We start from the raw sequence: 57,671 nt of genomic DNA on the forward strand, positions 1-57,671 counted from the left end.
AAGCTGACTGATAAGCCGCGTTATTTTGAGCATAGCGTCGTGGACAGTCATTCATTTAGCCTGCCCAGAAAGCAAAAACCCCGCCGAAGCGGGGTTTTATAAAGAGTGAAGCTGACCGATAAGCCGGGTTCTGTCGTGGACAGTCATTCATCTAGGCCAGCAATCGCTCACTGGCTCAAGCAGCCTACCCGGGTTCAGTACGGGCCGTACCTTGTGAACCCCTATTTGGCCTTGCTCCGGGTGGAGTTTACCGTGCCACGGACTGTTACCAGCCGCGCGGTGCGCTCTTACCGCACCCTTTCACCCTTACCTGATCCCACTTGCGTGGGCCATCGGCGGTTTGCTCTCTGTTGCACTGGTCGTGGGTTTCCCCCCCAGGCGTTACCTGGCACCCTGCCCTATGGAGCCCGGACTTTCCTCCCCTCCGCCCGTCTCCCCCGAAGAGGACGACGACGAAGCGGCGACTGTCTGGTCAGCTTCGGCGCGCAGTATAGAGGGTTCGTGCGCCTTTGTCACCCCGCACTACGCATTCCGATTGCCAGCGTGGCAGCGATATTCCTTGACGCGCGGTAAATATTATCCGATGCCCCGCGGAAAGCGTCCTCCAGCGTGCCGATACGGGTTAATACGCTAAACACCGCATCAATGCCATATTGATGAACCACGTCCACATCGCGTGTCAGGCTACCGGCAATACCAATTACGGGTTTGTGGTACTTCTTCGCCACATTTGCCACACCAATCGGCACTTTGCCATGCACACTCTGGCTGTCGATGCGTCCCTCACCGGTGACCACCAGCGTACAATCGTGAATATGTTCTTCCAGATTGAGCGCCTGAGTCACAATCTCGATACCACTGCGTAGCTCCGCGCCTAAAAAAGCCATTAACGCGGCCCCCATACCACCAGCAGCTCCTGCGCCAGGCACGTCTTTCACATCCACCCTGAGCGATTTTTTAATGATATCGGCATAGTGGGAAAGGTTGCGGTCCAGCTCGACAATGTGTTCCTCAGTCGCCCCTTTCTGCGGGCCAAAGATGCGGGATGCGCCAGTATCGCCCGTCAGAGGATTTGTCACATCACAGGCAACGCGGATTGAACAGGTCTTTAAGCGCGGATCCAGCCCCGAAACATCGATGGTATTGAGGCAAACCAGGCTACCGCCGCCGTAACCGATTTCAGTACCGTTAGCATCACAGAGTTTTGCCCCCAGCGCCTGCACCATACCCGCGCCGCCGTCGTTGGTCGCACTGCCGCCAATGCCAATAATAATGCTCTGCGCACCGCTATCCAGCGCCTGCAAAATCAACTCCCCGGTGCCACGCGACGTGGTGACTAACGGATTACGCTTTTCAGGAGGAACCAGCGCCAGACCGCTGGCTGCCGCCATTTCGATAAACGCGGTTTTACCCTCTCCGGACATGCCCCAGCAGGCATTCACTTTTTCACCCAGCGGCCCCGTCACCAGGGCTGAACGTTCAGTCCCCTGCGTCGCGGCTATCATCGCTTTTACTGTTCCTTCACCGCCATCGGCAACCGGAACAGACACATATTGCGCATAGGGGAAAATTTCCCGAAATCCTTTTTCTATTGCCTGAGCTACCTCGGAGGCAGACAGACTTTCTTTATAAGAGTCTGGGGCAATTACGATTTTCATAGTTATGTAGCCTGACTGTGCCGCGCAAGGCAAGAAATACAGGGCGCGCATCCGCGCCCTTCTTGTTAGCGAGTGACTTCCACTTTCGCCAGTTTTTCGTAGTAACATGCCAACGCACTGTGGTCAGCCGTTCCCAGCCCGTCAGCGCGCAGTGCCTGCATCATCTCCATTACCGCTGCGGTCAGCGGCAGCTGTGCGCCCACGCCGTGTGAAGTATCCAGCGCATTCGCCAGATCTTTGATATGCAGGTCGATACGAAAACCGGGTTTAAAGTTACGATCCATCACCATCGGCGCTTTGGCATCCAGCACGGTGCTGCCCGCCAGTCCGCCGCGAATAGCCTGATACACCAGATCCGGGTTCACGCCCGCTTTGGTCGCCAGGGTCAGCGCTTCAGACATCGCCGCAATGTTCAGCGCTACAATAACCTGGTTTGCCAGCTTGGTGACGTTACCCGCGCCAATGTCGCCGGTATGCACCACAGAGCCCGCCATCGCTTTCAGCAGATCGTAGTACTTATCGAAAATCGCTTTATCGCCGCCAACCATCACCGACAACGTGCCATCAATCGCCTTCGGCTCACCGCCACTCACCGGTGCATCCAGCATATCCACGCCTTTCGCTTTCAGCGCGTCGCTGATTTCGCGGCTGGCTAATGGTGCGATGGAACTCATATCGATCAGTACGGTTCCCGGCTTCGCCCCTTCAATGATGCCACCTTCACCCAGCGCGACCTCTTTCACATGCGGGGAGTTCGGCAGCATGGTAATAATCACGTCGCACTGCTCGGCAATATCTTTCGCCGTGGCGGCGGTTTCTGCGCCTGCGGCGATGACTTCCGCAATCGCTTGTGGGTTACGGTCAGCAACCACCAGCGAGTAACCTGCCTTGAGGAGGTTTTTACTCATTGGTTTACCCATAATACCGAGGCCAATAAAACCAACTTTCATTGTCATATCTCTATCTCTCTCTACTGTCGATGGTGGTTATTTCTTAAAGGAGTCAGCCAGCTTCTGTGTGGCCGAGCGGAATACGCCAAGATCGCTGCCAACGGCAACAAACGTTGCGCCCCATTCCAGATAACGACGGGCATCCGCCTCTACCGGGGCCAGAATGCCGCTTGGTTTACCGTGTGCCTTTGCGCGGGCAAAGATGTGCTGGATTGCTTTCTGTACGTCAGGGTGGGAAGCATTGCCGAGATGACCTAATGCTGCAGCCAGATCGCTCGGGCCAACAAAAATACCGTCTACGCCGTCGGTCGCCGCGATGGCATCAACGTTATCAACACCCTGCTGGCTTTCGATCTGCACGAGAATAGTGATGTTCTTATTCGACTGAGCAAAGTAGTCCGGCACGGTACCGAACATATTGGCACGGTGGGAAACAGATACACCGCGAATCCCTTCTGGTGGGTAACGGGTAGATGCTACGGCGTTTATCGCCTCTTCTTCGGTCTCAACAAACGGGATCAGGAAGTTATAAAACCCAATATCCAACAGACGCTTGATAATGACCGGCTCATTAGTCGGAACACGCACAACCGGTGCGCTGATGCTACCTTTCAGTGCCATCAGTTGCGGGATAAACGTCGAGATATCGTTCGGTGCATGCTCACCATCCAGCACCAGCCAGTCAAAGCCTGCCAGGCCTAATACCTCGGTACTGATTGGATTGGCCAGCGCAGACCAGCAGCCAATCTGCACCTGATGCGCCGCGAGGGCCGCTTTAAATTTGTTCGGGAATATCGTGTTATTCATCGCCTATACCTTTGTTTATTTCTGCAATTCCATACGTTTAATGTCACCGACAATAAACAGGTAGCAAACCATCGCCATCAGCGCCGAGCATCCTACAAACATCAGCGCAGCATTAAATGAATGCAGCTCGCTCACCAGGTAACCAATCACCAGCGGGGTTACGATGGACGCGACGTTGCCAAATACGTTAAATACACCACCACACAGACCGACTATTTCTTTCGGTGCAGTATCGGAAATCACCGGCCAGCCCAGCGCGCCGAAGCCTTTTCCGAAAAACGCCAGCGCCATCAACGCCACCACCAGGGTGGTATTATCGGTGTAGTTACACAGAATGATGGTCGACGCGAGCAGCATCCCGAGCACAATTGGCAGCTTACGCGCCAGAGTAATACTGGAGCCGCGTTTAATCAGATAATCGGAGAACACCCCACCCAACACGCCACCGGCAAATCCGCACAGCGCAGGAATAGAAGCCACCAGACCAACCTTGAGGATCGACATGCCTTTTTCTTGCACCAGGTAGATCGGGAACCAGGTCAGAAAGAACCAGGTGATGGTATTGATAAAATACTGTCCGAAGAACACACCCAGCATCATGCGATTAGTCAGCAACTGCTTGATATAATGCAGCTTAGGGCCGCCAGATGCCGCATCACCCGGCTTCTTGTGATCCATATCGACCACCGCGCCGTTGTCAGAGATAAACTTCAGTTCTTCTTGCGACATACGCGGATGCTCGGTCGGGTTATGGATCAATTTCACCCACAGCCCGGTCAGCACAAAGCCGATCGCCCCCATCACGGTAAAGACATGTTCCCAGCCCCAGGCAAAAGTTAACCACCCCAACAGCGGGGAAAATAATGCCAGGGAGAAGTACTGCGCGGAGTTAAAAATTGCCGATGCTGTACCGCGCTCTTTCGTGGGGAACCAGGCGGCCACAATGCGTGCGTTAGCCGGGAAAGACGGCGCTTCAGAGAAGCCCAGCATGAAACGCATGATGAACATTGAAATACCCGCCCAGGCCAGCGGGAACATATCCACGAATCCCTGCAGGAAGGTAAACAGCGACCAGAAAAACAGGCTGTAAGTGTAGACTTTCTTCGAACCGAACTTGTCGAGCAGCCATCCGCCGGGGATTTGCATCAGCAAATAAGCCCAGCCAAAAGCCGAAAAAATGTAACCCATTGATATGGCGCTAAGCTGTAGCTCTTTCGCCACTTCCGTACCGGCAATAGACAACGTCGCACGGTCCGCATAGTTAACGGCTGTAACAATAAAGATTACCAGCAATATTAAATAACGAGTGTGCGTGCCTTTCTTTTTCTCTACCACCGTATCCAGTATCATACTATTTACCTCGGGCTACCTCGGGCACATGTCTTTTATTATTTGGCAGGCATTTTTAATAATTAATTACCGCCAATAAATATACGCAATAATTTATCCGGTGCTGTGAAACCGTGATTTAGTATAATCAGCACGACACGGTTAATCATTGTGCAAATGCTCACTAAAGAAAGGTCGTTAGAATATTCTCTTGGGCTGATGCACATAAGCATGGGCGCTAATGCACACATTTACGTATTGCCACCGCTGGCAGCATGGTGTACCTGAGTTTAAGTGATCATGGTCACATTCTCAGATTTAATCTCCTGACATTCTTATTTCACAATACCAAGTCTTTATTGCTTTTAATTAGATTAAACATATCAACACCCATACAATTATTATCACCACCTGGCTGGAGAATACTGGACAATGGCCGACATCGAAATTAGACAAGAATCGCCAACGGCGTTTTATATTAAAGTACACGACACAGATAATGTGGCGATTATTGTCAATGACAATGGTCTGAAAGCCGGGACACGTTTTCCGGATGGACTGACGCTGATAGAGCATATCCCCCAGGGCCATAAAGTGGCGCTAACAGATATTCCTGTTCACGGCGAAATTGTCCGCTATGGTGAAGTGATAGGTTTCGCCGTTCGCGATATCCCACGCGGCAGCTGGATCGATGAATCTATGGTTGAACTGCCAAAAGCCCCGCCGCTGGAAACATTACCGCTGGCCACCAAAGTTCCGGAACCGCTGCCGCCGCTGGAGGGGTATACCTTCGAAGGATACCGCAATGCTGACGGCAGCGTCGGCACCAAGAATCTGCTCGGCATCTCCACCAGCGTGCACTGCGTGGCGGGCGTGGTGGATTATGTCGTGAAAATCATTGAGCGCGATCTGCTGCCCAACTATCCGAACGTCGACGGCGTGGTGGGGCTCAATCACTTGTACGGCTGCGGCGTGGCGATCAATGCCCCAGCCGCCATCGTGCCGATTCGTACAATCCACAATATTGCGCTGAACCCGAACTTCGGCGGTGAAGTCATGGTCATCGGCCTTGGCTGTGAAAAACTCCAGCCTGAGCGCCTGCTGGAAGGTACACACGATGTGAAAAGTATTCCGGTAGACAGCGCCAGTATCGTCAGCCTGCAGGATGAAAAACACGTTGGTTTTAAATCCATGGTAGAAGACATTTTGCAGGTCGCTGAGCGCCACCTGGCAAAGCTCAATCAGCGCCAGCGCGAAACCTGTCCGGCATCAGAACTGGTTGTCGGCATGCAATGCGGCGGTAGCGATGCGTTTTCTGGCGTAACGGCCAACCCGGCAGTCGGTTATGCATCCGATCTTCTGGTACGTTGCGGGGCAACCGTGATGTTCTCGGAAGTGACCGAAGTGCGCGATGCCATCCACCTTCTGACCCCGCGGGCAATTAACGAAGAGGTGGGCAAACGCCTGCTCGAAGAGATGGCCTGGTACGACAACTATCTCGATATGGGGAAAACTGACCGCAGCGCTAACCCCTCTCCGGGCAACAAGAAAGGCGGTCTGGCAAACGTGGTGGAAAAAGCGCTGGGCTCCATTGCCAAGTCTGGCAAGAGCGCGATTGTCGAAGTGTTGTCGCCGGGTCAGCGTCCAACCAGGCGTGGCCTGATTTACGCCGCAACTCCCGCCAGTGATTTTGTTTGCGGTACGCAGCAGGTTGCTTCCGGCATCACCGTGCAGGTGTTCACCACCGGTCGCGGTACGCCGTACGGTCTGGTGGCCGTGCCGGTGATAAAAATGGCGACGCGTACCGAACTGGCTAATCGTTGGTTTGACCTGATGGACATCAACGCAGGTACCATCGCGACCGGAGAAGAAACCATCGAAGAAGTAGGGTTGAAGCTATTCGAGTTCATTCTCGATGTGGCCAGCGGGCGTAAGAAAACCTTCTCGGATCAGTGGGGATTACATAACCAGCTGGCGGTATTTAACCCGGCACCGGTAACCTGATTTTTCACTGTTTTCTCTTCAGGAGCATGTCTACGGGCATGCTCTTTTTTTTGTCATAAACTTTCGCAACCCTCCCATTACTTTCGAAACTTTCATTTTTCAGATCAGAATCACAAAAAAACATTACGAAACCCTATACTTTATTTCGAAGAAAGAAATCGAAAGACTTCGGAGGAAGTATGTTTATCATTTCAAGCAAAACAATGCTGAAGAAGGCTCAACAAGAAGGTTACGCCGTCCCCGCATTTAACATCCACAACCTCGAGACCTTACAGGTTGTCGTGGAAACGGCTGCCGAGCTACGTTCTCCGTTGATCGTCGCCGGAACACCAGGTACTTTTAGTTACGCTGGTGTCGGTAATATAGTCGCTATCGCCAGCGAGCTGGCCAGAAGCTGGAACCTCCCCCTGGCAATTCATCTCGATCACCATGAAAGCGTCAGCGATATTGAGGCAAAAGTCTGTGCAGGGATTCGCTCTGTCATGATCGACGGCTCCCATTTACCGTTTGCCGATAACATCGCGTTAGTCAAACGCGTGACGGATTACTGCCACCGCTATGACGCCAGCGTTGAAGCAGAACTGGGACGCCTGGGCGGGCAAGAAGATGACCTGATCGTTGATGGCAAGGATGCACTTTATACCCACCCTGAGCAGGCTCGAGAGTTCGTAGAGAAAACAGGTATCGACTCACTGGCAGTCGCCATTGGCACTGCCCACGGCTTGTACACCGCAGAGCCAAAACTGGACTTTGAACGGTTAGCAGAAATTCGTCAATGCGTTGATATTCCTTTAGTTTTACATGGCGCTTCCGGCCTACCCCCTCAGGATATTAAACGCGCAATCGCCCTCGGGATCTGCAAAGTCAACGTCGCTACCGAACTCAAAATCGCCTTTGCTGACGCACTCAAAAACTACTTGAGCGCCCACACCGATGCGAACGATCCACGGCACTACATGGTGCCAGCAAAAGCGGCGATGAAAGAGGTGGTACGTAAAGTCATTGCCGACTGCGGCTGCGAAGGAAAGCTGTAAGTCCTTCATTAATTTGAATTGCACGGGTGCTGACAAAGGTTTGTTTTTAAAGCTGGATCACGAAAGATGCTTTTACCCTTTGCCTTCAATCCAAAAATATTATGAAGATAAACAAAAGATATCGGAGATAGAAGTGAAAGAAATAATCTCTCGTCATAAAGCGGGTGAACATTTGGGAATTTGTTCTGTTTGTTCAGCCCATCCGCTGGTGATTGAATCCGCATTACGTTTTGATCTCAATACAGACAGTAAAGTGCTGATCGAAGCGACATCAAATCAGGTCAATCAGTTTGGCGGCTATACCGGGATGAAGCCTGCCGATTTCCGTGACTTTGTGTATAACATTGCAGAACAAGTCGGTTTCCCTCGTGAAAGACTGATTCTCGGGGGCGATCACCTCGGTCCTAACTGCTGGCAAAATGAACCGGCAGCAGAGGCGATGGCGAAATCCGTAGATTTAATTAAAGCTTATGTCGCCGCTGGATTCAGTAAAATCCATCTTGATGCCTCTATGTCTTGTGCTGACGATCCCACACCGCTGGATCCGATGGTTGTCGCCGAGCGCGCCGCTGTACTGTGCCAGGCCGCAGAGGCAACAGCCACTGAAGAACAGAAACGCCAATTAACTTACGTTATAGGGACAGAAGTTCCTGTACCTGGCGGAGAAGCCAGTACTATTGGTACCGTACATGTTACCCGCGAAGAAGATGCTGCCCGTACCCTGGAAACACACCAGGTCGCTTTTCGCGCATTAGGGCTTGAAGACGCATTAACCCGTGTGATCGCCATTGTCGTCCAGCCAGGCGTGGAGTTTGATCACACACAGATCATTCACTATCAACCACAAGCCGCAGAAGCGCTTTCCGCCTGGATCAAAGAGACGCCGATGGTCTACGAGGCGCACTCCACCGATTATCAAACCCGTCAAGCCTATCGTGACCTGGTACGTGACCACTATGCGATTCTGAAAGTAGGTCCCGCGCTGACTTTCGCCCTTCGCGAAGCTATTTTTGCCCTGGCGCAAATGGAAAATGAGCTGATCTCTCCGGAACAACGGAGCCGGGTGCTGGAGGTGATTGATGAAGTCATGCTGAATGAGCCGGACTACTGGAAAAAATACTATCGTCCAACCTGGAGCCAGGCGATGGTCGATATTCACTTCAGCTTGTCTGACCGTATTCGCTACTACTGGCCTCATCCGCGTATTCGTCAAAGCGTGGAAAAGTTAATTGCCAACCTGAACGGTGTGGCATTACCGCTGGGGCTAATTAGCCAGTTTATGCCTGTGCAGTTTGAACGCCTGTCAGAAGGAACGCTCACGGCTACCCCCCATAATCTGATTATCGACAAAATCCAGGACGTTCTGCGTGCCTATCGCTTTGGCTGCGCGCCAGTTATCGCCTGAAATCTGGAGAATATATGAGCCAACTCTTTGTCCGAACCGGAATTAACTTTAGCTCGTGTCAGCATGCGCTGGCGCACATTGGGGAAGAGATGCTGGCCAAAGGGGTCGTGCATGAAAGCTACCCGCAGGCCTTAATGGAACGTGAAGCCATATTCCCAACTGGGATAGCGCTGGAACGTCACGCCGTTGCGATCCCGCACTGTGAAGCCGTTCATGCGAAATCGCCAGCTATCTATCTGATTCGCCCAGAGACGCCTGTCAACTTTCAGCAGGCAGATGATGATGAAGAGATAGCGGTCTCTTTAATTATTGCCTTAATCGTTGAGAACCCGACGGCTCAGCTAAAGCTGTTACGTCGCCTGTTTAGTGAGCTGCAAAACCCGAACACCATTGAAGCATTATTGAATGCGCCAGATGCTGAACTGGCAATGCTCTTTCGGGAAAAAATCCTTGAGTCTGAGCCTTGCGCGCAGGCTTGATAACAAACTGATAATAAAAGGAATACCCTATGAAACGTAAAGTAATTGTGGCGTGTGGCGGTGCGGTAGCAACTTCAACAATGGCAGCAGAAGAAATTAAAGAACTGTGTGAAGCCAACAATATCCAACTCGACCTGGTTCAGTGCCGGGTAACAGAAATCGAAACCTATATGGATGGAGCCGATCTTATCTGTACCACCGCCCGTGTTGACCGTACTTTTGGCGATATCCCTGTGGTCCACGGCATGCCTTTTGTTTCAGGCGTGGGTATCGAAGCGTTGCAGCAAAAAATACTGACTATCCTCGTGGGGTGACGCCATGTTTAGCGAAATAATGCGTTATATCCTCGACTTAGGTCCGACGGTCATGCTGCCGCTCGTGATCATCATCTTCTCAAAACTATTGGGGATGAAGCTCGGGGATTGTTTTAAATCCGGTCTGCATATTGGGATTGGCTTCGTCGGTATCGGCCTGGTTATTGGCCTGATGCTGGATTCTATCGGGCCTGCCGCAAAAGCAATGGCGGAGCAGTTTCAAATCAATCTGCATGTCATTGATGTTGGCTGGCCGGGTTCATCACCGATGACATGGGCATCACAGATCGCCTTGATTGCTATCCCTGTCGCCATTGGGGTCAATATCCTGATGCTGGTCACCCGAATGACCCGGGTCGTCAATGTCGATATCTGGAACATCTGGCATATGACGTTCACTGGCGCAATGTTACATCTGGCGACGGGCTCATACTGGTTGGGCATCCTGGGCGTTGTCGTTCACGCCGCTTTTGTCTACAAACTTGGCGACTGGTTTGCGAAAGACACGCGCGACTTTTTCGGTCTCGAAGGTATTGCCATCCCACACGGCTCATCAGCCTATCTGGGGCCAATAGCGGTATTGGTTGATACGATCATTGAAAAAATCCCAGGCCTGAATCGCATTCATTTCAGTGCAGATGATGTACAGAAACGCTTCGGTCCTTTTGGTGAGCCAGTCACCGTCGGTTTTGTTATGGGCTTAGTGATCGGCTTGTTAGCCGGGTATGACATCAAAGCAGTATTGCAACTGGCGGTAAAAACGGCTGCCGTTATGCTGCTCATGCCACGCGTCATTAAACCGATTATGGATGGCTTAACACCTATTGCAAAACATGCACGCAAACGTCTGCAGGCGAAATTTGGCGGTCAGGAGTTCTTAATTGGTCTGGATCCCGCATTGCTGCTCGGCCATACGTCGGTGGTTTCCGCCAGCCTGATCTTTATTCCGCTGACCATTCTGATTGCCGTCCTGGTTCCAGGTAATCAGGTTCTGCCCTTCGGTGATCTTGCTACTATTGGGTTCTTTGTCGCAATGGCGGTAGCCGTTCATCAGGGGAACCTGTTCCGCACGCTGATCTCTGGCGTCATCATCATGGGCATCACCTTGTGGATAGCCACCCAGACTATCGGCTTACACACTCAGCTTGCCGCCAATGCCGGGGCACTGAAAGCCGGTGGAATGGTCGCCTCTCTGGACCAGGGGGGCTCGCCGATCACCTGGTTACTGATTCAGCTCTTTACCTGGCAAAACGTCGTGGCGTTTGCCGTGATTGCCGTCATTTACTTCGCAGGTGTGCTATTGACCTGGCGCCGGGCACGTCATTTCGTCGCCGCCGAAAAAGCAGCCGCTATCTCAGAAAGCCAGCCCACATCTTAATTTCTGGGGAGCATTTGCTCCCCTTCACATTTCTGGAGACTCTTATGAAATCAGTGGTTATTCACGCTGAGGGAGACGTACGCGTTGAAGAACGTCCCATGCCCCAACTGCAAGCCGATAACGATGTATTGGTCAGGGTGGTTAGTTCAGGACTTTGCGGTTCTGATATCCCGCGTATTTTCTCTCATGGTGCGCATTACTACCCAATAACACTGGGTCATGAATTTAGCGGTTATGTTGAATCCTACGGCACCGGTGTGACTGATATGCAACCAGGCGACGCCGTTGCCTGTGTGCCGCTACTCCCCTGCTTCCACTGTCCTCAGTGTGAGCGTGGTTACTTTTCGTTATGTAAGCAATATCAGTTTGTCGGTTCGCGTAGCGAAGGGGGCAACGCGGAATATGTGGTCGTAAAACGCGCCAACCTGTTCCGCCTGCCATCAGATATGCCGATTGATGACGGGGCATTCATCGAACCGATTACCGTCGGTTTGCATGCCTTCCATCTGGCCCAGGGCTGCGAAGGTAAAAACGTGATTATCGTTGGCGCAGGCACTATCGGTTTGCTGGCGATGCAATGTGCCCGCGAACTAGGTGCAAAAAGTGTCACGGCAATTGATATCAACACACAAAAATTGACGTTAGCGAAAGAGTTGGGAGCCACTCACGTATTCAATAGCCGGGAGATGAGCGCGACGGAAATCTATTCTGCACTGGCCGACATACAGTTCGATCAGTTGGTACTGGAGACAGCAGGAACACCACAAACCGTAGCCCTGTCTGTAGAAATTGCTGGCCCTCGCGCACAGGTGGCGTTAGTGGGTACATTGCACCAGGACCTGACGCTGACTTCCAGTGTATTTGGCCAAATACTGCGTAAGGAATTAACGATTCTCGGCAGTTGGATGAACTACTCCAGCCCATGGCCAGGAGAGGAGTGGGAAACCGCTGCACGCCTGCTGACCGAAAAACGTTTGCAACTGGAGCCGTTAATTGCCCATAGCGGCGACGCGGACAGTTTTGCCAAAGCGGTAGCATCACTCAATGGCGCACCGATGCAGGGAAAAATTCTGCTCAAATTTGCCTGACCTCACGAGCCAGCAACCTGCGCTGGCTCACATTTCCTTTCGAAATTTAGCGTTCACCTTTCGCAATCCTTCGATTAAACTAGTGATAATTAAATTATCAGGTAAATCAATATGAACTCATTTGAGAGAAGGAACAAAATTGTCGACCTGATTAATACGCAAGGCAGCGTGCTGGTAATGGACCTTTCGAATACCTTTGGTATTTCTGAAGTGACTATTCGCGCCGACCTGCGGTTATTAGAGGAGAAAGGTCTTGTCACCCGCTTTCACGGCGGGGCGGCAAAACCGGGAAGCCACCTGGCTGAAGGCGACAATCAGGAAGTGATACTGGAAGAGCGGTATCAACTTGCCAGCGATCCGAAAAAAAGGATCGCCCAGGCCGCGACCGCCATGGTCGAAGAAGGCATGACCGTCATTCTGGATAGCGGAAGCACCACCTTGCTTATCGCGGAGGCGTTAAACCGAAAAAGTAATATCACCGTTATTACCAATAGCCTACCTGCCGCATTCACACTGTCGGAAAACAAAGACATTACGCTGGTCGTCTGCGGTGGAACCGTTCGCCATAAAACCCACTCGATGCATGGCACCATCGCCGAACGTTCTCTACAAGGGATCAGCGCTGACCTGATGTTCGTTGGTGCCGATGGGATTGATGCCACTAATGGTATTACGACATTTAACGAAGGCTACTCCATTAGCAGCGTCATGGCAGCTGCCGCACATAAGGTCATCGCAGTGCTGGACGCGACAAAGTTCAATCGCCGTGGCTTTAATCAGGTACTGCCGATGGAGAAGATTAATTGCGTGATAACCGACGATAGCATCAGCAAGCAGGACAAATCAGCGCTCGCTAAAACAGGCGTTGAGTTACTGATCGTTTAGTTTTTTACCCGCCACATCCCGCCTTTCTTCGCGCCAACGCGTTGCAACTTTCCTTTTTGCTGCAACGCTTTCAGATATCGTTCAACGGTACGGGATGAGATGCCGCATTCATCCGCAATATTTTCCGCAGTTAACTTAGGCTGAGTTGATAAGAGTTGTAGAATACGTTTTTCTGTTTCCGCTAACTCAGACGACATTTCTTCCGACATTTCTTCCGACAGGGCTGATGATTTCCCCAATCCCTCTTGCAAAGCAAAGATGATGTTTTCAAGCGTCGGTGCTTGCCCTAATCCCTCCTTCAAAGCAGAGATGATATTTCCCAAAATAAATTCTATGAATGGCGTACAACTACTTTGCCGATCGCATTGCCCTAATACCTGATAATACCGATCCTGCTGGTAATGAATCAGCGTTTCTACCGGCAGCCAGGCCAATTCGGCGCGCCACTCCCGCAGAATTAATGTTTGCCACAACCGCCCCATTCGCCCATTACCATCAGAAAAAGGATGAATAAATTCAAATTCATAGTAGAAAACAGCCCCAGCAATAAGCGGGTGGTGTTCTGTCGTTTTTAACCAACCCAGCAAGTCATTAACCAAACGCGGAACTTGTGAGGCAGGAGGGGCCATATGGATAAGATGCTTTTCCCTGTAGACACCGACATTCCCAGAACGCAATTGGCCGGGATTATCGACCAGCCCTAACATCAGGACCCGATGGGCCTGAAGGAGATCGGTTAACCGTTCACTTTTCCACTCCGACATTTTTTCATAGGCCAGAATGGCATTTCTGACTTCCTGTATATCTTTAGCTGGCGCCAGAATTCGCTTACCTTCCATCAGCGCGGTGACCTGCTCTGTCGTCAACGAATTATGTTCAATCGCCAAAGAAGCCTGGATTGTACGAATGCGATTCTCTTTGCGTAAAAGAGGGGATGCCCTACCAGCCATCGCCGCCCAATGTCCCATCAACTCACCAACTTCAATGACTTGATTGAGGATCAATGGAGTGACGACGAAAGGAGGTTGGTAGGTGCTCACTCTTACTCCCCCTGCTGTTCCAGCGCATACTTATACAGCGCATTCTTCTTCACGCCGTGGATTTCTGCGGCCAGCGCAGCCGCCTTTTTCAGCGGCAATTCTGCCTGTAATAAAGCCAGCGTACGCAGCGCATCAGCCGGAAGATCGTCTTCTTGCGCTTTATGCCCTTCGACGATCAGCACCATTTCGCCTTTACGGCGATTTTCGTCTTCTTTGACCCACGCCAGCAGCTCACCCACCGGCGCGCCATGAATGGTTTCCCAGGTTTTGGTCAGCTCGCGCGCCAGCACCACGTAGCGGGATTCACCCCACACGGCAACCATGTCTTCCAGGCTATCCAGCAAGCGGTGGGTAGATTCATAAAAAATAAGCGTACGCGGCTCGGCCTCAATGGCTTTCATCGCATCACGACGCCCTTTAGATTTGGCTGGCAGGAAACCCTCATAGCAAAAACGATCTGATGGCAGACCTGCAGCACTCAGCGCGGCAATCGCCGCACAAGGGCCTGGCAGAGGTACCACACGGATCCCCGCTTCGCGACAGGTGCGTACCAGGTGATAACCAGGATCGTTAATCAACGGTGTTCCGGCATCGGAAACCAGCGCAATGTTTTGCCCTTCTTTCAGTTTCAATACCAGCGTTTCGGCTTTTTGCTGCTCATTATGGTCATGCAACGCAAACAAACGGGCGTTTATCGCGAAGTGTTGCAACAACAATCCTGTATGGCGGGTATCTTCAGCGGCAATTAAATCAACGGCTTGTAAAACTTCGAGCGCTCGTTGGGTAATATCAGCCAAATTTCCGATAGGAGTAGGTACAATAAAGAGTTGGCCTTGAGAATTATCCGCCGATTCGTGTTGTTTCATTGTGTCGTCCGTATTGCCGATTTAATATTGAGCATTGCGTAAAAAATATCACTGGATACAGTATGGTACCCTCAACATTTTCTCATTTGAAAGCTGCACGCGCGCTGCCTGTCATTCTGGCAGCATTAATTTTCGCAGGCTGTGGCACCCAGGCGCCAGACCAGAGTGCTGCCCATATGCAGGGCACAGCACAGGCTGATTCCGGCTTTTATCTGCAGCAAATGCAGCAAAGCTCAGATGATAGCAAGACCAACTGGCAATTACTCGCCATTCGTGCACTGCTGAAAGAAGGCAAGAGCCAGCAGGCGGTCGAGTTGTTCAACCAGTTGCCGCAGCAACTGAACGATACCCAGCGTCTTGAACAGTCACTGCTGGCTGTCGAAATCAAACTTGCGCAGAAAGATATCGCTGGCGCACAGGCTCTACTGGGCCAGTTAAAACCAGCCGATTTCTCGCAAAACCAGCAAGCACGTTACTGGCAGGCGCAAATTGACGCCAATCAGGGGCGTCCGTCGCTCACGCTGCTGCGCGCCCTGATCGCACAGGAACCGCTGCTGGCCGCGAATGCTAAGCAGAAAAACATGGACGCCACCTGGCAGGCGTTGTCGTCCATGACCCAGGAGCAAGCGCAGACGCTGGTCATCAACGCTGATGAAAACGTGCTGCAAGGCTGGCTGGATCTCCAGCGCGTCTGGTTCGATAACCGTAACGATCCGGACATGATGAAAGCCGGTATTGCGGACTGGCAGAAACGTTACCCACAAAATCCTGGGGCAAAACTGTTACCAACACAGTTGGTTAACGTGCAGAGCTTTAAGCCCGCCTCCACCAGCAAAATCGCCCTGCTGTTACCACTGAACGGTCAGGCCGCTGTATTTGGGCGAACCATTCAGCAGGGCTTTGAAGCGGCAAAAAACATGGGCACTCAACCCGTAGCCGCTCCTGCTGTTGCCGCGCCTGCAGCTAACACTGATGCTGGTGCCGATGCAACAACGACACAACCACAGACGACTGACGGCGTTGCCAGCCCGTCTCAGGCTTCTGTCAGCGATCTGACCAACGATACGCCAGCGCAACCAGAAGCTGCAGCTGTGCAGCCAACAGCGCCTGCACAGCCAGCGAACGCCAGCGCGCCGGCGAATCCGTCCGCAGAGCTGAAAATCTACGACACATCATCACAGCCGCTGAATCAGATCCTGGCTCAGGTACAGCAGGATGGCGCCAGCATTGTTGTCGGCCCGCTGTTGAAGAACAATGTCGAAGAGCTGATGAAAAGCAATACACCGCTCAACGTTCTGGCGCTAAACCAGCCAGAGTCGGTACAGAATCTGGCGAATGTTTGCTACTTCGCACTATCACCAGAAGATGAAGCACGCGATGCCGCACGCCACATCCGTGAACAAGGAAAACAAGCACCACTGCTGTTAATCCCGCGTAGTGCGTTAGGCGATCGCGTGGCTAATGCTTTTGCGCAGGAATGGCAAAAACTGGGGGGCGGCACGGTGCTGCAGCAGAAGTTCGGCTCCACGGCTGAGCTGAAAATGGGCGTTAACGGCGGCTCGGGGATTTCCCTGACAGGTAGCCCGGTGACGTCCTCTGTGCCTGCGCAACCTGGCGTGACGATTGGCGGTCTGACGATACCGGCTGCGCCTACCGATGCCCAAATCACTGGCGGCAGCGGTCGTGTTGATGCCGTGTATATTCTGGCAACGCCGGAAGAAATTGCGTTTATTAAACCGATGATCGCCATGCGTAACGGCAGCCAGAGCGGTGCGACGCTGTACGCCAGCTCCCGCAGCGCGCAGGGCACCGCTGGTCCAGATTTCCGTCTGGAGATGGAAGGCCTACAGTACAGCGAAATTCCCATGCTGGCTGGCGGCAACGAGCCGCTCATGCAGCAAGCGCTGAGTGCAGTACGCAATGACTACTCGCTTGCGCGCATGTATGCAATGGGTGTCGATGCCTGGTCGCTCGCTAATCATTTCTCGCAAATGCGTCAGGTGCAGGGCTTCGAAATTAACGGCAACACCGGCGCGTTGACCGCAACGCAGGATTGCGTGATTAACAGGAAGTTATCATGGCTCAAATACCAGCAAGGACAGGTCGTCCCCGCCAGTTAACGAGTAAACAGACCGGTGATACGTGGGAAACGACTGCGCGCCACTGGCTGGAAAGCAAAGGACTGCGTTTTATCGCCGCCAACGTACGTGAACGTGGCGGCGAAATCGACCTGATAATGCGTGAAGGCAGGACCACCGTCTTTGTTGAGGTCCGCTACCGGCGGTCCGCTCAATTTGGCGGCGCGGCGGCGAGTGTGACCCGGAGCAAACAACACAAATTATTACAGACCGCCCGCTTGTGGCTTGCGCGCCACAATGGGAGCTTTGATACTGTGGATTGCCGGTTCGATGTGTTAGCCTTCACCGGAAATGATGTTGAGTGGTTTAAGAACGCGTTCAACGACCGCTCATATAGTTGAATCAGAACCTGCCCATCAGGCAAATAAAATAACCTGACGTGCCTGGTACTTAAGGATTAGCGTGTTAGACAGAATCAAAGTCTGCTTTACAGAAAGCATTCAAACTCAGATAGCTGCGGCTGAAGCACTCCCGGATGCGATCTCCCGTGCAGCCATGACGCTGGTTCAGTCCCTGCTCAATGGCAACAAAATTCTCTGTTGTGGTAATGGGACATCCGCTGCCAACGCACAGCATTTTGCTGCCAGCATGATCAACCGTTTTGAAACAGAGCGACCCAGTTTACCTGCGATTGCACTAAATACTGATAATGTGGTCTTAACTGCGATTGCCAACGATCGCCTGCACGACGAAGTTTATGCAAAACAAGTCCGTGCGCTGGGACATGCAGGTGATGTTTTATTGGCAATTTCTACGCGTGGTAATAGCCGCGATATCGTAAAAGCCGTTGAAGCCGCCGTTACGCGCGACATGACGATCGTTGCGTTGACCGGTTATGACGGAGGGGAGCTGGCCGGGTTGTTGGGGCCACAGGACGTTGAAATCCGCATCCCGTCACACCACAGCGCCCGCATTCAGGAAATGCATATGCTGACGGTCAATTGCCTTTGCGATCTCATTGATAACACGCTTTTCCCTCACCAGGATGATTAAGGAGTACACATGAAGGCATTTTCGCCGCTCGCCGTCGTTCTCTCAGCGTTGCTGTTGCAAGGCTGTGTCGCTGCCGCCGTTGTCGGAACAGCAGCTGTCGGGACGAAAGCAGCAACGGATCCTCGCAGTGTCGGCACCCAGGTAGATGATGGGACCCTGGAATTACGCGTCAATACGGCGTTGTCGAAAGATGCCCAGATAAAGAAAGAAGCGCGCATCAACGTGAGTGCATATCAGGGTAAAGTCCTGCTGGTCGGTCAGTCGCCGAATAGCGAACTCTCTGCACGAGCAAAACAAATTGCGATGGGCGTAGAAGGTACGACTGAGGTCTTTAATGAGATCCGTCAGGGCCAGCCAATCGGCCTGGGCGATGCGTCCAACGATACCTGGATCACCACCAAAGTGCGCTCTCAGCTCCTGACCAGCGATCAGGTGAAATCCTCCAACGTGAAAGTCACCACCGAAAATGGGGAAGTATTCCTGCTGGGCCTGGTCACTGAACGCGAAGCGAAGGCGGCGGCGGATATCGCCAGCCGGGTAAGCGGCGTGAAACGCGTTACTACCGCCTTTACCTTTATTAAGTAATACAGATGCCGGATAGCGACGCATGGGCGTCTTATCCGGCCTACCGAACGACATCGTTTGTAGGTCGGATAAGCTCAGCCGACATCCGGCATGTTATTTGGCCCTTTCGCGTAGCTCGGAAGAGGTCAGGATCGAAACCCCTTCATGCCCAGGCGCCAGCGCTTCTGCCAGCATTGCACGCGCAACATCGCGCGCTTCAATCGACTTCCAGTTACCCGGCAGCAGCCTGAACAACGGCGCTAAAAACATCTCATTCGCCCGCTGTTTGTCCCTATCACCCAGTAGCATTGAAGGCCGGACAATCGTCAGCCGTGGCCAATTCTGCGCGATCAGCGCCTGCTCCATTTCCCCTTTCACCCGATTATAAAAAAACGGCGAATGTGCATTGGCTCCCATCGAACTCACCACCAGCATATGCTGGGCGCCAAGCCGGCGGCCCGTCAGCGCGGTATCCACCACCAGCGTATAATCCGCGTGGATAAACGCCTCTTTACTACCCGCTTCACGTCGGGTGGTACCCAGGCAGCAAAACACAATATCGACCGGGTCAGTCACCTGCGCCAGCGCATCGCTTAGCTGTGGATCGTGAGGATTATAGACCCCGACCGTATCTGCCAGTGGTCGTCGTGTCGGCGCGGTGATAGCGTGGATTCGGGGTTCATTCAGCAACATCCGCAGCAAATTTCCGCCCACCAACCCGGTGGCACCTGTTATTAACACCTGGTTCATTGCTTTTCCATCCCCCGCATCCTCAATCGATCTTATAACTATAGATCACGCAGCCAGAGCATCTTCTTGCCAAAACCCAGCGTATTGTCAGTGAACTTGATTTCATCCAGCCGAATCTCCCACACGGGCGCTGGCAGCATCCTGGCGACGGGGAAACGATGGTTATACGCTTTACGCGCAGCTTCGCTCTCTTCGCCCTCCAGGCGGCGGATTTCCCCTTTAAACTGAACGCCGCGAATCAGCGCGACCGTTTTAGGCTGACCGTTTACCGTTCCGGCGACGGACGCACGCGGACCAGACATCTGTGCATGGCGGGTCTTCTCTTCGGTGAGCACATAGAACGCAACCTTCTGCGCATCAAACAGGTAAAACGCATTGGCACACCACAATTCACCTTCATGATGTACGCACCAGGTCACGACATGCTGTTTTGCCAGCCAGCGAGACACCGCAGTCAGTGTTTCCATTTCTGTTCTCTTTTATACTGTAGGCCTGAAAATTATCACGTCGATGGTGACAATGACACCCTGGTATCTGTACCTGATCCGTACCGCTGACAACGCCTTATACACCGGAATAACCACCGATGTGCAGCGCCGCTATAAGCAGCATCAAAGTGGGAAAGGCGCGAAGGCGCTACGCGGAAAGGGGGAACTCACGTTGGCATTTGCGGCGCAGGTCGGCGACCGTTCACTGGCCCTGCGCATAGAGTATCGCGTTAAACAACTCACCAAGCGGCAGAAAGAGCGCCTTGTCGAAGGCGAAGGGTTTGAGACTCTACTGAGGAGTCTGCAAACCCCGGAGCTTAAAAACGATTGAAATGGTCGTGATATTCCACCAGGCCAGAGACGCCCTCCAGCGCATCTTCCGCCAGGCGATGCACCTGGAACGCGCTTTCGGTCCCCGGCCAGCGGCAACGCAGGTCGTGATGAGCAGCCAGTTCGAAGCCCAGGCGACTGTACAATGCCGGGTCACCCAGAGTGACCACCGCGGCGTAGCCAAACTCGTTAAGAGAATCCAGCCCTTCATAAACCAGCTGACGCGCCAGGCCTTGCCCACGGTAATTTTCATCTACCGCTAACGGCGCCATGCCGACCCACTGCAGATCTTCACCCTGCACATCAACAGGGCTGAATGCGACGTAGCCCACTACCTGACCTTCATCATCGGTAGCAACCAGACCCAGCGTTAAGAAACCGTCTTCGCGCAGGTCGTGCACTAACTTCGCTTCCGCATCGCTTTCAAATGAACGACGCAGCAGCGCATCAATGCCTGGGGCATCAATGGGAATTTCAACTCGAATCAGCATGCTTCACCTACCGAGGTCTGTTTGGTTTCTGGCGACGTTTTCATACCCGCCTCAACAAAATCCGCCAACTGCAGCAGCATGACACGTAACGCTTTCGGCATCTGCTCCAGTTCGATGGCGTCCATCAGATTTTTAACATACAGCCCTAACTCTGTATCACCTTCGATCACCAGGCGACGCTGGAAGAAAAGCGTATCTGGATCCTGCTTACGCGCCGCGATCATCAGCAGATCGCTGGCATCGGCGCTAAAACTCACATCAGCATCTGCGCTCTCACTGACGATAAGCTTGCCGTTCTCTACTGAGGTATACCATCTGAGGCCAATATCGCGCACATGAATGCTCAGCCAGCGACCGTCGAGAAACTCCAGCTCCCCATCGGCCAGCGCCTGACTAAACTGCCAGCTCAGGACCTGCTCCAAAACCTGGCGCTTCAGCGCAAAGGGCGTCAGTTTAACCGGTACACTCATCAGAGAAGGACCTAAATGTACTAAGCGTGAACGCAGTTTATCCAACACGAGCTTTACTCCCTGTTTCAATAGTCCTGCTATTTTGCCATATCAAATAAACGACATAGCGGCATAAATCAACAATTCGATGCGAAATTGTTACCTCTTTATTGGTGTCACCAATACGACTTTAACTGCCTCAAATCAAAAATTGTCTCAGCAAGGTTAACTAAAATCTCTCTTCGTTAACATTTTTGCGTCCTCAGGCGCAACTTTCAGGATAAATTATGGAGCTGCTCTGCCCTGCCGGAAATCTCCCGGCGCTTAAGGCGGCCATCGAGAACGGCGCTGATGCTGTCTACATCGGGCTGAAAGATGATACCAACGCCCGTCATTTCGCCGGCCTTAATTTTACCGAGAAAAAATTGCAGGAAGCGGTGAGTTTCGTTCATCAACATCGCCGTAAGCTGCACATTGCGATTAACACCTTTGCCCATCCGGATGGGTATGTACGCTGGCAACGTGCCGTGGATATGGCGGCACAACTGGGTGCGGATGCCCTGATCCTTGCCGATCTCGCCATGCTTGAGTATGCCGCAGAGCGCTATCCCCATATTGAGCGCCATGTCTCCGTTCAGGCATCTGCGACTAACGAAGAGGCAATTAATTTCTACCATCGCAACTTTGACGTTGCGCGGGTCGTACTGCCACGCGTGCTGTCGATTCATCAGGTGAAGCAATTAGCCCGCGTCACCCCAGTTCCATTAGAAGTATTTGCCTTCGGCAGTCTGTGCATTATGGCAGAAGGTCGTTGTTACTTATCTTCTTATCTGACAGGTGAATCGCCAAACACGGTGGGTGCCTGCTCCCCTGCTCGCTTTGTGCGCTGGCAGCAGACCCCACAGGGACTGGAGTCACGGTTAAACGAAGTGCTGATCGACCGCTATCAGGACGGCGAAAACGCAGGTTACCCAACGCTGTGTAAAGGCCGCTATCTGGTCGATGGTGAACGCTACCATGCGCTGGAAGAGCCAACCAGTCTGAACACGCTGGAGCTGCTGCCCGACTTGCTGGCCGCCAATATTGCGTCGGTCAAAATAGAGGGCCGTCAACGCAGCCCGGCCTATGTCAGCCAGGTAGCAAAAGTATGGCGTCAGGCGATCGACCGCTGCAAAGCCTCCCCGCAGAACTTCGTTCCACAGCCTGAATGGATGGAAACGCTGGGCTCCATGTCCGAAGGCACGCAGACCACGCTTGGTGCGTATCACCGTAAATGGCAGTGAGAAAAGCAATGAAATATTCCTTAGGGCCCGTGCTTTACTACTGGCCGAAAGAGACGCTGGAAGATTTTTATCAGCAGGCTGCAACCAGCCAGGCCGACGTTATCTATCTGGGTGAGGCGGTGTGCAGCAAGCGCCGTGCCACGAAAGTGGGTGACTGGATCGATATGGCGAAATCACTCGCCGGCAGCGGCAAACAGGTCGTGCTCTCTACGCTGGCGCTGGTACAGGCCTCCTCAGAACTGGGAGAACTGAAGCGCTATGTGGAAAACGGCGATTTCCTGGTGGAGGCCAGCGATCTCGGCGTAGTTAACATGTGCGCCGAGCGCAAACTGCCGTTTGTCGCAGGGCATGCGCTCAACTGCTACAACGCGGTCACGCTGCGTATGCTGCTTAAGCAAGGTATGGTGCGCTGGTGTATGCCGGTTGAACTGTCCCGTGACTGGTTGGTAAATCTGCTCAATCAGTGTGAAGAACTGGGTATTCGCAATCAGTTTGAAACCGAAGTCCTCAGCTACGGGCATCTGCCGCTGGCGTACTCTGCTCGCTGTTTTACCGCGCGTTCCGAAGATCGGCCAAAAGACGAATGTGAAACCTGCTGCATCAAATACCCCAACGGGCGTGATGTGCTGTCGCAGGAAAATCAGCAGGTCTTTGTCCTCAACGGGATCCAGACCATGAGCGGCTATGTCTACAATCTCGGCAACGAGCTGACATCGATGCAGGGGCTGGTTGATATCGTTCGCCTATCACCATTGGGGACGGAAACAATCGCGATGCTTGATGCTTTCCGCGCGAATGAAAACGGCAACGCCCCGTTACCGCTTGCCGCCCACAGCGACTGCAACGGTTACTGGAAGCGTCTGGCCGGGCTGGAGCTGCAATCCTGATAAAATCTCGCCGGATGGCGGCATAAATGCCTTATCCGGCCTACAGATAGCGATCCCGTAGGCCCGAAAAGCTCAGCACCATCGGGCATTTTATGTTCGGCGCAATCCGTATAAAGCTCACTTTGTTAACAACATTCGCTAATCTTTAATGCAGTATTAAAAGATTAACCGGTAACAAAGTGAGCCGTTATGACTGACAAAACCATTCCATTCTCGGTGTTGGATCTCGCGCCGATCCCTGAGGGTTCCTCCGCACGGGAAGCCTTTTCCCATTCGCTCGATCTCGCACTACTCGCTGAAAAACGTGGCTACCACCGCTACTGGCTGGCAGAACATCACAACATGACCGGTATCGCCAGCGCCGCAACGTCGGTACTGATTGGTTATCTTGCGGCCAATACCACCACACTGCATCTGGGTTCTGGCGGCGTTATGCTACCCAACCATTCTCCACTGGTGATCGCCGAGCAGTTCGGTACCCTGAATACGCTGTATCCGGGACGAATCGATCTCGGGCTTGGCCGTGCGCCAGGGAGCGATCAACCCACAATGCGCGCCCTGCGCCGCCATATGAGCGGTGATATCGATAACTTCCCGCGTGATGTAGCAGAACTGGTGGACTGGTTCGACGCCCGCGATCCGAATCCCCATGTACGCCCGGTTCCAGGCTATGGCGAGCAGATCCCGGTTTGGTTATTAGGCTCCAGCCTGTACAGCGCACAGCTGGCGGCTCAGCTGGGTTTGCCGTTTGCCTTCGCCTCGCACTTTGCTCCGGATATGCTGCACCAGGCACTGCACTTGTACCGGACACAGTTCAAGCCTTCAGCACGCCTGGAAAAACCGTATGCGATGGTGTGTATCAACATCATAGCCGCCGACAGCAATCGCGACGCCGAGTTTCTTTTCACCTCCATGCAGCAGGCGTTTGTGAAACTGCGCCGGGGCGAAACCGGCCAGTTACCGCCGCCGGTAGAGAATATGCATCAGCTGTGGTCCGCTTCTGAACAGTATGGCGTACAACAGGCGCTGAGCATGTCGCTGGTCGGCGATAAAGCGAAAGTGCAGCACGGTCTCGACGCGATTTTGCGTGAAACCCAGGCCGATGAAATTATGGTTAACGGCCAGATCTTTGATCATCAGGCACGACTGCATTCGTTTGATTTGGCGATGGATGTGAAGCAGGAATTGTTGGGGTAGTGCTATTAGTGCCGGATGGCGGCTGCGCCTTATCCGGCCTACTCAATCTTTGTAGGCCCGGTAAGCGTAGCGCCACCGGGCAATTGTTCTACTGGTATACAGGCAACAGATTAAAGCTCGACAGAATATGGATAACCGCGTTACCGATACCGAACACCAGGATCAGCGCAATCATCGGCTTACCGCCCCAGACGCGGAATTTCGGGCTACCGAAACGCTCACGGGATTTACGTGCCAGCAACGCTGGGACAATTGCGGCCCAAATGGTTGCTGCGAGTCCTGCATAACCAATGGCGTACAGGAAGCCATTCGGCCACAGCAGGCCACCGACAATCGGCGGCAGGAAGGTCAGCAACGCGGTTTTAAAACGTCCGATGCCAGAGTCATCAAATTTGAACAGATCTGCCAGATAGTCGAACAGACCCAGCGTCACTCCGAGGAACGAACTCGCCACGGCAAAGTTGGAGAACACCACCAATAGCAGATCCAGACTGCGGCTGTTCAATACGCCGCTCAGCGCCTGTACCAGCACATCAATGTTACCGCCCTGCTGCGCAATACCGATAAATTGCGGACGCGGAATATTACCCATTGTCCCCAGCAACCATACGGTATACAGCACCAGCGCCAGCAGCGTGCCGTAGACCAGGCACTTAACGATGGTCTTCGGATCTTTACCGTAGTACTTCATCAGGCTCGGGACGTTACCGTGGTAGCCGAATGAGGCCAGACAAAACGGCAGCGTCATCAACAGATACGGCGTATACGAAGCGTTGCTTTCCGCCACGTTAAACAACGTTGTGGGCTGAACGTGTCCTAGTAAACTGCCGAAGGTCAGGAAAAAGGTAATTACCTTCGCACCCAGCACAATCGCCGTCATGCGACTGACCGCTTTGGTGCTTAACCACACCACAAACGCCACCAGCAGCGCAAAGCCAAGACCTGCCGCACGCGCCGGCACGTTCAACGACATCTCCGAGAAGGTGTGATGCAGGATTGACCCGCTCGCCGAGATATACGCGTAGGTCAGAATATAGAGAACGAAAGCAATCGAGATGCCGTTCACCACGTTCCAGCCTTTGCCCAGCAGATCTTTCGTGATGGTGTCGAAGCTGGAACCAATGCGGTAATTGAGGTTAGCTTCGAGGATCATCAGCCCGGAGTGCAACATGCAGAACCAGGTGAAGATCAGCGCCGCCATTGACCAGAAGAACCACGCCCCGGACATGACCACAGGCAGAGAAAACATCCCCGCGCCAATAATGGTGCCGCCGATGATCACCACGCCGCCAAGCAGCGAAGGTGACGTTTGGGTGGTGGTTAGTGTTGCCATTTAGCCATCTCTCCAGTCATTTATCTTGTGACTACATCTTAATGCGTTGCACTGTACCAGTACACGAGTACAAATGAAATAAAAAAAGCCCCGATTGTTGAGATCGGGGCCGTATATTTTACTTTACAGCTATAAAGCTAAAAGGCTTATGCATCACCGCCGAAACGACGACGACCAGCAGAGTCATCACGACGCGGAGCAGAAGAATCGTCACGACGCGGACCACGGTTGCCTTCACGACGTTCGCCGCTGAAACGACGACCATCGCCACGACCGCCTTCACGACGTTCGCCGCTAAAGCCACGACCTTCACCACGACCGCCTTCACGACGCTCACCGCTGAAACGGCCACCGCCACGACGCTCACCACCGGTGTGCGGTACTGCATCGCCAACCAGCTGCATATTCATCGGCTTGTTCAGGATGCGAGTACGGGTAAAGTGCTGCAGCACGTCGCCCGGCATACCTTTCGGCAGTTCGATGGTGGAGTGGGAAGCAAACAGCTTGATGTTACCGATATAACGGCTGCTGATATCACCTTCGTTAGCAATCGCGCCAACGATATGACGAACTTCAACACCGTCATCACGACCCACTTCAATGCGGTACAGCTGCATATCGCCAACGTCACGACGTTCACGACGCGGACGGTCTTCACCACCACGGTCATTGCGGTCACGCGGGCCACGATCGTTGCGGTCACGCGGACCACGGTCATCACGGTCGCGGAATTCGCGTTTCGGACGCATCGGCGCATCTGGCGGCAGGATCAGCGGACGTTCGCCCTGAGCCATCTTCAGCAGTGCTGCTGCCAGCGTTTCAATATCCAGCTCTTCTTCCGGCTGCATTTTCGCCAGCAGAGCACGGTACTGGTCCAGATCGCTGCTTTCCAGCTGCTGCTGTACTTTGGCGGCGAATTTTTCCAGACGGCGTTTGCCCAGCAGATCTGCGTTCGGCAGTTCTACTTCCGGAATGGTCAGCTTCATGGTGCGTTCGATGTTACGCAGCAGACGACGCTCGCGGTTCTCAACGAACAGCAACGCACGACCCGCACGACCCGCACGACCGGTACGGCCGATACGGTGAACGTAAGACTCGGAATCCATCGGGATGTCGTAGTTAACCACCAGGCTGATACGCTCAACGTCCAGGCCACGAGCCGCAACGTCGGTTGCAATCAGAATATCCAGACGGCCATCTTTCAGACGTTCCAGAGTCTGCTCACGCAGGGACTGGTTCATATCACCGTTCAGTGCAGCGCTGCTATAACCGCTACGCTCCAGCGCTTCTGCCACTTCCAGGGTCGCATTTTTGGTACGAACGAAAATAATCGCCGCATCAAAGTCTTCTGCTTCCAGGAAACGCACCAGCGCTTCATTTTTACGCATGCCCCATACAGTCCAGTAGCTCTGGCTGATGTCAGGACGGGTAGTCACGCTGGACTGGATGCGTACTTCCTGCGGCTCTTTCATAAAGCGGCGGGTAATACGACGAATCGCTTCCGGCATAGTCGCGGAGAACAGAGCGGTCTGATGACCTTCCGGGATCTGCGCCATGATGGTTTCAACGTCTTCGATGAAGCCCATACGCAGCATTTCGTCAGCTTCGTCCAGCACCAGACCGCTCAGTTTGGAGAGGTCCAGAGTACCGCGCTTCAGGTGATCCAGCAGACGGCCCGGCGTACCGACGACGATCTGTGGTCCCTGACGCAGGGCACGTAATTGCACGTCATAACGCTGGCCGCCGTACAGGGCAACCACGTTCACGCCGCGCATGTGTTTAGAGAAATCCGTCATGGCTTCTGCAACCTGAACCGCCAGTTCGCGGGTCGGTGCCAGCACCAGAATCTGAGGTGCCTTCAGCTCAGGATCAAGATTGTTGAGCAGCGGTAAGGAGAACGCTGCAGTTTTGCCGCTACCTGTCTGGGCCATACCCAGAACATCGCGGCCGCCCAGCAGATGCGGAATGCACTCTGCCTGGATCGGAGATGGTTTTTCGTAACCCAGATCGTTAAGGGCTTCAAGGATAGGAGCCTTCAGGCCCAGATCTGCAAAAGTGGTTTCGAATTCAGCCATGTAGTACGTGTGCCTCAAAATTAATGGCGGCCAGTCTACATAACTCATCATGAAATTGATCTGCAATTTTCATTGAAAAGTGTGAACCGGCTCAAAGTAGGTGTATTAACGAACAACAACGCCCTCACCCGTGAAGGTGATGGCAATCAAAAAAGATTACGGGCTGATGTGTACGTCAGCTATTGCTGGTCCGATTCTGCCAGGTCATCTTGGTCCTGGCCCAGGAGCGATAATTCCAACAATGCGTATCGGTGCTCAACAAAGTTATGAACGTTGTTAGCCACCGCCAGTTTGAACAATGCCGTAGCGTTGTCCAAATCCCCCAGACTTAGGTAGTACTTACCTAAATAGAAGTTGGTTTCACTGAGATGCTCAGCGAGCGAGGTGTTATCCGTTGCGTCCGCCTTCAGGCGTTCCATCAGCGTTGCTTCGCTAATGTTGCCCAGGTAGAACTCGACAATGTTCCATCCCCATTGCTCTTTATCCGATTTCTCAAAGCGTTGCTTCAACGCTTCTTTAGCCTGCTTCTCATCGAGCTTCTGCTCGGCAAGATAAAGCCACAGACTGCGGAAAGGATCATTGGGATCGTCTTGATAAAACGCCAGCAGATCATCTTGCGCTAACTTGTCGCGACCGCCGTAATACAATGCGATACCGCGATTTAAGTGCGCGTAGTTGTAAGTTGGATCAAGCTCAAGTACAGAATCAAACGCTTCATAGGCAGCATCAAAATTGCCTGCCTGCGTTAAATATATACCTAAGTAATTGAATACTTCAGGCATATCTGGTCGGATTGCCAACGCTTGTGAAAAATCATTTCGCGCCAGTGCCCTCAGACCGAGACTATCATACAACACTCCGCGCTCATATAAAAGCTGTGCGCGTTCATCATCGGTTAAAGCCCGACTGGCAAGAATTTGTTCCATACGTGCCAGAATCACTTCCTGCTGCAAAGTCGGTTGCAATGGTACTGCGAGGACTTCACTCTTACGCCAGGCGGAATTACTGCATCCAGCCAGCGTGAGTGCTGTCGCCACGAAACACCAGCGCAAAAAAGGCTTCATTTCCCACTCCCGAAGACAACGATTGAATGAACGTCCAGGTTCCCCGGTTGCTAACAAGGCATCCTGCCGGGTTAAAAGCCCTCCGCTTTCGCGGAGGGCAATGGCAACCTTACTCGCCCTGGCTTGCCGGAGCTTCCGGTTCGCCTGCAGGCTGAGACTGCTCAGTTGCTTCTTTAATGCTCAGACGTACACGGCCCTGGCGATCAACTTCCAGAACTTTGACCGGTACTTCCTGACCCATCTGCAGGTAGTCAGTCACTTTCTCTACGCGCTTGTCAGCGATCTGAGAGATGTGTACCAGACCTTCTTTACCGCCGCCGATAGCAACGAATGCGCCAAAGTCAACGATACGGGTCACTTTACCATTGTAGATACGGCCAACTTCGATCTCTGCGGTGATTTCTTCGATACGACGGATAGCATATTTCGCTTTCTCGCCGTCGGTCGCAGCAATCTTCACGGTACCATCATCTTCGATTTCAATGGTGGTGCCGGTTTCTTCGGTCAGAGCACGGATAACAGAACCGCCTTTACCGATAACGTCTTTGATCTTGTCCGGGCTAATCTTGATAGTGTGGATACGCGGAGCGAACTGAGAAATATCGCCACGCGGTGCGTTGATCGCTTGTTCCATCACTCCCAGGATGTGCAGACGCGCACCTTTAGCCTGGTTCAGAGCAACCTGCATGATCTCTTTGGTGATACCTTCAATTTTGATATCCATCTGCAGTGCAGAGATACCGTCGCGGGAACCCGCTACTTTGAAGTCCATATCGCCCAGGTGGTCTTCGTCGCCCAGGATGTCAGACAGAACAACAAAGTTGTCGCCTTCTTTCACCAGACCCATCGCGATACCCGCAACGGCAGCTTTGATTGGCACGCCTGCGTCCATCAGCGCCAGGGAAGCACCACATACGGAAGCCATGGAAGAAGAACCGTTAGATTCGGTGATTTCAGAAACCACACGCACGGTGTACGGGAATTTATCCAGTTCCGGCATCACGGCCAATACGCCACGCTTCGCCAGACGACCGTGACCAATCTCACGACGTTTCGGAGAACCGACCATACCGGTTTCACCTACGCAGTACGGAGGGAAGTTATAGTGGAACAGGAAGTTGTCAGTACGCTCGCCCATCAGTTCGTCGAGGTTCTGTGCATCACGGGTGGTGCCCAGGGTCGCAGTCACCAGCGCCTGAGTTTCGCCACGGGTGAACAGTGCGGAACCGTGGGTACGCGGCAGAACGCCAGTACGCACGTCCAGGCCACGGATCATGTCTTTTTCACGGCCATCGATGCGCGGCTCGCCGGCCAGTACGCGGCTACGAACAACGTTTTTCTCGATAGCGTGCAGGATTTCACCCAGCTCGTTAGCGTCCAGGGTTTCATCTTCTGCAGTAAGCTGCGCGATGGTTTCAGATTTGATCACGTCAACCTGAGCATAACGCTCTTGTTTGTCAGTGATACGGTAAGCATCGCTCAGACGCGCTTCTGCCAGTGCAGCAACGCGCGCGTTCAGCGCTTCGTTGACGGCTTCTGGCTGCCAGTCCCAACGTGGTTTGCCGGCTTCTTTCGCCAGCTCGTTGATGGCCTGGATAACAACCTGCTGCTGTTCGTGACCGAATACCACAGCCCCCAGCATCTGGTCTTCGCTCAGCAGTTCAGCTTCGGATTCAACCATCAGTACGGCAGCTTCGGTACCGGCAACAACCAGATCCAGTTTACTTTCTTTCAGCTCGTCCTGAGTCGGGTTCAGTACATACTGGTCATTGATATAACCAACACGTGCAGCACCGATCGGGCCGTTGAATGGGATACCAGACAGAGTCAGCGCAGCAGATGCACCAATCATTGCCACGATGTCCGGGTTAACCTGCGGGTTAACAGAAACGACGGTCGCGATAACCTGAACTTCGTTAACGAAGCCTTCCGGGAACAGCGGACGAACCGGGCGGTCAATCAGACGCGCGATCAGGGTTTCGCCTTCGCTTGGACGGCCTTCACGACGGAAGAAGCTACCTGGGATACGACCAGCAGCGTAGGTACGCTCCTGATAGTTAACGGTCAGCGGGAAAAAGTCCTGGCCTGGTTTCGCTTTTTTCTGGCCAACAACGGTAACGAATACCGCAGTGTCATCCATGCTAACCATAACAGCGGCAGTCGCCTGACGCGCCATCATGCCGGTTTCCAGCGTAACGGTATGCTGACCGTACTGGAATTTACGAACGATCGGATTAAGCAAAATAATATCCTTTCTCTATTTTTTTGACGGCACATTTATGCGCCATCGTTAATACCCGATCTTCTGCGCATCCTCGCGACTAATGACAACCCTAACCCATGCGTATTGGGTAAAGCCTCTCATTAGCCGCGCGAACCTCTGCAACGGAAGATCATTCATAGCAACAATACATTAGTTTCCAGCGAATTGCTGCCATCTGCTGGAAAAAAGGGGCCATGAAGGCCCCCTCTTTCTGAAACTCGAAAGAATTAGCGACGCAGACCCAGACGCTCGATCAGCGCGGTGTAGCGTGCAACATCTTTACGTTTCAGGTAGTCGAGCAGTTTACGACGCTGAGAAACCATGCGCAGCAGACCACGACGGCTGTGGTGATCTTTTTTGTGCTCTGCAAAGTGGCCCTGCAGGTGGTTAATCTGTGCAGTCAACAGAGCAACCTGAACATCGGTAGAACCGGTGTCATTTGCATCACGACCGAACTCAGAAACGATTTTAGCTGTAGCTTCAGTACTTAGAGACATTTTAAAACTCCAAAGTATTAAGAATGAAAGGATGCCGATCTCTAATTCAGCTATCCCAGTGTATACACTTTATCCTTCAAACTGACTCTGCGTTGGCTGCGTCCGCTCACCTCGGTCACCTACCTAAGTAAGCTCCTGAGGATGTAATGAGGGACATCCTTGTCCCTCAACAGAGGCAGCCTTCGGCTGTTCAAATTCGTTCCAGACGAATTTGTCTCTTCCTTGCCGCCTTGATGCAGCTCGAATGATTTTGTGTATACGCCGCGCGAACTGTTAAATAATTAACGCGACGTTAAGCGGCAGTATTCTACTCGCAGCGCCCTTTTATCGCAAGACAGAGAGCGCTATACAGGATATTCAACCACCAGGCGACGGGGGGCGACACGACCTTCATCGTCCATCTCCCCCATGCCGATAAACTTGCCGTCATCGCCTTCTGTCACACGCACCAGCCCTTCCAGCGGCGCGCCTGACGTCCGTACCGGGTTACCATTTTTAAAGTAAACCGACGATGTTAAAGGCAGATTAACCACCGGATAGTCCGATGCTGGACTGTCCATTGGCATCAGCAATGGATCAAGCAGCTGCGCTGACGGAATGTTCTGTTGTTCAGCTTGTTCTACCAGCTCACGCAAATGTTCCAGCGTCACCATTCGATCCACAGGATATTTGCTGACCGTCAGACGGCGCAGATACGTTACGTGTGCACCGCATCCCAGCTTCTCACCCAGATCGTCAATAATAGTACGAATATAAGTGCCTTTGGAGCAGTGAACTTCCAGCTCCAGTTCATTCGCCTCGTGGCGAATAAACAGCAGTTCATAAACGGTAATTGGGCGCGCTTCACGCGGCACCTCAATGCCCTGACGCGCATATTCGTACAGCTTCTTGCCCTGATATTTCAGCGCCGAGTACATCGATGGAATTTGCTCGATATCGCCGCGGAAAGTCTCCAGCGCGCTGGCAAGCTGCTCTGCGGTGAAGGTTACCGGGCGCTCCTGCACGATTTGCCCATCGGCATCAGAGGTATCCGTACGCTGACCCAGACGGGCAATCACACGATAACGTTTGTCAGAGTCCAGCAGGTACTGTGAAAATTTCGTTGCTTCACCGAGGCAGATAGGCAGCATGCCTGTCGCCAGCGGATCCAACGCGCCGGTATGTCCCGCGCGGTTGGCATTGTAGATGCGCTTTACTTTTTGCAGTACGTCATTGCTGGACATGCCCTGCGGTTTGTCCAGCAGCAGAACTCCGTGAATATCGCGACCACGACGACGAGGACGACTCATCAGTCCTCCTTGCTGTCGTCCGCTGGGTTCACACGACGTTCATCGTCATGCTTCACCACGCTGGTCACCAGGTTGGACATGCGCATCCCTTCGACCAGTGAGTTGTCGTAGAAGAAGGTCAGCTCAGGCACGATGCGCAGGCGCATTGCTTTACCCAGCAGAGAGCGGATAAAACCAGAGGCTTCCTGCAGTGCCTTAATGCCGTTTTTCACGGCAGCTTCGTCCTGATCGTTCAGGAAAGTCACGAATACTTTGGCATAAGCCAGGTCACGGGACATCTCAACGCCCGATACGGTGGTCATCATACCAACACGCGGGTCTTTGATTTCGCGTTGCAGGATCAGTGCGATTTCTTTCTGCATCTCCTGCGCTACACGCTGCGGGCGACCAAATTCTTTCGCCATAATAAATTCTCCAGACAAAAAAGGGGCATTCAGCCCCTTTTGAAAATAATTCGGTGATTAGGCTGTAGGCCTGATAAGCGTAGCGCCATCAGGCATTACATTGCCGGATGTCGGCGTAAACGCCTTATCCGGCCTACACCCGAACAACCTTATGCGATGGTACGTTTGATCTCAATGATCTCGAACACTTCGATCATATCGCCAACGCGAACGTCGTTGTAGTTCTTAACGCCGATACCACATTCCATGCCGTTACGGACTTCGTTGACGTCATCTTTGAAACGGCGCAGGGATTCCAGCTCGCCTTCATAGATAACCACGTTGTCGCGCAGTACGCGGATTGGGTTGTGACGTTTAATCGTGCCTTCGGTAACCATACAGCCTGCGATAGCGCCGAATTTCGGTGATTTGAACACATCACGAACTTCAGCCAGACCAATGATCTGCTGTTTCAGTTCCGGAGACAGCATACCGCTCATCGCTGCTTTCACTTCGTCGATCAGATGATAGATGACGGAGTAGTAACGCAGATCCAGGCTTTCGGACTCAATCACTTTACGTGCAGAAGCATCAGCACGGACGTTGAAGCCAACCAGAATCGCGTTGGATGCCGCCGCAAGGGTTGCGTCGGTTTCGGTGATACCACCTACGCCAGAACCGATGATCTTCACTTTTACTTCGTCGGTAGACAGTTTCAGTAAAGAGTCGGAAATCGCTTCTACAGAACCCTGAACGTCGGCCTTCAGGACGACGTTCACTTCGTGAACTTCGCCTTCGGTCATGTTAGCGAACATGTTCTCGAGTTTAGATTTCTGCTGACGAGCCAGTTTAACTTCACGGAATTTGCCCTGACGGTACAGTGCAACTTCACGGGCTTTCTTCTCGTCACGAACCACGGTAACTTCGTCACCCGCAGCCGGAACACCGGACAGACCGAGGATTTCCACCGGAATGGACGGACCCGCTTCCAGTACTTCCTGACCCAGTTCGTTACGCATTGCACGAACGCGGCCGTATTCGAAACCACACAGAACGATATCGCCCTTGTTCAGGGTACCTTCGCGAACCAGGACGGTAGCAACCGGGCCACGACCTTTATCCAGGAAGGATTCGATAACCGCACCGCTCGCCATGCCTTTACGCACAGCTTTCAGTTCCAGTACTTCGGCCTGCAGCAGGATAGCATCCAGCAGTTCGTCGATACCGGTACCCGCTTTCGCAGAAACGTGAACGAACTGGCTCTCGCCGCCCCACTCTTCCGGCATGATGCCGTACTGGGACAGTTCGTTTTTAACGCGATCGGGATCCGCTTCCGGTTTATCGATTTTGTTGACTGCAACAACGACCGGCACACCTGCCGCTTTCGCGTGCTGGATAGCTTCGATGGTCTGCGGCATCACGCCGTCGTCTGCAGCAACAACCAGAACAACGATATCCGTTGCCTGAGCACCACGAGCACGCATGGAGGTAAACGCGGCGTGACCCGGGGTATCCAGGAAGGTGATCATACCGTTGTCAGTTTCAACATGGTACGCACCGATGTGCTGAGTAATGCCGCCCGCTTCGCCAGAGGCCACTTTCGTGGAACGAATGTAGTCCAGCAGAGACGTTTTACCGTGGTCAACGTGACCCATGATGGTCACTACCGGTGCGCGAGGTTCAGCCGCAGCGCCGGTGTCACGGTCGCTCATTACTGCTTCTTCCAGCTCGTTTTCACGACGCAGGATAACTTTGTGGCCCATCTCTTCGGCAACCAGCTGTGCGGTTTCCTGGTCGATAACCTGGTTGATGGTCGCCATGGCACCCAGTTTCATCATCGCTTTGATGACCTGAGAGCCTTTAACTGCCATCTTGTTCGCCAGATCGCCAACGGTGATGGTTTCGCCGATCACAACGTCACGGTTAACGGCCTGAGCCGGCTTCTGGAAGCCCTGCTGCAGCGCGGAACCTTTACGCTGCTTGCCGCCTTTACCGCCACGAACCGCTGCACGCGCTTCTTCACGGTCAGCTTTAGATTCGGCGTGTTTATTGCCTTTCTTCGCCGGACGCGCTGCTTTCGTGCTGCGAGTACGACCACGACCGCCTTCAACTTCACGATCGTTCTCGTCTTCAGCCTGGCGAGCGTGCTGGGAAGTGGTGACGTGATAATCGCTGGTATCTTCAACAGGTTCAGCGTTATTCACACCATTTTTCTCGTTTTCTTCCGCCATACGGCGAGCTTCTTCCGCTACGCGGCGCGCTTCTTCTTCAAGCTTGCGACGTGCTTCTTCTTCCGCTTTACGCTTCAGTTCTGCGGCTTCATTTTCACGGCGGGCTTTTTCGGCCTGGGCGGTTTTAGTCATATCGTCGGTCTGTTGATTGCTCACTTTGTCTTTTTCCGCAGCTTCACGTTTCGCTTTATCAGCGGCTTCACGCTTAGCTTGTTCTGCGGCCTCACGTTCGGCTTTTTGTTGCGCCTCGCGTTTGGCAGCTTCTTCTGCCTCACGACGGGCTTGCTCTTCCGCTTCACGCTGCGCCTGCTCTTCCGCGGCAAGGCGTTCAGCCTCTTGCGGATCGCGTTTCACAAAGGTGCGTGTCTTGCGGACTTCGATTTGTACCGATTTGCTTTTTCCACCGGTACCTGGAATATTGAGAGTACTGCGCGTTTTACGCTGCAATGTCAACTTATCCGGCGCTGAGCCATTTTCACGGTTCAGGTGCGCCAGTAAGGTTTGTTTCTCTTGTGCGGACACAGAGTCGTCAGCAGACTTCGGGATACCTGCATCAGCAAATTGCTGTACCAGGCGATCCACGGAGGTCTGTATCTCTGCAGCCAGCGTTTTTACGGTTACATCTGTCATACTGTTCCTTCCTGCTACAGTTTATTACGCTTCGTCGCCGAACCAGCAAATATTACGGGCAGCCATAATCAGCTCACCGGCTTTTTCGTCGGTCAACCCTTCGATATCAGCCAGATCATCAATGCCCTGTTCAGCGAGATCTTCCAGCGTACAAACACCACGGGCAGCCAGTTTGAAGGCCATCTCACGATCCAATCCTTCCAGATTCAGCAGATCGTCAGCCGGTTTGTTATCACCGAGGCTTTCTTCCTGGGCCAGTGCCAGAGTGGTCAGTGCGTTTTTAGCACGCTCGCGCAGCGCTTCAACGGTCTGTTCATCCAGGCCGTCAATTTCCAGCAGCTCTTTCATTGGCACGTAGGCCAGTTCTTCCAGCGTCGCAAAACCTTCTTCAACCAGAACTGTCGCGAAATCTTCATCGATATCGAGATATTTGGTGAAGGTATCAATGGCTGCATGTGCTTCAGCCTGATGCTTCGCCTGCAGGTCATCAACGGTCATTACGTTGAGTTCCCAACCGCTCAGTTGTGAAGCCAGGCGGACGTTCTGACCATTACGTCCAATCGCCTGAGCCAGGTTACCGGCTTCAACCGCGATATCCATGGTGTGTTTGTCTTCATCCACCACGATAGAAGCGACGTCTGCTGGCGCCATTGCGTTAATCACGAACTGCGCCGGGTTATCATCCCACAGGACGATATCGATACGCTCGCCGCCCAGTTCGGTAGAAACCGCCTGAACACGCGCACCGCGCATACCAACGCACGCGCCGACCGGATCAATACGCTTGTCGTTGGTCTTAACGGCGATTTTCGCACGAGAGCCCGGATCGCGAGCCGCCGCTTTAATTTCAATCACTTCTTCGCCAATTTCTGGCACTTCAATGCGGAACAGCTCGATCAGCATTTCCGGCTTGGAACGCGTCACAAACAGTTGCGCACCGCGCGCTTCCGGGCGCACAGAATACAGAACACCACGAATACGGTCGCCAGGACGGAAGTTTTCACGCGGCAGCATGTCTTCACGCAGGATCACAGCTTCAGCATTGCTGCCCAGATCCAGGGAAATGTTATCACGGTTGACTTTCTTCACCACGCCAGTGACGATTTCGCCTTCGTGTTCACGGAATTGATCGACAACCATCGCACGTTCAGCTTCACGTACTTTCTGTACGATAACCTGTTTCGCGGTCTGGGTGGTGATACGGTCAAAGGTGACAGATTCAATCTGATCTTCAACGTATTCACCCACGTTCAGACTTTCGTCTTCAAAGCGCGCTGCTTCCAGCGTAATTTCTTTAGTTGGCTGAGTGACTTCTTCTACGATAACCCAACGACGGAAGGTATCGAAATCACCGCTTTTACGATCGATCTCTACGCGGACATCGATCTCTTGTTCATATTTTTTCTTTGTTGCTGTAGCCAGCGCACTTTCCAGCGCTTCAAAAATTTTCTCGCGTGGCAGCGCTTTCTCGTTGGATACGGCTTCAACAACAGCCAAAATTTCTTTGTTCATCGCGGGCTTTTCACCTCAATCCAGACTGTTAAAAGTGGGGAACCAGGTTCGCCTTCTGGATATTACTCAGCGCGAACACTTCATCTTTACCTTCGACTGTGACCGTGATCATCTCACCGTCCACCGCTTTGATAACGCCCTGCCATTTACGACGGTTTTGTACCGCCATACGAAGAACCAGCGTGACTTCTTCACCCAGGAAACGCACGTAGTGTTCAGCCGTGAACAGAGGACGGTCGAGACCCGGAGAGGAGACTTCCAGGTTGTAGGCAACAGTGATTGGGTCTTCGACATCCATCACCGCACTTACCTGATGGCTCACATCAGCACAATCATCAACATTGATGCCATCTTCACTATCAATATAGATGCGCAGTGTGGATGTGCGACCACGAATAAATTCGATGCCGACCAGTTCGTAGCCCAGGGCTTCAACTGGCGCTGTAATCATCTCTGTTAATTTTTGCTCTAATGTGGACAAGGCCACCCCCAAGACATAAAAAAAGGGCCTAAAGCCCAGTTATTCTGTAGTCAGATAACAAAAAACCCCGATAAATCGGGGCTTTAGATAACTGAACCCTATAACCGCACCTGCGGTTCGGAGAACCTTCCGAAAGAATTTTTTTCAAATCCAGCTAAGAAGGCCTAAGTCTTCACAGTATATTTGAAAAAGAACTCTAAGGGAAAGTGGTTGCGGGGGCCGGATTCGAACCGACGACCTTCGGGTTATGAGCCCGACGAGCTACCAGGCTGCTCCACCCCGCGCCTGAAACGTGGCAAATTTTACTTGTTTTGGGTAAAAAATGCAAATACTGCTGGGATTTGGTACCGAGGACGGGACGTAAAATCTGCGCACAGTATATTGATTCACTATGTGTTATGTCAACCTTGTTACGACTATGCAAATCAATGAATGCTAACCAGCACAAATACGGCGGAAGACAGGAAAGATAAATCCGCCATCTACAGCGTTATTTAACGAAATTATCACTAAACTCTTCCTGTCATCGTTAAAAGATGATTAAATGAAAACTCATTTATTTTGCATAAAAATGCAATTAACATAAAAAGCCGACCTCTTCACCAGTCTATCAAGCAGGGTTTTATTTTATGACGACGATTCTCAAGCATCTCCCGGTAGGTCAACGTATTGGTATCGCTTTTTCCGGCGGCCTGGACACCAGTGCAGCACTGCTGTGGATGCGACAAAAAGGGGCTGTCCCATATGCATATACTGCGAATTTGGGCCAGCCGGATGAGGATGACTATGACGCCATTCCTCGCCGTGCAATGGAATATGGTGCTGAGAATGCTCGCCTGGTTGATTGCCGCAAGCAGTTGGTTGCCGAAGGGATCGCTGCCATTCAGTGTGGTGCGTTCCATAACACCACCGGCGGGCTGACCTATTTCAATACCACCCCACTGGGCCGCGCAGTGACAGGCACTATGTTGGTTGCCGCCATGAAAGAAGATGGCGTGAACATTTGGGGTGACGGTAGTACCTATAAAGGCAACGATATTGAACGTTTCTATCGTTATGGTCTGTTAACCAACGCCGAACTGCAGATTTATAAACCGTGGCTGGATACCGATTTTATCGACGAACTCGGTGGTCGCCATGAGATGTCCGAATTTATGATCGCCTGCGGCTTCGACTACAAGATGTCTGTCGAAAAAGCGTATTCCACCGACTCCAATATGCTCGGCGCGACTCACGAAGCAAAAGATCTGGAATTCCTGAACTCCAGCGTCAAAATCGTCAACCCGATTATGGGCGTTAAGTTCTGGGATGAGAGCGTGAAGATCCCGGCTGAAGAAGTGACCGTACGCTTTGAACAAGGCCATCCGGTTGCGCTGAACGGTAAGACCTTCAGTGACGACGTTGAGATGATGCTGGAAGCCAACCGTATCGGCGGTCGTCATGGTCTGGGTATGAGCGACCAGATTGAAAACCGTATTATTGAAGCAAAAAGCCGCGGTATCTATGAAGCCCCGGGGATGGCGCTGCTGCACATCGCCTACGAGCGTTTGCTGACCGGTATTCATAACGAAGACACCATTGAGCAATATCACGCGCACGGTCGCCAGCTCGGTCGTCTGTTGTATCAGGGGCGCTGGTTCGACTCACAGGCGCTGATGCTGCGTGATGGTCTGCAACGTTGGGTAGCCAGCCAGATTACCGGCGAAGTCACGCTGGAACTGCGTCGCGGTAACGACTATTCAATCCTTAACACCGTGTCTGACAACCTGACCTACAAGCCAGAACGTTTGACCATGGAGAAAGGTGATTCCGTATTCTCGCCAGACGATCGTATCGGTCAACTGACCATGCGTAACCTGGATATTACCGATACTCGTGAAAAGCTGTTCGGTTATGCACAGTCTGGCCTGTTGACCGCCTCTTCCGCAACCGGTCTGCCACAGGTTGAGAATCTGGAAAACAAGGCGAAGTAATCCCTTTACATAAATGACAAAAGCCGCTTGCGCGGCTTTTGTCATTTAAAATTTATGAACGCAGCAGCTATATGTAAATGCATAAAAGTAATCAACCTATTGATGATTTGTATTAATGCAGTTTTATACCTCAGCCTTTCGCTAAAGCGTATTAACATTGCTCAAAGTTAGTTAACCGATTGTTCACTCAACTGTAAAAATACACATCTCACTTACCACGTATTAACCGCTAATAAAACCGCCAGGATTAATAGTATCTCCCCATTCCCCTCTGCGCGCTAAGGAAGAACTTACTCATCAAGAGTGAAATAACGTAGCCAAACCGGTTAAATGCCGCAGTATTGACAACATCTCCGCCAAACGGCAAAATGCTCCAGCATTTATCATTTGTTTTAATAAGCAAAATCTTACCAGACAACAGGTATGCTTTAGTGATAAACCCGTATAATTTCATGTTTTGTAACCTGTTGAATGATATAAAAACTTGATATTTTGCCGTACTCAGGTAATGAGATGGTGACTCACAAAACATATCTGAAGGCATCGTTCCTGAAGAACTCCCGAGTTGATTTTGGTTGTAGTACTATGCTGAAGCAACCCACAGCCTGGTTTTCCTGCGGTACTTCACCTAACTGACTGAAAATATAGCCATCCAGTTCTACATGAAAAAATGTGTGTAATCAACACGTTGAATGGCAATAGTCACAACAGAAAAGATCCGCAAGAAAATGCTGATTTTCGACCATTACAGGTCTAAAATACTGAAGCTATCTGCATATTTAAAAATAGCGGTTGTGAAGTTAAGTTTAAACATCACTTAACTTTTAGTTCAAAATCTTATAGCCTTCATCGCTTGTACAAGCATGGCTAGGGCGGTAGCGTTCCTAAAAAAAGCATGAAGGCAACAGAATGATGCCAGATACTGGTCATTCGGTGATGGCAGAACATACATCCTCAACTCGTTTTTAGCACATATATTGTAATTTAGACTAAGAAATAACCTCCTGATGCCTCATTTGTAATTTAACAAAAATGCTTACTGCTATAATCTATACATCACACAAAGAGAATTTTTCAAATAGGAATTATCTCGTTTTAGCCCATATTAGATATACATTGAATTAAATACCTTTAACACCAGAGGTAATAAATTTGAATCTCAAAATAAACATTTATTTATGTTTGGCGATATTTATTGGTAAGATTTTTTTAGATGCTATTTTATTTAAAGGGTTTACGGTTGATAGCTGGACATATTACGACTTATCAAAACAAATATTTTCTGGATATGAACCATCTTTCATCAGACAGTATCAATATAATTCGTTACATAGCCCTTCGTTTCCTTTTTTCTATCCTTTACTGATACACTTCATAGACACCATTTTAAATATCGGAATTTACTCTTCACTGGTATTAAATATTTTAATATTAATAGCTTGTTGTATTGTTTCAGGAGCAATATTAAAAAAATTAAATTTAAATCAAGAACGACTAATAATAATCTCATTTATATTATTATACCCCCCCTTTTTTCAGGAGGTGGCTTATGGAAGATCAATACCACTGGCGACGCTAGAAATATTATTAATTAGCTATATTTTCATCTCGCAGCAATATCTTAGCGCCAAGCAATTATTTACTATTGGCTTAATTTTTTCAGTATCCATACTGACACGTTTTGAATTTCTCATCTCATTTATAATTTTCACATTATGGGTGTTATTTAAAGAGAAAAAGGTAATTGGGAAAATTTTATTCTTAGTCCCACCACTAATATCTATTGTAATATGGATAACGTATTCTGAGCGATATTTCAATACGTTATGGATAACTGAAAGCTCTAAATTAGTGTTGATGCCACCCCAGTTTGGTGCTCTAGATTATGTACCATCAATAGAAAATAATAGTTTTTTAAGTTTCATAACAAATATCATAATAAAAGAAATAAAAACATTTACTTCATTTATACTATGGGGGGCATTAACACCTACATTTATAATATTAGCACATCTGATTTATAAGTATATTTCTCATAAGAAAAATATGCTTATCACGTTAAAGGGATATATAGGTACTAAACTAATTTTCCTGATCGTTACTATTAGTTCAGTAGTGCCTATTGTAGGACTCACAGGATATACTGATGGTAGATATTTCTTTAACCTATACTTATTAATAACGCTTTTCTTACTTTATACAACGCCTGCAATTTACAGTAAAAATAAGATAACGACACTGTGTTTGATCTATACAATTATAATTAGTTCAGCCTGGACTATCGGGAGAACGGTAAAAAAAAGCATATCAATTGACAGCTCACAAGAATATATAACACTGATAGATAAAGATAACATACGGCAATGTGTTGAAAAGCATAATTTGGAGAGGATTTTGTTTATTACAGAAAATGGCTTTGAACAAGTATCTGTATCCGAAGACGCTATAACCAGTACAGCATTGTATTTTTTGTCTCCGACTAATATTGACAAAAATAATATCAATAGATTTATTCACGACTATAATATTGATGCCATTTACAGTAAGAATTCAATATTAACAGACTTACCGACTATTCAATGCACTAGTAAATTGCATATTATCAAAAAATGAAATTTTTCATATCAATTTTTAGTGGCAGTTTGTTATCACAAGTGCTTGGAATAGGCATCATGCTGGCTCTTGTGAAATTTTATTCAGTAGAAGCTTTCGGCCTTTATGCAACAATTATGGCATGGTCAGGCCTGATATCATACGTCGGTGCATTACGACTGAATCTTTTGCTAATCACCAGTGATATCTATGAAAAGCGGTTGCTCTTTCGTGCTTGCCAGATACTATCGTTGAGTACAACGATAGTATCATCGCTAATAGTGGTTATCAGTGTTCTATTTTTCAACTTATCAATTATTTATATTTCTATACCAATCCTTATTTTTTGCTTCAACTCATTTGAGATTCTCTATGATTACCACACATCAACCGGTAACCATCGAAAACTAAATATAATGCAACTAAATAGAGTTATATTAGTTGGTTTATCACAATTAGCACTAATGAAGTTTCAGTATGGGCTTATTATCGGGACAATCATTGGCTCAACGATTGTACTGATTATTAGTAGAATCAAGTTTGATAATAGCAAAGAGAAATGGTTAGGCGCGTCAATAAGTATTGTCAGAAAAAATACTAAATATATGACTATCCATACAACATCATCGATGATTCCATCTATAGGAACTCATTTACCAATAATATTTATTTCCAGTTTCTTTGGCTATCATTCCTCAGCACTGTATGCAATCGCAGAAAAAATAACCACGGTCTTTGTCACGCTAATGAACTCGGCAATGAGTCGCGCAGTGCTTTATAGCCTCTCAAATAAAGAAAAAAGAGTATTATTTAAATATGGCATTATCGGCATCATATTAGGCGTTATATATATAATATCATCGTACTTTATATTACCTGCAGTTGTTTATCTAATTGGCAATAAATGGAGTGGTAGTATTATATACTTGCAGAGTTTATCTTTCTGGCTTGCGGCAATATTAATTCTGTCCCCCAGTTATAATCGCGCTATTTTTTTTACTGCTACAAAGGAAATTTTCTTTATCGATTTATTGAGATATGGATTGAAACCTATTTTCTATATAACACTCTCAGTAATAGGTATAAAGCTACATAACATTGTAGCTTTGACATCTGTCAGCATGTACATACTGGCAATAATAGTCTTTATATTTTTATCTTTAAGGTGGAAGGATGTCTCGAATAGCTTTTATCAAAAATAGTTTAGAGTATCTACCTGAGATCGAAATTTACAAAGATTATTTCTCCAACCTTGGGTTACAAGTATCTATCGTAGAACATCCCGAAGATATATTAAATGCAGATATATATTGGTTTTTTATGGGAGTGGAACATAAAAAGAAAGTATCAGGACTGCATATTCATGAATATGCTTCACTTTCCACTCCGCCCTACGGAATTGTAAAAGACAAAATAAAACGATTAATAAATATCGTTCCAGATGGAAGAGTGTTTTTAAATGAAACAATAAAACAAAAGGCATTCTTTAACGACCATGTCCCATTTACATATAGAGATATGGGGGTTAGCGAACACTTCTTTAGGAAAAATAATAATATAACAAAAGAATATGATTTCGTGTACATTGGGAGTCTCTCAGCAAAAAGAAACATAAGAAAACTACTGCAGTGTTTTAGTGAAAAATATTATCAGTACACATTACTTGTGATTGGCGAATGCCCTAATGACTTATATAATGATTTTAAAGCCTTTCCTAATATAATATTTTCTGGTCGGCTAAATTACAAGGATATACCAGCATTAGCCTGTAAAGCAAAGTGTGGGATAAATTACACCCCTAATATTTACCCTTATAAATATCAGACATCAACAAAGGTACTAGAGTATTTAGCGATGGGACTAAACGTATGCTCAACTCGAATTGAATGGGTTGAGTCTTTTGCTAAAAATAAAAAAATTGATAACATTCAATTTTTCAATGAAAGCCTAATTGATTTTAGACCTGAGGACTATTTATCAAATGGCGAGTATTGGGCGCACATTAAAGAATATAACTGGGATAAAATAATGGATAAGGCCAATCTACTTAACTTTATCCATTCAATAATAAAAAATAGGAGAATTGATGAACATAGCAAATGATTCTATCATTATTGGCGGAGGCTTTTTTGGTGTTTATATCGCTAACTATTTAGCTTCCCAAGGACATAAGGTCACTCTGTTTGAAAAAGAATCGTCTTTAATGGAGCGTGCCTCGTATGTAAACCAGGCTCGCGTACACAATGGTTATCATTATCCACGCAGCCATCTCACAGCATTAAGGTCCAGGGCATCATTCCCAATTTTCTGTAATGATTTTAAAGAATGTATTGATGATGAATTCTCAAAATTTTATATGGTCGGGCGCATTCTTGGAAAAGTAACTGCACGTCAGTTTCAGTTATTTTGCCAAAGGATAGGAGCGCCTTGTGATATCGCCCCACATTGGATCAGAGATCTAACGAATAAAAACCTAATTGAAGAGGTTTTTACCACTAAAGAGTATGCCTTTGACTCCCGAAAACTACGTTCTATTATGCTGTCCCGTCTGGCAGATAGCGGCGTAACCATTAAATATGAAACGGTTGTTACAGGTGTACAGGAAGATAGCTCAGGCTTGACTGTCAAAACTCAAAATGTCAATGATCCTGATGGCGCATCAATCGAATATTACAAAACAAAACAAGTTTTTAACTGTACTTATTCGATGACGAATTTCGTCTTGCATGAATCAAAAATAGATTTAATTCCTCTCAAGCAGGAATTGACAGAAATGTGTATCGTAAAAGTTCCTGATATTTTTGAGAAAACGGGGATTACAGTGATGTGCGGACCATTCTTTTCTGTCATGCCTTTCCCTTCCAAAGGTCTGCACTCATTTAGTCATGTACGCTATACTCCCCATCATGAATGGAATGAAAGCAACGAAAGTTATTTCCCGTCACATCAATATTTTAATGAAGTACAGAAGAATACTCTTTGGCGTAAAACTATATCCGATGCTAGTCGGTATATACCTGTTTTATCTGAATGCGAATATAAAGAATCGATTTGGGAAGTTAAAACACTTCTGCCAAGAAGTGAAACCGATGATTCTCGCCCTATTCTTTTCAAAGCCAATCACGGTATGAAAGGCTTGCATTGCATTATGGGTGGGAAAATTGACAATGTTTATGATGTTATCACAGTAATTAATGAGTTAGGATTGAACAAATGAATTTAACTAGTGCTACAAAGAAGGATATTTTTGTATCAGTTGTACTATCCTGCAAAGATCAAGCAGAAGATCTAAAAAATAAAATTAGACCTATTAACGATCTTTTGTCAAAAAACTATGTCGATTTTGAAATCGTAATTATTGACAACCATTCTTTTGATGACACTGAAACCTACATCACTTCTCTTCTCACTGAATTAGAGTCTATACGATATATTAGACTTTCATCAGAAGTATCTGCAGATGTATCTCTATCAGCCGGATTAGAAAATGCAATAGGTGATTTTGTCGTATTATTTGATATTAGTACGGACCCAGTTTATGTCATTGAAAATGTAGTCGAAAAATCCCTTGCAGGCAGTGATGTAGTTATTGGTGTTGCTAAACAGAACTCATCTCTTGCGTACGCAATAGTTCGACCTGTTATGAATCATTTCTTAAGTCGGATTGGTTATAAGTTGCCAAGAAATGCCACAAATCTCCGTTGTTTAAGTAGAAGAGCTGTCAATGCAGTAACGGCAAACGGTCGCTTCCATCACAAAATGATGATGAGAATATCTAATACAGGATTCACATCTACTACGGAGACCTACGAACTTGCCCAGGTTAATGAGAAAAAAATTCTTCTTTCAGGAATTCGTGACACGATTAAAATAATGATATTTAACTCAACGAAACCACTGCGCTGGATGAGTTTATTGGGAGTATTCGGTAGTTTTTTAGCATTTATTTTCAGCCTATACAGCCTAATTGTTAGAATAATTAATAATCATGTCATTGAGGGATGGACAACACAAATTATATTTATGTCAATCCTATTTATGCTTATCTTTACTATGCTGGCGTTCTTCGGGGAATATTTAGGTCGATTGCTTGATGACCGTTCCGAACATACTGATTACAATATAGTATATGAGAAAAACAGTTCAGTAATGATTGACTCACACCGCGTAAACGTATTAACAGAGTCAACTTCTGATGTAATCAATCTGGTTCAGACAGGGCGTAACAAGTAATGGAAAAAAATTATACCTGGGAAGTACCTGCATATACTGAGACAAGAGTAAGACCTAAACAGAATGACTATTGCACATTAATTTTCGTGATTAATGAAGGTGATAAACTAATAAAGCAACTGGCACGTATGGATGCTGCAAGAAGTTGTACAGATATAATTATTGCCGATGGTGGCAGCACTGATGGATCAACCTCTACTGAAAACTTAGAAAAGTATGGTGTGACAAGCCTGTTGGTTAAAACCGGTGCAGGAAAGCTTGGCAGCCAAATGCGTATGGGTTTCGCATGGGCACTTCTGGAAGGTTATAAAGGCGTTATTGTTGTCGATGGCAATAATAAAGATAGCGTTGATGATATTCCAAACTTCGTTCGCCAATTAGAAAATGGGATGGATCATATACAGGGATCGCGTTTTATTCCCGGTGGCAAACATGTAAATACTCCTATGTCACGACTCATCGGATTAAAGGTAATTCATGTTCCCCTAATGAGATTCTTCTCCGGTTTCAAATATACTGATACCACAAATGGCTTTCGCGCTTACAGCGCCAAATTTTTATCAGATGAGAACGTAGCTGTATTCCGTAATATTTTTACTGGCTACGAACTTCATTATTACCTGGCGATAAAAGCGGCTAAGTTAGGATTTAAATGCATTGAAATACCTGTAATGAGAACTTATCCTAAACATGGCAAGACACCGACAAAAATTAGTCCTATCAGAGGTAACCTACAGGTTATTGCCAGGTTACTACAAGTTTGCTTAGGAAAGTATGACAAAAAGTAGGTAAAGTTACCTGCTATTTTCTTTTCAAGAAGCTAGATAGAGACTATCTAGCTTGATTTTTATATAATTATGGGTTATCACAATGAATGCTTTAATTGGTTATACTGGCTTTGTTGGCGGAAATTTGCTTAAACAATACGATTTCGACGATTTATATAATTCAAAGAATATAAATGACATTCGAGGCAAGCATTATAATAGATTGTTCATCTGCGGAGTTCCGGCTGTAAAATGGTGGGCAAATCAGCATCCTGTTGAAGACTGGGAAAATATTAGCGGCCTCATTGACATTCTAAAAACCGTAACTGCCGAAGAAGTTGTTTTAATTTCTACGGTTGATGTATACCCTAATCCAATCGATTTTGATGAAGATAGTCAGTTATCCCGAGACACTGGACAGCCCTATGGATTACATCGTTTAAAATTCGAAGATTTTGTTACTCAGCATTTTACCAATACTTATACTCTCCGTCTTCCAGGCCTCTTCGGCGAGGGTTTAAAAAAGAATATTATTTACGATTTTTTGAATAATAATCAGATTGAAAAAATTGATACCGGCAGTTCATTCCAATTCTACTGCCTCAATTTTCTTAAAACTGATATTGATAGAATGATCGAGAATAACATTCGCCTCCTCAACACATCTGTAGAGCCAATCCCAACGGCCGACATTGCAAAAATGATACTTGGTTATCCATATAAAAATATAACGAGTTCACATCCATCTCGCTATGACATCAAATCAAAGTATTCAACGCTTTGGGGACGGGAAAATGGTTACCTTTATAATAGGCAAGACTGCCTCGTTGAGTTAGAAAAATTCATTGAGGAATACCGTCGTGAAAAATAAAGGTCTATCCATTTCAAACATTGCATGGAATAGCGATGAAAACGATGCTGTGCTCGGCATCCTTAAAAAACATAGTATTGGTGCTATCGAAGTCGCGCCAGCAAAAGTTGTTAGCAATGTTCAGAATTTCTCTGATGATGAAGTTCTTTTATATAAAGAAAAAATGAATGATGCCGGAATCGTTATCAGCTCGATGCAGGCATTATTGTTCGGAGGTCCCTCCGGAAATATTTTTGGCAATCAAATTGAAAGTAATGCAATCCAGAATCATTTAAGCAAAATTATCCACATGGCAGGCCTTCTTGGTGCTGAAAAATTAGTCTTTGGTTCGCCTAAAAATAGGTTAAGAAATGATATTTCATTTGCTAATGCAATAGAGATTGCAGCGAAGTTCTTTCAACCTTTGGCAATTAAAGCAAAGGATGTTGGTACCATGATTTGTATCGAGCCGAATCCAGAATACTATGGATGCGACTTTATTACAGACTCAAAAGAAGCTGTTGAGCTTGCATGTGCAATTGATCATCCAGGATTTGGTGTTCATTTAGATCTTGCAGGGCTAAGGTTATCTAAGGAAGACATCTATAATAGAATTGCAATATTAAATGAAAAAATCGCACACTTTCATATAAGTGAGAAAGATTTAGCACCAATTGGTTTAGATATTGAAGCCCACAACCTGGCATGTAAAGGTTTGGAACACATAGCATACCAAGGTTGGTTATCAATAGAGATGAAAAGATCAGAAATGCCATTGGTAGATATTGATGCAAGTATCTCGTTGGTAAAAGAAATTTACGGGCCAATATTATGCTAATCTTTGTTATTATTTTCAGCGTATTCTTCTCTTCATCATCTCAGCTTCTGTTAAAGAAAGGAGCCGCGCAAATATCTATTCCTTCTCAAATTGATTTAATAAATCTGACCAAACTTTTTAGTGAGCTGATTTTTAATTTTTATCTTGTTTCTGGCATCTTATTTCAAGTTGTTGCATTGTTAAGCTGGGTTTATGTATTAAAAAAGGTTGATGTGAGCTTCGCCTACCCTTTCATTTCATTAGGTTTTGTTTTTGTCATGCTTATGGGTTATCTGATATTTAATGAATCCTTAACACCAATGAAGGTAATTGGAACATTGGTCATTATACTTGGCGTAGTTATTATGGGGAAAGCATAACAAATGAAATCACTTCAGTCGTCTATAAAAAAATTATTCCTTTCCGATAAATGGCTAAATCTGTATGCTATTGGTATATCATTGCTTTCATTAATATGCGTAAGCATAATATATTATAATTCCGTATTATATTTTAACCGTGAACCTTGGGATGGGTCTTTTCAGACGCTATTCCCCCTTAGATCAATAGATATTGGTTCTTACCCAGCTATCGATTTTTCTTACTTCCATGGAAATGGTATCCCATATTTAATATATCCTCTTTATTACTTATTTTCACACATACTTGGTTTTGGTGTCATTGTGTCCGCATTGAATAGCACATTTATAGTAAATTGTGCATTCTTATACTTACCTATTTATTTTATATTGCGAAAAATAAGTAATTTCTCTACATCACTTATCTTCACGTTGTTCATTTCCATGTTGTTTGATTTTATACCTTACATTGGTGCTTATTTTTCACCTTTATTTTTAGGTGCACCAATGGCAGTAAGATTTTCTCCTCACATTCTATTAGCAATATGTTTCTATAATCTTATAACTTATTATGAAATTGCTGATAAAAAGAAAACATTAAAAACAGTTATAGTAACTCTCTTTGTTGCAGCCATTTCCCCTTTGCTTGGTGCAGAACAGGGGTTTTACGCAATTGCGGCATTTTGTTTAACTGTATTCATTTATTTTTTCATCCATGAAAAAAAGCGTGTCGCAGCTTTAGTCTATTCCGCATCTTTATTTATACTATCCATTTTAGCGCATGTGGCCATCCTTCTTATCCTCTTTCAAAGTCTGGAGTCAATCAGAGCCATAATAACAATCTCGAATGACCAAACCTGGGTTTTCGGCGTGTTCCCAAATTCATTTTTTGATTCATTCACCGAGTTATTCAGACTCGATAATATAAGTGCTGTAGTTACTCAGATTGTCACTTTGATTGCCATAATTTACACGTTAATAATTACATTTGTATACCGCAAATATAATTTAAACTCAAAATTTTACTATGCCTGTCTGGTAATGTTTTGGGGCGGGATATTATCATGGGCATCTAATTTAGGTTATATTGGTGCGCATCAGGCACCTCTTGAAATTAGATATATGACATTGTCGTTCTTCCCTATTCTGTTCTTTATTTTCACTGAAAATGCGAAACTAAAAAATGATTAATATTCTGAGAAATAAAGTTTTCACTCGCACCCTTATTATAATTCTCTCTCTTATATCTCTTGCCTATTGGTATGGATATATGAACCTGTCAAAGAGAAGCATTCCAAAAAGCCAATATAATCTATCTCACGTCGAGGGAGTAAGATTATCAAAGCACCAGGATCTCCGTGGAGTAATTGGTTCACTTAATCAGAGGCATCAATATGGCGAATACTTATCCGAAGCCAGTTACTATATTTCCAGAGAGACTGGGCAACGTTATTTACCAGATGATATCTCCTTTCCGACGTGGTTGAGATATGTCAACAATGATAAGACATCATTATCTACAGTGCCTTTAGTACCCATATGGAATCAGGATTTCATTTTGGGTTTCAGTAATAAATCCACTTTCAAGATTTTAGAGAAAAACATTCTATTTCAACCAGGAAAACCTCTAAAAAATGTATTCGTGGGTAAAACTGCTATTCTGAAAAATGATTATGCTGATTTTTATACTACTATTACAGACATAGATGATTCCGGTAACATAACCGTCCAGGGTTATATTCCCTTCGACTTTTTTCCCAAGTCAATTCTTATCCCTTCGGGAAAGAAAAAGAACAAGCATATGATGTTTGAAAGTGACACTATGGGCTGGATACGTGGTGGACGATTTACACTGGACCCAACCGGATATACGTATGTCATCCGCCCGGTACCTTCTCTCAGTTTGTCCAAAACCACTTTAGAAGATGGAGATACGTTATCCTGGGATGGGATAAATGGACCTACATCAACACGTATTGAGTCTGTGTACGGCTTTAACAATACATATATTGTTAAGCTAGATAAGAAACTTCCACCATATTTCGACTTCAGAAAAAACATTATAACTGTTACCCGAAATAAAAACGACTTTGATAAACAAGAAATGCTACTCAACGTCGATACAGACGAAATAAATGAGAAATTCTTTCTTGGTAAAAAGCGCAACATTAGTTTTGTAGTTTCTTCAATTAATGATATAGCGCCAGGTAGTGTAGTGGTTGCAGAAGGAAACAACGTCCCACTGTATGTATCGATGGTAGCTAAAGATAGCAACGTCATTACTATAGATTTATTTAAAAGCGCAGTTATCAAGGAATGCTTAAATACAAAATCCAAACAAAGCTATGACAGTTGCCTTTATAACATCGACCTATCTAAATTTGAGTATCCTAATGTAAAATGGGCAAAAGAAAATCTTGCAAATGATAAGATTTTTGATGGCTTTGGCCCATGGGAAATGTGGAACAAAGGTGGCGCTCTGAATATTCAATATGCCACAAACATTGTTAAGCGCACAGATACTCCTGCAGCAAACTCAAAAAATGAAAATACCATTGCAAACAAGCCGCCACAAAAATCACTCAATGGTTTAATTTGGGAGATATACCCAGGTTCATTGCTAAATATATTTTATGGAACCCACAACCCTGCACCGACAGAAATGCTAATACACGTACTTGGTCGAGAGGCGAGGGATAAATACTATTCCTCTTTCGTAAAAATCAAACCTGAGTATATTTCATTTGCGAAGCCTGAGCGATTTACTCCCTGGTTGCTTAACTGGCATTGGCCATTCTTTAGGAATATGATCAACAACTATGATTTAGCCGTAGATAAGAGTGAGTTTTCATTGTGGCATCTAAACAATAATAATAAATGGGATGACTTCGGTCCGGAACAATTAAAACTGCAGGGTGACTTCTCTGTTAATAAGCCCATTGACCTTGATATCAGCAAATCAAAAACACAGTCATGTGATATAAAATTAATGACCGCAGTAGTAAAATATGATATTAAAAACCCGATATCATCTCTGCCGCTTATTGGAAAATTGACACGATACCTGATAGAAATTGAGAATACTGGCCTGCCATCAAATATGCCAGTTAGTTTACCATGGAGTGAACACACTTTCTCTTTCCCGATTTTTTATAGGGAGGGATTTAATCCAACGATTACCCCACGAACCTTATCTAACTTCCTTAATTTGACATCACTAACTATTAAGGAAATTACGCTTTATCAAGAAAACGTTGATGCCAAAAATATATACAGCCTATATTACGACTATCCTGCTGTTGGTGCTGCAGCAAGATATGAGTGTAATGATAGAAAGCACTGAAATAAGGGCTAATTATTCCGACCAGTAACTATTGACTATTTTTGGATATTGCCGTTCACTTAAGATATTTTAAGTGAACGGTGCATGATGGGCTTGTCAGTAATTCGGTGAAACTGCCGATGTATTAAAGGTGATCGCTCAGACGGTCACCAATCTCGATAATAAAATGGCTCATTGCCAGCCGCAAGTTCTGGATTGGCATACTCCATTTTTTCAACGCATCCTTGATCGCCAGATAAACAACCTTTCGTACCTAGTCATCTGTCGGGAACACTATGTGTTTCTTAATCGCCGCCCGGATCACGCTATTCAGCGATTCGATTGCGTGTGTGATGTAGATGGCCTTGTGGATGATCTCTCCCCGGTAAACAGTCCCTATCTAAACTGAAGACTTCGGTCTTTCTTTCATTAAACAAAAAGATCATTCCGTCATGAAAAAGACCCACTATGCTGAAAAACAGATCGCGTTTGCGCTGAAGCAAGCCAAAACCAGCATCCAAGTGGAAAAAATGTGCAAGAGGATGGGCATTTCTTAGGCAACTTTTTAACTCTATGAACTACCTCCGTTTTGCAGGTACTGAATCTGGCTTGGGTTGTTGCTTGCATCTATCCGGCATCAGGAAAATCTGTGCCTAAATGGGTAATCAGCACACAATCGCCTCAACAACTGTACGGCCGCTGAGGCCAGTATAAAAATCTTGTTCCGATTGTGCAGGTGCAACCAGCCACCATTTCTCAGTACGCTGCGCAGAGGGAGGTAAGTAATATCGGCGCCCCGGACCTGCTCTGGTTCAGAGGCGATAACCTGTACAGGGCCAGGCTTTAGCAGGCCTGGATGCAGGTAAGAGTGATGATGGTTGTTAGTAGTTTTGTGATATACCCGCTTCACGGGTACCAGGAGCCGATATTCATCCAGCAGGTTAAACAGGCGGTCCCGCCCGATAGCCAGTGCTTTACCGGCCTGAGCATTCAGCAGGTAGTGCAGTGCCGGGTACGGGCAACAAAATCCGGAACCTTAGCATGATGCTCCTGCCTTTTATTACATCTTGTGTTGTACTGGTACCACGCCTGTCTGCTGTGCCCCAGGAACTAACATGCACGCGTAACTGTTATTTTGAGGGCCTGACTTTGCGTGAGGACTTGCCGGGCCGCTTTTTTACAACACTCACCCCGCAATCATTTTTCAGAACATTGATAACCGATTCAAAAAACTCAGCTTTCTGGTTTGCCAGCTTAAGCTGTTCTTCAAGTTCCCTGATTCTTTGCTCGGGTGTAGGCGGAACAGCCGTCTGAGCCACTGGCCGTTTCCTCTTCACCAGGTCAGGAAGTGCGGGGCTCCAGTCAAGCCGGCCATATTTACACAACCAGACAAGAACGGTGGAGCGCCCTTGAATGCCATACCGCTGCTGGGCCTGCTTGTAAGGCATCTCGCCTTTTTCGACCTGCCCGACAACGGCTAATTTAAAGGATAGAGGATAATCACGTTGGGTGCGATTGTACCCGGTCATCATCACGTTCTCCGGACTTAAGCCAGGAACGCGTCAACGCTATTCAGGACGGGTCACAGACGAAAAAAAAGACGCTTTGCAGCGTCTTTTTTTTGGAATTTGGTACCGAGGATGGGACTCGAACCCACAAGCCCGTTAGGGCACTACCACCTCAAGGTAGCGTGTCTACCAATTCCACCACCTCGGTACAGAATACTTAGCGTGGGATATCGCTGGTCGGCTGAGCCGGAGCAGCTGGCTGAGTTTGCTCGGTTTTCGCCGGTGCACTCAGATTTTCCCACTCACTTCCTTTATTGGTCTTATTGCTGTTCATGTTACCCAGCACCAGACTGATAATGAAGAACAGAGTCCCTAACACAGCTGTCATACGGGTCATGAAGTTACCAGAACCACTTGAACCAAACAGTGTACCAGAAGCGCCTGCGCCAAAAGAGGCTCCCATATCAGCGCCTTTACCTTGCTGCAGCATGATCAAGCCAACAAGGCCAATTGCTACAATAAGGAAAACTACCAAAAGAGCTTCGTGCATAATCAACCTGTTCCTTGCGGAGTTGCCGCGTACCAATGCTTCGACCAATAAAGCGGGAATTTCAACTGTTTCCCACTGAAGCGGGTGTGAATACTAACCAAAGCGAATAACCTTCGCAAGGGCAATTTGTTAGCATTGTATCAACTGCGGAAAAAATCGCCACATCAATCAAAAACGCAGCAACTTATCCCAGCATCGCTGCATTACTGACCGCTGATCGTCAAGATTTGCCCAAACAACAATTGGGATCTCACAAACCAGATCCGAATTTTCTGGCCAACAGTGAATGATCTCCTGATTCACCAACTCCTCAGCCACCATTGATTCAGGTAACCACGCCATTCCCATATGGCGCAGTACCATTTCACGTATTGTTTCGCTTAGCCCAGTCTCAAACACTTTTTTTAACCGTGGGCGCACTCGTTGTTCTGCCGGATCAATAATACGTCTGACAAAGGTATAGTCGCTGTAGCATAGCCAGGGGATCGGGGTATGCAGATCATCCAGCTTGTCTGCGAGTTGCGCAGAAATCACCGGGATAAAACGCTCATATCGCCATAAAGAACGTTTCAGCCCTCCGGCAATCTCCAGCCCCGGTTGTGAAGAGGGTAAATCATACGTCACCAGCATATCAATTTGCCGGTTTATCAGGGCATTAAAGTGGTTATCAATCCCCTGGATGCTGGCATTTACCGTGAAGTTTAATTGCGGTTCACTTTGGCGCAAATAGTTGATCATATCAGGCAGGATATTGACTGACAGCGTATGCAGACTCACCATCACCAACGTATTGTCCGTCGCTGGCATCATCGCACACAGGTCATGGCGCGCCTCCGTGAGAGTACTGAGGACTTGCCGGGCATAAGGTTCAAAACGTTCGCCATAGCAGGTTAGCGTAACGGGCGTCGTGGTGCGGTCAAACAACGGGACACCCAACATCTCCTCTAACGCCTTTATACGTCGGCTTAGCGCGGGCTGGGTGATATGCCGCTGTATCGCTGCCTGGGAGTAATTCCCATACTGACTCAACGCCAGAAAATCTTCTAACCACTTCGAATCCACGTCTCATTCCCCATCATGCCATAACCGTATCCACCGATAACAAATCGGCAATAGTCACAGTTATAGTAATGGCTTTAATGTGGACATCATAACAACAATATTCCGTTTCACCTGCCGACTCTCACCCTCGACGTTTGACAGGACCGATATGTTTACTTTACTGACCAATGCCCGCGTATTTTCCCCAGAGGATTTAGGCCTCTGCTCCCTGCTCATACATGCCGATCGCATTGTGGCTGTTGAAAAAGATATTGCACTCTTTGATGGCGTCAAAGAGGTCATCGATTGCCGCGGTAAGTGGGTAATTCCCGGAATTATCGATCAGCATGTCCATCTTACCGGCGGCGGTGGTGAAGCCGGCTTTGCCAGCCGGACGCCAGCCGTCAGACTGCGCGATCTGATTCAGGCCGGTATTACGACGGTCGTCGGAGTACTGGGTACTGATGCGATATCCCGCTCCCCGAAAGATCTTTACGCCAAAATGCAGTCTCTCAATCTGGAGGGCCTGCGTGCGTATATGCATACCGGAGCCTATGCGGTACCCAGCCCGACAATTACGCGATCCATTCGCGATGATATGGCATTTATCCCGGCAATCCTGGGTGTCAAAATCGCACTCGCCGATCACCGTGGCTCCTACCCCTCTTTCCAGGAGTTATTAAGAATAATCAGCGACATCCGCGTATCTTCACTCCTGGCCGGAAAAAAAGGGCTGCTGCATGTCCACCTGGGCAATCTGCCGGAAGGGATGTCACAGTTGATGGAACTGTGTGATGCCGGTATTCCGATTCATCACATTTCGCCAACGCATGTCGCGAGGACAGAAGCATTGTTCGAACAGGCTATCGCTTTCGCACATCGCGGTGGCCATATCGACGTGACGTCTGGCGGCAGTCGATTTATGCCCCAGGAGCAAGCAATTCTCCACGCGCTGGAATCACAGGTTCCGGCCGATCGCATCACCATTAGCTCTGATGGTAATGGCAGCGTGCCGCGCTTTAATGCGCAAGGCATCGTGGAAGGACTAAGCGCCGCGCCGGTAGCAGGCAATCTTAACCTGCTTCCTCGCCTGA

52 protein-coding genes, 2 tRNA genes, 1 other RNA gene and 2 pseudogenes (1 of these 57 running past the window's edge) are annotated in these 57,671 nt (G+C 48.5%); 29 read left to right on the forward strand and 28 right to left on the reverse strand.

Annotated elements, in window-relative coordinates; genetic code table 11:
- Nucleotides 1-103: 103 nt before the first annotated feature.
- From rnpB to garP, 5 genes are all read right to left on the reverse strand, one after another.
- An RNA gene (rnpB, locus tag FDX19_RS08540) (RNase P RNA component class A) lies at nucleotides 104-480 on the reverse strand.
- A 32-nt stretch (nucleotides 481-512) separates the two neighbouring features.
- Nucleotides 513-1,658 carry a glycerate 2-kinase gene (gene garK, locus FDX19_RS08545; RefSeq protein WP_137382391.1) on the reverse strand — a complete coding sequence of 382 codons (1,146 nt, stop codon included), beginning with the start codon at nucleotides 1,656-1,658 and terminating at the stop codon, nucleotides 513-515.
- 65 nt (nucleotides 1,659-1,723) lie between these two features.
- On the reverse strand, nucleotides 1,724-2,614 hold the full coding sequence (gene garR / locus FDX19_RS08550; RefSeq protein ID WP_137382392.1) for a 2-hydroxy-3-oxopropionate reductase: 891 nt from the start codon (nucleotides 2,612-2,614) through the stop codon (nucleotides 1,724-1,726).
- Between the two features lie 30 nt (nucleotides 2,615-2,644).
- Nucleotides 2,645-3,415, reverse strand: coding sequence for a 2-dehydro-3-deoxyglucarate aldolase (garL, locus tag FDX19_RS08555; protein ID WP_137382393.1), 771 nt, complete (start codon nucleotides 3,413-3,415; stop codon nucleotides 2,645-2,647).
- Between the two features lie 15 nt (nucleotides 3,416-3,430).
- Complete coding sequence (gene garP, locus FDX19_RS08560) at nucleotides 3,431-4,765, reverse strand: galactarate/glucarate/glycerate transporter GarP (protein ID WP_137382394.1); 1,335 nt, start codon at nucleotides 4,763-4,765, stop codon at nucleotides 3,431-3,433.
- Between the two features lie 411 nt (nucleotides 4,766-5,176).
- On the opposite strand from garP, the gene garD reads away from it, so the two are divergent.
- From garD to FDX19_RS08605, 8 genes are all read left to right on the forward strand, one after another.
- Entirely contained in the window at nucleotides 5,177-6,748 is a 1,572-nt protein-coding gene (garD, locus tag FDX19_RS08570) for a galactarate dehydratase (protein WP_137382395.1), read from the forward strand.
- Nucleotides 6,749-6,927: 179 nt separating this feature from the next.
- Nucleotides 6,928-7,782 carry a tagatose bisphosphate family class II aldolase gene (locus FDX19_RS08575; RefSeq protein WP_137382396.1) on the forward strand — a complete coding sequence of 285 codons (855 nt, stop codon included), beginning with the start codon at nucleotides 6,928-6,930 and terminating at the stop codon, nucleotides 7,780-7,782.
- Nucleotides 7,783-7,915: 133 nt separating this feature from the next.
- Nucleotides 7,916-9,187: a tagatose-bisphosphate aldolase subunit GatZ gene (gatZ, locus tag FDX19_RS08580; RefSeq protein ID WP_137382397.1), complete on the forward strand. Its 1,272-nt coding sequence runs from the start codon at nucleotides 7,916-7,918 to the stop codon at nucleotides 9,185-9,187.
- Between the two features lie 14 nt (nucleotides 9,188-9,201).
- Nucleotides 9,202-9,666, forward strand: a complete 465-nt coding sequence (gene gatA / locus FDX19_RS08585) for a PTS galactitol transporter subunit IIA (protein ID WP_137382398.1) — start codon at nucleotides 9,202-9,204, stop codon at nucleotides 9,664-9,666.
- A gap of 29 nt (nucleotides 9,667-9,695) precedes the next feature.
- A complete protein-coding gene (gatB, locus tag FDX19_RS08590) occupies nucleotides 9,696-9,980 on the forward strand; it encodes a PTS galactitol transporter subunit IIB (RefSeq protein ID WP_003828616.1) in 285 nt (94 codons plus the stop codon).
- A 4-nt stretch (nucleotides 9,981-9,984) separates the two neighbouring features.
- A complete protein-coding gene (locus tag FDX19_RS08595; RefSeq protein WP_137382399.1) occupies nucleotides 9,985-11,358 on the forward strand; it encodes a galactitol-specific PTS transporter subunit IIC in 1,374 nt (457 codons plus the stop codon).
- A gap of 44 nt (nucleotides 11,359-11,402) precedes the next feature.
- Nucleotides 11,403-12,446 carry a galactitol-1-phosphate 5-dehydrogenase gene (gene gatD / locus FDX19_RS08600; RefSeq protein WP_137382400.1) on the forward strand — a complete coding sequence of 348 codons (1,044 nt, stop codon included), beginning with the start codon at nucleotides 11,403-11,405 and terminating at the stop codon, nucleotides 12,444-12,446.
- Between the two features lie 111 nt (nucleotides 12,447-12,557).
- Nucleotides 12,558-13,331, forward strand: a complete 774-nt coding sequence (locus FDX19_RS08605; protein ID WP_048213375.1) for a DeoR/GlpR family DNA-binding transcription regulator — start codon at nucleotides 12,558-12,560, stop codon at nucleotides 13,329-13,331.
- Here FDX19_RS08605 and FDX19_RS08610 read toward each other — a convergent pair.
- Nucleotides 13,328-14,371: a Fic family protein gene (locus tag FDX19_RS08610; RefSeq protein ID WP_137382401.1), complete on the reverse strand. Its 1,044-nt coding sequence runs from the start codon at nucleotides 14,369-14,371 to the stop codon at nucleotides 13,328-13,330. The genes FDX19_RS08605 and FDX19_RS08610 overlap by 4 nt on opposite strands.
- A gap of 2 nt (nucleotides 14,372-14,373) precedes the next feature.
- Complete coding sequence (gene rsmI / locus FDX19_RS08615) at nucleotides 14,374-15,237, reverse strand: 16S rRNA (cytidine(1402)-2'-O)-methyltransferase (RefSeq protein WP_137382402.1); 864 nt, start codon at nucleotides 15,235-15,237, stop codon at nucleotides 14,374-14,376.
- 62 nt (nucleotides 15,238-15,299) lie between these two features.
- On the opposite strand from rsmI, the gene FDX19_RS08620 reads away from it, so the two are divergent.
- From FDX19_RS08620 to dolP, 4 genes are all read left to right on the forward strand, one after another.
- Nucleotides 15,300-17,357, forward strand: coding sequence for a penicillin-binding protein activator (locus FDX19_RS08620; RefSeq protein ID WP_137382403.1), 2,058 nt, complete (start codon nucleotides 15,300-15,302; stop codon nucleotides 17,355-17,357).
- The gene (locus FDX19_RS08625; protein WP_137382404.1) at nucleotides 17,315-17,716 is read left to right on the forward strand and encodes a YraN family protein; all 402 of its coding nucleotides are present in this window, start codon (nucleotides 17,315-17,317) and stop codon (nucleotides 17,714-17,716) included. Before FDX19_RS08620 ends, FDX19_RS08625 begins: the two co-directional genes overlap by 43 nt.
- A gap of 61 nt (nucleotides 17,717-17,777) precedes the next feature.
- A complete protein-coding gene (gene diaA, locus FDX19_RS08630) occupies nucleotides 17,778-18,368 on the forward strand; it encodes a DnaA initiator-associating protein DiaA (RefSeq protein WP_048213380.1) in 591 nt (196 codons plus the stop codon).
- A 9-nt stretch (nucleotides 18,369-18,377) separates the two neighbouring features.
- Nucleotides 18,378-18,953: a division/outer membrane stress-associated lipid-binding lipoprotein gene (gene dolP / locus FDX19_RS08635; protein WP_048213381.1), complete on the forward strand. Its 576-nt coding sequence runs from the start codon at nucleotides 18,378-18,380 to the stop codon at nucleotides 18,951-18,953.
- A gap of 93 nt (nucleotides 18,954-19,046) precedes the next feature.
- Here dolP and FDX19_RS08640 read toward each other — a convergent pair whose 3' ends face one another.
- Together FDX19_RS08640 and FDX19_RS08645 are read right to left on the reverse strand one after the other, a co-directional pair.
- Nucleotides 19,047-19,682, reverse strand: a complete 636-nt coding sequence (locus FDX19_RS08640) for an NAD(P)H-binding protein (protein ID WP_137382405.1) — start codon at nucleotides 19,680-19,682, stop codon at nucleotides 19,047-19,049.
- A 38-nt stretch (nucleotides 19,683-19,720) separates the two neighbouring features.
- Complete coding sequence (locus tag FDX19_RS08645; protein WP_137382406.1) at nucleotides 19,721-20,149, reverse strand: YhbP family protein; 429 nt, start codon at nucleotides 20,147-20,149, stop codon at nucleotides 19,721-19,723.
- A gap of 52 nt (nucleotides 20,150-20,201) precedes the next feature.
- Between FDX19_RS08645 and FDX19_RS08650 the strand changes: the two genes are divergently transcribed.
- Nucleotides 20,202-20,501: a GIY-YIG nuclease family protein gene (locus tag FDX19_RS08650; RefSeq protein ID WP_137382407.1), complete on the forward strand. Its 300-nt coding sequence runs from the start codon at nucleotides 20,202-20,204 to the stop codon at nucleotides 20,499-20,501.
- Here FDX19_RS08650 and FDX19_RS08655 read toward each other — a convergent pair.
- On the reverse strand, nucleotides 20,488-20,991 hold the full coding sequence (locus tag FDX19_RS08655; protein ID WP_137382408.1) for a GNAT family N-acetyltransferase: 504 nt from the start codon (nucleotides 20,989-20,991) through the stop codon (nucleotides 20,488-20,490). The two genes, FDX19_RS08650 and FDX19_RS08655, sit on opposite strands and share 14 nt — an antisense overlap.
- Nucleotides 20,985-21,509, reverse strand: a complete 525-nt coding sequence (locus FDX19_RS08660; protein ID WP_137382409.1) for an SCP2 domain-containing protein — start codon at nucleotides 21,507-21,509, stop codon at nucleotides 20,985-20,987. Before FDX19_RS08660 ends, FDX19_RS08655 begins: the two co-directional genes overlap by 7 nt.
- Nucleotides 21,510-21,727: 218 nt before the next feature.
- Here FDX19_RS08660 and FDX19_RS08665 point away from each other — a divergent pair, with 218 nt between their 5' ends.
- From FDX19_RS08665 to FDX19_RS08675, 3 genes are all read left to right on the forward strand, one after another.
- The gene (locus FDX19_RS08665) at nucleotides 21,728-22,723 is read left to right on the forward strand and encodes a peptidase U32 family protein (protein WP_137382410.1); all 996 of its coding nucleotides are present in this window, start codon (nucleotides 21,728-21,730) and stop codon (nucleotides 22,721-22,723) included.
- Nucleotides 22,724-22,731: 8 nt separating this feature from the next.
- The gene (locus FDX19_RS08670) at nucleotides 22,732-23,610 is read left to right on the forward strand and encodes a U32 family peptidase (RefSeq protein ID WP_137382411.1); all 879 of its coding nucleotides are present in this window, start codon (nucleotides 22,732-22,734) and stop codon (nucleotides 23,608-23,610) included.
- Between the two features lie 189 nt (nucleotides 23,611-23,799).
- Nucleotides 23,800-24,807 carry a luciferase-like monooxygenase gene (locus tag FDX19_RS08675; RefSeq protein WP_137382412.1) on the forward strand — a complete coding sequence of 336 codons (1,008 nt, stop codon included), beginning with the start codon at nucleotides 23,800-23,802 and terminating at the stop codon, nucleotides 24,805-24,807.
- A gap of 88 nt (nucleotides 24,808-24,895) precedes the next feature.
- Here FDX19_RS08675 and mtr read toward each other — a convergent pair whose 3' ends face one another.
- From mtr to FDX19_RS08735, 12 genes are all read right to left on the reverse strand, one after another.
- Nucleotides 24,896-26,140, reverse strand: a complete 1,245-nt coding sequence (gene mtr, locus FDX19_RS08680; RefSeq protein ID WP_137382413.1) for a tryptophan permease — start codon at nucleotides 26,138-26,140, stop codon at nucleotides 24,896-24,898.
- A gap of 146 nt (nucleotides 26,141-26,286) precedes the next feature.
- Nucleotides 26,287-28,215 carry a DEAD/DEAH family ATP-dependent RNA helicase gene (locus FDX19_RS08685; protein WP_137382414.1) on the reverse strand — a complete coding sequence of 643 codons (1,929 nt, stop codon included), beginning with the start codon at nucleotides 28,213-28,215 and terminating at the stop codon, nucleotides 26,287-26,289.
- Nucleotides 28,208-28,288, reverse strand: a complete 81-nt coding sequence (gene yrbN, locus FDX19_RS08690) for a protein YrbN (protein WP_010723222.1) — start codon at nucleotides 28,286-28,288, stop codon at nucleotides 28,208-28,210. The genes FDX19_RS08685 and yrbN overlap by 8 nt, the downstream gene beginning before the upstream one ends.
- Before the next feature lie 106 nt (nucleotides 28,289-28,394).
- Nucleotides 28,395-29,279: a lipoprotein NlpI gene (nlpI, locus tag FDX19_RS08695; RefSeq protein WP_003024982.1), complete on the reverse strand. Its 885-nt coding sequence runs from the start codon at nucleotides 29,277-29,279 to the stop codon at nucleotides 28,395-28,397.
- 109 nt (nucleotides 29,280-29,388) lie between these two features.
- Nucleotides 29,389-31,521 carry a polyribonucleotide nucleotidyltransferase gene (gene pnp, locus FDX19_RS08700; RefSeq protein WP_137382415.1) on the reverse strand — a complete coding sequence of 711 codons (2,133 nt, stop codon included), beginning with the start codon at nucleotides 31,519-31,521 and terminating at the stop codon, nucleotides 29,389-29,391.
- Between the two features lie 248 nt (nucleotides 31,522-31,769).
- Nucleotides 31,770-32,039 carry a 30S ribosomal protein S15 gene (rpsO, locus tag FDX19_RS08705; protein ID WP_000059465.1) on the reverse strand — a complete coding sequence of 90 codons (270 nt, stop codon included), beginning with the start codon at nucleotides 32,037-32,039 and terminating at the stop codon, nucleotides 31,770-31,772.
- A gap of 344 nt (nucleotides 32,040-32,383) precedes the next feature.
- Nucleotides 32,384-33,328: a tRNA pseudouridine(55) synthase TruB gene (gene truB, locus FDX19_RS08710; RefSeq protein WP_137382416.1), complete on the reverse strand. Its 945-nt coding sequence runs from the start codon at nucleotides 33,326-33,328 to the stop codon at nucleotides 32,384-32,386.
- Entirely contained in the window at nucleotides 33,328-33,732 is a 405-nt protein-coding gene (rbfA, locus tag FDX19_RS08715; protein WP_003024988.1) for a 30S ribosome-binding factor RbfA, read from the reverse strand. The genes truB and rbfA overlap by 1 nt, the downstream gene beginning before the upstream one ends.
- Before the next feature lie 149 nt (nucleotides 33,733-33,881).
- Nucleotides 33,882-36,572 (reverse strand): translation initiation factor IF-2, encoded by a 2,691-nt coding sequence (infB, locus tag FDX19_RS08720; RefSeq protein WP_137382417.1) that lies wholly within the window; start codon nucleotides 36,570-36,572, stop codon nucleotides 33,882-33,884.
- Nucleotides 36,573-36,596: 24 nt separating this feature from the next.
- Nucleotides 36,597-38,084: a transcription termination factor NusA gene (gene nusA / locus FDX19_RS08725; protein ID WP_003024992.1), complete on the reverse strand. Its 1,488-nt coding sequence runs from the start codon at nucleotides 38,082-38,084 to the stop codon at nucleotides 36,597-36,599.
- 28 nt (nucleotides 38,085-38,112) lie between these two features.
- Entirely contained in the window at nucleotides 38,113-38,565 is a 453-nt protein-coding gene (gene rimP / locus FDX19_RS08730; RefSeq protein WP_003024996.1) for a ribosome maturation factor RimP, read from the reverse strand.
- 207 nt (nucleotides 38,566-38,772) lie between these two features.
- A tRNA-Met gene (locus FDX19_RS08735) sits at nucleotides 38,773-38,849 on the reverse strand.
- A gap of 345 nt (nucleotides 38,850-39,194) precedes the next feature.
- Here FDX19_RS08735 and argG point away from each other — a divergent pair.
- The 12 genes from argG to FDX19_RS08795 all read left to right on the forward strand — a co-directional run bounded on the left by argG (nucleotide 39,195) and on the right by FDX19_RS08795 (nucleotide 53,499).
- On the forward strand, nucleotides 39,195-40,538 hold the full coding sequence (gene argG / locus FDX19_RS08740; RefSeq protein ID WP_005131837.1) for an argininosuccinate synthase: 1,344 nt from the start codon (nucleotides 39,195-39,197) through the stop codon (nucleotides 40,536-40,538).
- Nucleotides 40,539-41,690: 1,152 nt separating this feature from the next.
- Nucleotides 41,691-43,151 (forward strand): hypothetical protein, encoded by a 1,461-nt coding sequence (locus FDX19_RS08745; RefSeq protein WP_249357541.1) that lies wholly within the window; start codon nucleotides 41,691-41,693, stop codon nucleotides 43,149-43,151.
- Nucleotides 43,148-44,332, forward strand: coding sequence for a polysaccharide biosynthesis protein (locus tag FDX19_RS08750; RefSeq protein WP_137382418.1), 1,185 nt, complete (start codon nucleotides 43,148-43,150; stop codon nucleotides 44,330-44,332). Before FDX19_RS08745 ends, FDX19_RS08750 begins: the two co-directional genes overlap by 4 nt.
- Entirely contained in the window at nucleotides 44,304-45,233 is a 930-nt protein-coding gene (locus FDX19_RS08755) for a glycosyltransferase (RefSeq protein WP_137382419.1), read from the forward strand. The genes FDX19_RS08750 and FDX19_RS08755 overlap by 29 nt, the downstream gene beginning before the upstream one ends.
- A complete protein-coding gene (locus tag FDX19_RS08760) occupies nucleotides 45,217-46,347 on the forward strand; it encodes an FAD-dependent oxidoreductase (protein ID WP_137382420.1) in 1,131 nt (376 codons plus the stop codon). The genes FDX19_RS08755 and FDX19_RS08760 overlap by 17 nt, the downstream gene beginning before the upstream one ends.
- Complete coding sequence (locus FDX19_RS08765) at nucleotides 46,344-47,363, forward strand: glycosyltransferase (protein ID WP_137382421.1); 1,020 nt, start codon at nucleotides 46,344-46,346, stop codon at nucleotides 47,361-47,363. The genes FDX19_RS08760 and FDX19_RS08765 overlap by 4 nt, the downstream gene beginning before the upstream one ends.
- Nucleotides 47,363-48,151: a glycosyltransferase family 2 protein gene (locus FDX19_RS08770; protein WP_137382422.1), complete on the forward strand. Its 789-nt coding sequence runs from the start codon at nucleotides 47,363-47,365 to the stop codon at nucleotides 48,149-48,151. Before FDX19_RS08765 ends, FDX19_RS08770 begins: the two co-directional genes overlap by 1 nt.
- A gap of 82 nt (nucleotides 48,152-48,233) precedes the next feature.
- Nucleotides 48,234-49,001 (forward strand): NAD(P)-dependent oxidoreductase, encoded by a 768-nt coding sequence (locus FDX19_RS08775; protein ID WP_137382423.1) that lies wholly within the window; start codon nucleotides 48,234-48,236, stop codon nucleotides 48,999-49,001.
- Complete coding sequence (locus FDX19_RS08780) at nucleotides 48,991-49,818, forward strand: sugar phosphate isomerase/epimerase (protein ID WP_137382424.1); 828 nt, start codon at nucleotides 48,991-48,993, stop codon at nucleotides 49,816-49,818. Before FDX19_RS08775 ends, FDX19_RS08780 begins: the two co-directional genes overlap by 11 nt.
- On the forward strand, nucleotides 49,812-50,177 hold the full coding sequence (locus tag FDX19_RS08785) for an EamA family transporter (protein ID WP_048213402.1): 366 nt from the start codon (nucleotides 49,812-49,814) through the stop codon (nucleotides 50,175-50,177). Before FDX19_RS08780 ends, FDX19_RS08785 begins: the two co-directional genes overlap by 7 nt.
- Before the next feature lie 3 nt (nucleotides 50,178-50,180).
- A complete protein-coding gene (locus tag FDX19_RS08790) occupies nucleotides 50,181-51,347 on the forward strand; it encodes a hypothetical protein (protein WP_048213403.1) in 1,167 nt (388 codons plus the stop codon).
- Between the two features lie 367 nt (nucleotides 51,348-51,714).
- The gene (locus FDX19_RS08795) at nucleotides 51,715-53,499 is read left to right on the forward strand and encodes a hypothetical protein (RefSeq protein WP_249357542.1); all 1,785 of its coding nucleotides are present in this window, start codon (nucleotides 51,715-51,717) and stop codon (nucleotides 53,497-53,499) included.
- 124 nt (nucleotides 53,500-53,623) lie between these two features.
- On the opposite strand, the pseudogene FDX19_RS08800 reads toward FDX19_RS08795, so the two are convergent.
- The 5 genes and pseudogenes from FDX19_RS08800 to FDX19_RS08820 form a co-directional block, all read right to left on the reverse strand.
- Nucleotides 53,624-53,851: pseudogene (locus FDX19_RS08800) on the reverse strand (transposase); the annotation flags it as partial.
- Between the two features lie 390 nt (nucleotides 53,852-54,241).
- Nucleotides 54,242-55,010: pseudogene (locus FDX19_RS08805) on the reverse strand (IS3 family transposase); the annotation flags it as partial.
- A gap of 97 nt (nucleotides 55,011-55,107) precedes the next feature.
- Nucleotides 55,108-55,194 (reverse strand) — tRNA-Leu (locus FDX19_RS08810).
- Nucleotides 55,195-55,203: 9 nt separating this feature from the next.
- On the reverse strand, nucleotides 55,204-55,536 hold the full coding sequence (gene secG / locus FDX19_RS08815) for a preprotein translocase subunit SecG (protein WP_003025000.1): 333 nt from the start codon (nucleotides 55,534-55,536) through the stop codon (nucleotides 55,204-55,206).
- A gap of 168 nt (nucleotides 55,537-55,704) precedes the next feature.
- Complete coding sequence (locus tag FDX19_RS08820; protein ID WP_137382426.1) at nucleotides 55,705-56,598, reverse strand: LysR family transcriptional regulator; 894 nt, start codon at nucleotides 56,596-56,598, stop codon at nucleotides 55,705-55,707.
- Nucleotides 56,599-56,746: 148 nt separating this feature from the next.
- Here FDX19_RS08820 and iadA point away from each other — a divergent pair, with 148 nt between their 5' ends.
- A protein-coding gene (gene iadA, locus FDX19_RS08825) for a beta-aspartyl-peptidase (protein WP_137382427.1) crosses the window boundary here: on the forward strand, nucleotides 56,747-57,671 show its 5' portion. 209 nt of this gene lie beyond the right edge of the window; only the first 925 of its 1,134 coding nucleotides appear in the window; its start codon is at nucleotides 56,747-56,749; its stop codon lies off the right edge, out of view.

The sequence above is a fragment of the Citrobacter sp. wls619 genome, assembly GCF_005281345.1.
GTDB lineage: Bacteria > Pseudomonadota > Gammaproteobacteria > Enterobacterales > Enterobacteriaceae > Citrobacter.

Coding starts and splice junctions, on each gene's coding strand:
- garK (WP_137382391.1), bottom strand. CDS start 1,658: ATGAAAATCGTAATTGCCCCAGACTCTTATAAAGAAAGTCTGTCTGCC.
- garR (WP_137382392.1), bottom strand. CDS start 2,614: ATGACAATGAAAGTTGGTTTTATTGGCCTCGGTATTATGGGTAAACCA.
- garL (WP_137382393.1), bottom strand. CDS start 3,415: ATGAATAACACGATATTCCCGAACAAATTTAAAGCGGCCCTCGCGGCG.
- garP (WP_137382394.1), bottom strand. CDS start 4,765: ATGATACTGGATACGGTGGTAGAGAAAAAGAAAGGCACGCACACTCGT.
- garD (WP_137382395.1), top strand. CDS start 5,177: ATGGCCGACATCGAAATTAGACAAGAATCGCCAACGGCGTTTTATATT.
- FDX19_RS08575 (WP_137382396.1), top strand. CDS start 6,928: ATGTTTATCATTTCAAGCAAAACAATGCTGAAGAAGGCTCAACAAGAA.
- gatA (WP_137382398.1), top strand. CDS start 9,202: ATGAGCCAACTCTTTGTCCGAACCGGAATTAACTTTAGCTCGTGTCAG.
- gatB (WP_003828616.1), top strand. CDS start 9,696: ATGAAACGTAAAGTAATTGTGGCGTGTGGCGGTGCGGTAGCAACTTCA.
- FDX19_RS08595 (WP_137382399.1), top strand. CDS start 9,985: ATGTTTAGCGAAATAATGCGTTATATCCTCGACTTAGGTCCGACGGTC.
- gatD (WP_137382400.1), top strand. CDS start 11,403: ATGAAATCAGTGGTTATTCACGCTGAGGGAGACGTACGCGTTGAAGAA.
- FDX19_RS08605 (WP_048213375.1), top strand. CDS start 12,558: ATGAACTCATTTGAGAGAAGGAACAAAATTGTCGACCTGATTAATACG.
- rsmI (WP_137382402.1), bottom strand. CDS start 15,237: ATGAAACAACACGAATCGGCGGATAATTCTCAAGGCCAACTCTTTATT.
- FDX19_RS08620 (WP_137382403.1), top strand. CDS start 15,300: ATGGTACCCTCAACATTTTCTCATTTGAAAGCTGCACGCGCGCTGCCT.
- FDX19_RS08625 (WP_137382404.1), top strand. CDS start 17,315: ATGGCTCAAATACCAGCAAGGACAGGTCGTCCCCGCCAGTTAACGAGT.
- dolP (WP_048213381.1), top strand. CDS start 18,378: ATGAAGGCATTTTCGCCGCTCGCCGTCGTTCTCTCAGCGTTGCTGTTG.
- FDX19_RS08640 (WP_137382405.1), bottom strand. CDS start 19,682: ATGAACCAGGTGTTAATAACAGGTGCCACCGGGTTGGTGGGCGGAAAT.
- FDX19_RS08645 (WP_137382406.1), bottom strand. CDS start 20,149: ATGGAAACACTGACTGCGGTGTCTCGCTGGCTGGCAAAACAGCATGTC.
- FDX19_RS08650 (WP_137382407.1), top strand. CDS start 20,202: ATGACACCCTGGTATCTGTACCTGATCCGTACCGCTGACAACGCCTTA.
- FDX19_RS08655 (WP_137382408.1), bottom strand. CDS start 20,991: ATGCTGATTCGAGTTGAAATTCCCATTGATGCCCCAGGCATTGATGCG.
- FDX19_RS08665 (WP_137382410.1), top strand. CDS start 21,728: ATGGAGCTGCTCTGCCCTGCCGGAAATCTCCCGGCGCTTAAGGCGGCC.
- FDX19_RS08670 (WP_137382411.1), top strand. CDS start 22,732: ATGAAATATTCCTTAGGGCCCGTGCTTTACTACTGGCCGAAAGAGACG.
- FDX19_RS08675 (WP_137382412.1), top strand. CDS start 23,800: ATGACTGACAAAACCATTCCATTCTCGGTGTTGGATCTCGCGCCGATC.
- mtr (WP_137382413.1), bottom strand. CDS start 26,140: ATGGCAACACTAACCACCACCCAAACGTCACCTTCGCTGCTTGGCGGC.
- FDX19_RS08685 (WP_137382414.1), bottom strand. CDS start 28,215: ATGGCTGAATTCGAAACCACTTTTGCAGATCTGGGCCTGAAGGCTCCT.
- yrbN (WP_010723222.1), bottom strand. CDS start 28,288: ATGAAAATTGCAGATCAATTTCATGATGAGTTATGTAGACTGGCCGCC.
- nlpI (WP_003024982.1), bottom strand. CDS start 29,279: ATGAAGCCTTTTTTGCGCTGGTGTTTCGTGGCGACAGCACTCACGCTG.
- rpsO (WP_000059465.1), bottom strand. CDS start 32,039: ATGTCTCTAAGTACTGAAGCTACAGCTAAAATCGTTTCTGAGTTCGGT.
- truB (WP_137382416.1), bottom strand. CDS start 33,328: ATGAGTCGTCCTCGTCGTCGTGGTCGCGATATTCACGGAGTTCTGCTG.
- rbfA (WP_003024988.1), bottom strand. CDS start 33,732: ATGGCGAAAGAATTTGGTCGCCCGCAGCGTGTAGCGCAGGAGATGCAG.
- infB (WP_137382417.1), bottom strand. CDS start 36,572: ATGACAGATGTAACCGTAAAAACGCTGGCTGCAGAGATACAGACCTCC.
- nusA (WP_003024992.1), bottom strand. CDS start 38,084: ATGAACAAAGAAATTTTGGCTGTTGTTGAAGCCGTATCCAACGAGAAA.
- argG (WP_005131837.1), top strand. CDS start 39,195: ATGACGACGATTCTCAAGCATCTCCCGGTAGGTCAACGTATTGGTATC.
- FDX19_RS08750 (WP_137382418.1), top strand. CDS start 43,148: ATGAAATTTTTCATATCAATTTTTAGTGGCAGTTTGTTATCACAAGTG.
- FDX19_RS08755 (WP_137382419.1), top strand. CDS start 44,304: ATGTCTCGAATAGCTTTTATCAAAAATAGTTTAGAGTATCTACCTGAG.
- FDX19_RS08760 (WP_137382420.1), top strand. CDS start 45,217: ATGAACATAGCAAATGATTCTATCATTATTGGCGGAGGCTTTTTTGGT.
- FDX19_RS08765 (WP_137382421.1), top strand. CDS start 46,344: ATGAATTTAACTAGTGCTACAAAGAAGGATATTTTTGTATCAGTTGTA.
- FDX19_RS08770 (WP_137382422.1), top strand. CDS start 47,363: ATGGAAAAAAATTATACCTGGGAAGTACCTGCATATACTGAGACAAGA.
- FDX19_RS08775 (WP_137382423.1), top strand. CDS start 48,234: ATGAATGCTTTAATTGGTTATACTGGCTTTGTTGGCGGAAATTTGCTT.
- FDX19_RS08785 (WP_048213402.1), top strand. CDS start 49,812: ATGCTAATCTTTGTTATTATTTTCAGCGTATTCTTCTCTTCATCATCT.
- FDX19_RS08790 (WP_048213403.1), top strand. CDS start 50,181: ATGAAATCACTTCAGTCGTCTATAAAAAAATTATTCCTTTCCGATAAA.
- secG (WP_003025000.1), bottom strand. CDS start 55,536: ATGCACGAAGCTCTTTTGGTAGTTTTCCTTATTGTAGCAATTGGCCTT.